The sequence below is a fragment of the Cohnella sp. 56 genome, from assembly GCF_037963805.1.
Lineage (GTDB): Bacteria > Bacillota > Bacilli > Paenibacillales > Paenibacillaceae > Cohnella.
On record NZ_JAZDQE010000004.1, the window covers coordinates 57,672 to 115,187 of the forward strand.

The 57,516-nt window shown below is 61.3% G+C and carries 55 protein-coding genes (2 of these 55 running past the window's edge); 12 read left to right on the top strand and 43 right to left on the bottom strand.

The features are described 5' to 3' along the window. Window positions 1–1,043: the 3' portion of a tyrosine recombinase XerS gene (xerS, locus tag VQ071_RS08585; RefSeq protein ID WP_340513532.1), read on the top strand. The gene continues 43 nt to the left of window position 1, outside the view; the window shows 1,043 of its 1,086 coding nt (coding positions 44–1,086); its start codon lies beyond the left edge, outside the window; it ends in the stop codon at window positions 1,041–1,043. A gap of 19 nt (window positions 1,044–1,062) precedes the next feature. On the opposite strand, the gene VQ071_RS08590 is transcribed toward xerS, so the two are convergent. From VQ071_RS08590 to gluQRS, 5 genes are all read right to left on the bottom strand, one after another. Further along, window positions 1,063–1,377, bottom strand: a complete 315-nt coding sequence (locus VQ071_RS08590; RefSeq protein WP_340513534.1) for an MTH1187 family thiamine-binding protein — start codon at window positions 1,375–1,377, stop codon at window positions 1,063–1,065. A 27-nt stretch (window positions 1,378–1,404) separates the two neighbouring features. After that, window positions 1,405–2,427, bottom strand: a complete 1,023-nt coding sequence (locus VQ071_RS08595; RefSeq protein WP_340513535.1) for a phosphotransferase — start codon at window positions 2,425–2,427, stop codon at window positions 1,405–1,407. 1 nt (window position 2,428) lies between these two features. Beyond that, window positions 2,429–3,712 (bottom strand): stalk domain-containing protein, encoded by a 1,284-nt coding sequence (locus tag VQ071_RS08600; protein WP_340513536.1) that lies wholly within the window; start codon window positions 3,710–3,712, stop codon window positions 2,429–2,431. A gap of 195 nt (window positions 3,713–3,907) precedes the next feature. Continuing rightward, window positions 3,908–4,447, bottom strand: coding sequence for a GNAT family N-acetyltransferase (locus tag VQ071_RS08605; RefSeq protein WP_340513537.1), 540 nt, complete (start codon window positions 4,445–4,447; stop codon window positions 3,908–3,910). A gap of 24 nt (window positions 4,448–4,471) precedes the next feature. Further along, complete coding sequence (gene gluQRS, locus VQ071_RS08610) at window positions 4,472–5,458, bottom strand: tRNA glutamyl-Q(34) synthetase GluQRS (protein ID WP_340513538.1); 987 nt, start codon at window positions 5,456–5,458, stop codon at window positions 4,472–4,474. Between the two features lie 138 nt (window positions 5,459–5,596). Here gluQRS and VQ071_RS08615 point away from each other — a divergent pair, with 138 nt between their 5' ends. Both VQ071_RS08615 and VQ071_RS08620 read left to right on the top strand, forming a co-directional pair. After that, the gene (locus VQ071_RS08615; RefSeq protein WP_340513539.1) at window positions 5,597–6,268 is read left to right on the top strand and encodes a response regulator transcription factor; all 672 of its coding nucleotides are present in this window, start codon (window positions 5,597–5,599) and stop codon (window positions 6,266–6,268) included. 31 nt (window positions 6,269–6,299) lie between these two features. Continuing rightward, a complete protein-coding gene (locus VQ071_RS08620; RefSeq protein ID WP_340513540.1) occupies window positions 6,300–7,505 on the top strand; it encodes a HAMP domain-containing sensor histidine kinase in 1,206 nt (401 codons plus the stop codon). 274 nt (window positions 7,506–7,779) lie between these two features. On the opposite strand, the gene VQ071_RS08625 is transcribed toward VQ071_RS08620, so the two are convergent. The 5 genes from VQ071_RS08625 to VQ071_RS08645 all read right to left on the bottom strand — a co-directional run bounded on the left by VQ071_RS08625 (window position 7,780) and on the right by VQ071_RS08645 (window position 15,250). Beyond that, on the bottom strand, window positions 7,780–9,459 hold the full coding sequence (locus tag VQ071_RS08625; RefSeq protein ID WP_340513541.1) for a methyl-accepting chemotaxis protein: 1,680 nt from the start codon (window positions 9,457–9,459) through the stop codon (window positions 7,780–7,782). A gap of 511 nt (window positions 9,460–9,970) precedes the next feature. Next, entirely contained in the window at window positions 9,971–10,456 is a 486-nt protein-coding gene (locus tag VQ071_RS08630) for a hypothetical protein (protein WP_340513542.1), read from the bottom strand. A 725-nt stretch (window positions 10,457–11,181) separates the two neighbouring features. Continuing rightward, window positions 11,182–12,702: a rhamnulokinase gene (locus tag VQ071_RS08635; RefSeq protein WP_340513544.1), complete on the bottom strand. Its 1,521-nt coding sequence runs from the start codon at window positions 12,700–12,702 to the stop codon at window positions 11,182–11,184. Window positions 12,703–12,718: 16 nt separating this feature from the next. Then, entirely contained in the window at window positions 12,719–13,378 is a 660-nt protein-coding gene (locus VQ071_RS08640) for a class II aldolase/adducin family protein (RefSeq protein ID WP_340513546.1), read from the bottom strand. A gap of 81 nt (window positions 13,379–13,459) precedes the next feature. Further along, window positions 13,460–15,250 (bottom strand): L-fucose isomerase, encoded by a 1,791-nt coding sequence (locus tag VQ071_RS08645; RefSeq protein ID WP_340513547.1) that lies wholly within the window; start codon window positions 15,248–15,250, stop codon window positions 13,460–13,462. 135 nt (window positions 15,251–15,385) lie between these two features. Between VQ071_RS08645 and VQ071_RS08650 the strand changes: the two genes are divergently transcribed. Beyond that, complete coding sequence (locus VQ071_RS08650; protein ID WP_340513548.1) at window positions 15,386–16,396, top strand: LacI family DNA-binding transcriptional regulator; 1,011 nt, start codon at window positions 15,386–15,388, stop codon at window positions 16,394–16,396. A 133-nt stretch (window positions 16,397–16,529) separates the two neighbouring features. On the opposite strand, the gene VQ071_RS08655 is transcribed toward VQ071_RS08650, so the two are convergent. The 5 genes from VQ071_RS08655 to VQ071_RS08675 form a co-directional block, all read right to left on the bottom strand. Next, a complete protein-coding gene (locus tag VQ071_RS08655) occupies window positions 16,530–17,960 on the bottom strand; it encodes a transposase (protein WP_340513551.1) in 1,431 nt (476 codons plus the stop codon). Between the two features lie 604 nt (window positions 17,961–18,564). Beyond that, window positions 18,565–19,032, bottom strand: a complete 468-nt coding sequence (locus VQ071_RS08660) for a hypothetical protein (protein WP_340513553.1) — start codon at window positions 19,030–19,032, stop codon at window positions 18,565–18,567. Between the two features lie 145 nt (window positions 19,033–19,177). Then, complete coding sequence (locus tag VQ071_RS08665; protein WP_340513555.1) at window positions 19,178–19,591, bottom strand: zinc ribbon domain-containing protein; 414 nt, start codon at window positions 19,589–19,591, stop codon at window positions 19,178–19,180. 7 nt (window positions 19,592–19,598) lie between these two features. After that, window positions 19,599–20,753, bottom strand: a complete 1,155-nt coding sequence (locus VQ071_RS08670; RefSeq protein ID WP_340513557.1) for a metallophosphoesterase — start codon at window positions 20,751–20,753, stop codon at window positions 19,599–19,601. After that, the gene (locus VQ071_RS08675) at window positions 20,750–22,879 is read right to left on the bottom strand and encodes a HelD family protein (RefSeq protein ID WP_340513559.1); all 2,130 of its coding nucleotides are present in this window, start codon (window positions 22,877–22,879) and stop codon (window positions 20,750–20,752) included. Before VQ071_RS08675 ends, VQ071_RS08670 begins: the two co-directional genes overlap by 4 nt. Before the next feature lie 104 nt (window positions 22,880–22,983). Here VQ071_RS08675 and VQ071_RS08680 point away from each other — a divergent pair, with 104 nt between their 5' ends. Next, entirely contained in the window at window positions 22,984–23,412 is a 429-nt protein-coding gene (locus VQ071_RS08680) for a universal stress protein (RefSeq protein WP_340513560.1), read from the top strand. A gap of 125 nt (window positions 23,413–23,537) precedes the next feature. On the opposite strand, the gene VQ071_RS08685 is transcribed toward VQ071_RS08680, so the two are convergent. After that, window positions 23,538–23,804, bottom strand: coding sequence for a hypothetical protein (locus tag VQ071_RS08685; protein WP_340513561.1), 267 nt, complete (start codon window positions 23,802–23,804; stop codon window positions 23,538–23,540). 260 nt (window positions 23,805–24,064) lie between these two features. Between VQ071_RS08685 and VQ071_RS08690 the strand changes: the two genes are divergently transcribed. After that, entirely contained in the window at window positions 24,065–24,556 is a 492-nt protein-coding gene (locus VQ071_RS08690; protein WP_340513562.1) for a C40 family peptidase, read from the top strand. 38 nt (window positions 24,557–24,594) lie between these two features. Here VQ071_RS08690 and VQ071_RS08695 read toward each other — a convergent pair whose 3' ends face one another. The 5 genes from VQ071_RS08695 to VQ071_RS08715 form a co-directional block, all read right to left on the bottom strand. Next, window positions 24,595–25,677 (bottom strand): CobW family GTP-binding protein, encoded by a 1,083-nt coding sequence (locus VQ071_RS08695; RefSeq protein ID WP_340513563.1) that lies wholly within the window; start codon window positions 25,675–25,677, stop codon window positions 24,595–24,597. 61 nt (window positions 25,678–25,738) lie between these two features. Continuing rightward, on the bottom strand, window positions 25,739–26,413 hold the full coding sequence (locus tag VQ071_RS08700) for an SOS response-associated peptidase (protein WP_340513564.1): 675 nt from the start codon (window positions 26,411–26,413) through the stop codon (window positions 25,739–25,741). A gap of 102 nt (window positions 26,414–26,515) precedes the next feature. After that, entirely contained in the window at window positions 26,516–27,427 is a 912-nt protein-coding gene (locus tag VQ071_RS08705) for an aldo/keto reductase (protein ID WP_340513565.1), read from the bottom strand. 36 nt (window positions 27,428–27,463) lie between these two features. After that, window positions 27,464–27,781 carry a YbjQ family protein gene (locus VQ071_RS08710; protein WP_340513566.1) on the bottom strand — a complete coding sequence of 106 codons (318 nt, stop codon included), beginning with the start codon at window positions 27,779–27,781 and terminating at the stop codon, window positions 27,464–27,466. A gap of 94 nt (window positions 27,782–27,875) precedes the next feature. After that, window positions 27,876–28,400 (bottom strand): ADP-heptose synthase, encoded by a 525-nt coding sequence (locus VQ071_RS08715; RefSeq protein WP_340513567.1) that lies wholly within the window; start codon window positions 28,398–28,400, stop codon window positions 27,876–27,878. A 124-nt stretch (window positions 28,401–28,524) separates the two neighbouring features. Here VQ071_RS08715 and VQ071_RS08720 point away from each other — a divergent pair, with 124 nt between their 5' ends. Continuing rightward, window positions 28,525–29,505 (top strand): serine hydrolase domain-containing protein, encoded by a 981-nt coding sequence (locus VQ071_RS08720; protein ID WP_340513568.1) that lies wholly within the window; start codon window positions 28,525–28,527, stop codon window positions 29,503–29,505. A 105-nt stretch (window positions 29,506–29,610) separates the two neighbouring features. On the opposite strand, the gene VQ071_RS08725 is transcribed toward VQ071_RS08720, so the two are convergent. Together VQ071_RS08725 and VQ071_RS08730 are read right to left on the bottom strand one after the other, a co-directional pair. Beyond that, window positions 29,611–30,300 carry an MOSC domain-containing protein gene (locus VQ071_RS08725; RefSeq protein WP_340513569.1) on the bottom strand — a complete coding sequence of 230 codons (690 nt, stop codon included), beginning with the start codon at window positions 30,298–30,300 and terminating at the stop codon, window positions 29,611–29,613. 412 nt (window positions 30,301–30,712) lie between these two features. Further along, window positions 30,713–31,441 carry a phosphonate ABC transporter ATP-binding protein gene (locus tag VQ071_RS08730; RefSeq protein WP_340513570.1) on the bottom strand — a complete coding sequence of 243 codons (729 nt, stop codon included), beginning with the start codon at window positions 31,439–31,441 and terminating at the stop codon, window positions 30,713–30,715. Window positions 31,442–31,683: 242 nt separating this feature from the next. Between VQ071_RS08730 and VQ071_RS08735 the strand changes: the two genes are divergently transcribed. Further along, window positions 31,684–31,818 carry a hypothetical protein gene (locus VQ071_RS08735; RefSeq protein ID WP_340513571.1) on the top strand — a complete coding sequence of 45 codons (135 nt, stop codon included), beginning with the start codon at window positions 31,684–31,686 and terminating at the stop codon, window positions 31,816–31,818. Window positions 31,819–31,864: 46 nt separating this feature from the next. Here VQ071_RS08735 and VQ071_RS08740 read toward each other — a convergent pair whose 3' ends face one another. Further along, a complete protein-coding gene (locus VQ071_RS08740; RefSeq protein ID WP_340513572.1) occupies window positions 31,865–32,002 on the bottom strand; it encodes a hypothetical protein in 138 nt (45 codons plus the stop codon). Between the two features lie 189 nt (window positions 32,003–32,191). Between VQ071_RS08740 and VQ071_RS08745 the strand changes: the two genes are divergently transcribed. Beyond that, the gene (locus tag VQ071_RS08745) at window positions 32,192–32,929 is read left to right on the top strand and encodes an HAD family hydrolase (RefSeq protein ID WP_340513573.1); all 738 of its coding nucleotides are present in this window, start codon (window positions 32,192–32,194) and stop codon (window positions 32,927–32,929) included. 6 nt (window positions 32,930–32,935) lie between these two features. Here the strand turns inward: VQ071_RS08745 and VQ071_RS08750 are convergent, their stop codons facing one another. The 8 genes from VQ071_RS08750 to VQ071_RS08785 all read right to left on the bottom strand — a co-directional run bounded on the left by VQ071_RS08750 (window position 32,936) and on the right by VQ071_RS08785 (window position 39,330). Then, a complete protein-coding gene (locus VQ071_RS08750) occupies window positions 32,936–33,895 on the bottom strand; it encodes a hypothetical protein (protein ID WP_340513574.1) in 960 nt (319 codons plus the stop codon). Further along, window positions 33,895–35,025 (bottom strand): hypothetical protein, encoded by a 1,131-nt coding sequence (locus tag VQ071_RS08755; protein WP_340513575.1) that lies wholly within the window; start codon window positions 35,023–35,025, stop codon window positions 33,895–33,897. The genes VQ071_RS08750 and VQ071_RS08755 overlap by 1 nt, the downstream gene beginning before the upstream one ends. Next, window positions 35,022–35,348 carry a hypothetical protein gene (locus VQ071_RS08760; protein ID WP_340513576.1) on the bottom strand — a complete coding sequence of 109 codons (327 nt, stop codon included), beginning with the start codon at window positions 35,346–35,348 and terminating at the stop codon, window positions 35,022–35,024. The genes VQ071_RS08755 and VQ071_RS08760 overlap by 4 nt, the downstream gene beginning before the upstream one ends. Before the next feature lie 110 nt (window positions 35,349–35,458). Continuing rightward, entirely contained in the window at window positions 35,459–36,949 is a 1,491-nt protein-coding gene (locus VQ071_RS08765) for a glutamate synthase subunit beta (protein ID WP_340513577.1), read from the bottom strand. A gap of 105 nt (window positions 36,950–37,054) precedes the next feature. Then, window positions 37,055–37,576, bottom strand: a complete 522-nt coding sequence (locus VQ071_RS08770) for a dihydrofolate reductase (RefSeq protein WP_340513578.1) — start codon at window positions 37,574–37,576, stop codon at window positions 37,055–37,057. Between the two features lie 134 nt (window positions 37,577–37,710). Then, window positions 37,711–38,505 (bottom strand): thymidylate synthase, encoded by a 795-nt coding sequence (thyA, locus tag VQ071_RS08775; protein ID WP_340513579.1) that lies wholly within the window; start codon window positions 38,503–38,505, stop codon window positions 37,711–37,713. 40 nt (window positions 38,506–38,545) lie between these two features. Next, complete coding sequence (locus VQ071_RS08780; RefSeq protein WP_340513580.1) at window positions 38,546–39,049, bottom strand: acyl-CoA thioesterase; 504 nt, start codon at window positions 39,047–39,049, stop codon at window positions 38,546–38,548. A 119-nt stretch (window positions 39,050–39,168) separates the two neighbouring features. Then, window positions 39,169–39,330: a hypothetical protein gene (locus VQ071_RS08785; RefSeq protein ID WP_340513581.1), complete on the bottom strand. Its 162-nt coding sequence runs from the start codon at window positions 39,328–39,330 to the stop codon at window positions 39,169–39,171. 203 nt (window positions 39,331–39,533) lie between these two features. Here VQ071_RS08785 and VQ071_RS08790 point away from each other — a divergent pair, with 203 nt between their 5' ends. Then, window positions 39,534–41,345 carry an ABC transporter substrate-binding protein gene (locus VQ071_RS08790; protein ID WP_340513582.1) on the top strand — a complete coding sequence of 604 codons (1,812 nt, stop codon included), beginning with the start codon at window positions 39,534–39,536 and terminating at the stop codon, window positions 41,343–41,345. Between the two features lie 103 nt (window positions 41,346–41,448). Here the strand turns inward: VQ071_RS08790 and lpdA are convergent, their stop codons facing one another. From lpdA to pdhA, 4 genes are all read right to left on the bottom strand, one after another. After that, window positions 41,449–42,870: a dihydrolipoyl dehydrogenase gene (gene lpdA / locus VQ071_RS08795; protein WP_340513583.1), complete on the bottom strand. Its 1,422-nt coding sequence runs from the start codon at window positions 42,868–42,870 to the stop codon at window positions 41,449–41,451. 3 nt (window positions 42,871–42,873) lie between these two features. Then, window positions 42,874–44,238, bottom strand: coding sequence for a dihydrolipoamide acetyltransferase family protein (locus tag VQ071_RS08800; RefSeq protein ID WP_340513584.1), 1,365 nt, complete (start codon window positions 44,236–44,238; stop codon window positions 42,874–42,876). Between the two features lie 19 nt (window positions 44,239–44,257). Beyond that, window positions 44,258–45,235: an alpha-ketoacid dehydrogenase subunit beta gene (locus VQ071_RS08805; RefSeq protein ID WP_340513586.1), complete on the bottom strand. Its 978-nt coding sequence runs from the start codon at window positions 45,233–45,235 to the stop codon at window positions 44,258–44,260. A 198-nt stretch (window positions 45,236–45,433) separates the two neighbouring features. After that, window positions 45,434–46,534 carry a pyruvate dehydrogenase (acetyl-transferring) E1 component subunit alpha gene (gene pdhA, locus VQ071_RS08810; protein WP_340513587.1) on the bottom strand — a complete coding sequence of 367 codons (1,101 nt, stop codon included), beginning with the start codon at window positions 46,532–46,534 and terminating at the stop codon, window positions 45,434–45,436. 289 nt (window positions 46,535–46,823) lie between these two features. On the opposite strand from pdhA, the gene VQ071_RS08815 reads away from it, so the two are divergent. Beyond that, window positions 46,824–47,573 carry an alpha/beta hydrolase gene (locus VQ071_RS08815; protein WP_340513588.1) on the top strand — a complete coding sequence of 250 codons (750 nt, stop codon included), beginning with the start codon at window positions 46,824–46,826 and terminating at the stop codon, window positions 47,571–47,573. Window positions 47,574–47,660: 87 nt separating this feature from the next. On the opposite strand, the gene VQ071_RS08820 is transcribed toward VQ071_RS08815, so the two are convergent. Together VQ071_RS08820 and VQ071_RS08825 are read right to left on the bottom strand one after the other, a co-directional pair. Beyond that, window positions 47,661–48,146, bottom strand: a complete 486-nt coding sequence (locus VQ071_RS08820) for a low molecular weight protein-tyrosine-phosphatase (protein WP_340513589.1) — start codon at window positions 48,144–48,146, stop codon at window positions 47,661–47,663. 2 nt (window positions 48,147–48,148) lie between these two features. After that, window positions 48,149–48,799: a trimeric intracellular cation channel family protein gene (locus VQ071_RS08825; protein WP_340513967.1), complete on the bottom strand. Its 651-nt coding sequence runs from the start codon at window positions 48,797–48,799 to the stop codon at window positions 48,149–48,151. Between the two features lie 227 nt (window positions 48,800–49,026). Here VQ071_RS08825 and VQ071_RS08830 point away from each other — a divergent pair, with 227 nt between their 5' ends. Continuing rightward, window positions 49,027–49,683: a thiamine diphosphokinase gene (locus tag VQ071_RS08830; protein ID WP_445293273.1), complete on the top strand. Its 657-nt coding sequence runs from the start codon at window positions 49,027–49,029 to the stop codon at window positions 49,681–49,683. A gap of 71 nt (window positions 49,684–49,754) precedes the next feature. Here VQ071_RS08830 and VQ071_RS08835 read toward each other — a convergent pair whose 3' ends face one another. From VQ071_RS08835 to VQ071_RS08855, 5 genes are all read right to left on the bottom strand, one after another. After that, window positions 49,755–50,576 (bottom strand): MBL fold metallo-hydrolase, encoded by an 822-nt coding sequence (locus VQ071_RS08835; protein ID WP_340513591.1) that lies wholly within the window; start codon window positions 50,574–50,576, stop codon window positions 49,755–49,757. Between the two features lie 96 nt (window positions 50,577–50,672). Then, window positions 50,673–51,347, bottom strand: coding sequence for a GNAT family N-acetyltransferase (locus VQ071_RS08840; protein ID WP_340513968.1), 675 nt, complete (start codon window positions 51,345–51,347; stop codon window positions 50,673–50,675). A 157-nt stretch (window positions 51,348–51,504) separates the two neighbouring features. Beyond that, window positions 51,505–54,543: a HEAT repeat domain-containing protein gene (locus VQ071_RS08845; protein WP_340513969.1), complete on the bottom strand. Its 3,039-nt coding sequence runs from the start codon at window positions 54,541–54,543 to the stop codon at window positions 51,505–51,507. 22 nt (window positions 54,544–54,565) lie between these two features. After that, window positions 54,566–55,084: a GNAT family N-acetyltransferase gene (locus tag VQ071_RS08850; RefSeq protein WP_340513592.1), complete on the bottom strand. Its 519-nt coding sequence runs from the start codon at window positions 55,082–55,084 to the stop codon at window positions 54,566–54,568. A 62-nt stretch (window positions 55,085–55,146) separates the two neighbouring features. Continuing rightward, window positions 55,147–57,516: the 3' portion of an adenylate/guanylate cyclase domain-containing protein gene (locus tag VQ071_RS08855; RefSeq protein ID WP_340513593.1), read on the bottom strand. 378 nt of this gene lie beyond the right edge of the window; 2,370 of the gene's 2,748 nt are visible here — the last part of the coding sequence; its start codon lies beyond the right edge, outside the window — the gene reads right to left on this strand; it ends in the stop codon at window positions 55,147–55,149.

Sequence of the window (57,516 nt, forward strand, 5' to 3'; positions counted from 1 at the left end):
GTGTGCCGAGCATGCCTTGGTACGTGGAGAAATTCATCAACTACAAGCTGCCGGACCTCTCCCCCTCCTCGCTGCTTGAGTATGTGAGAGATTACGAGACTTTTTTTAACTGGCTGATGCGGGAGGGCTTGACGGAGGCGGGCAAGATGTCGGAGATTCCGATCGAGGTGCTGGAGCGGCTGAAGATGGACGAGATCGACAGCTTCCGCATGGAGCTCTCGACCCGGCGCGAGCATGCGAACACGCGGACGACGATCTCGCGCAAGCTCTCCTCCCTCCGCTCTCTGTTCCACTACCTGAGCCAGATTGCGGAGGATGACGACTACTATCCGCTGCTCAAGCGCAATGTGATGGCCAAGGTGTCGATCAAGCGCACGCACAAGCCCAAGGATACGGCTGCCAAGCTGGAGGGCAAGCTGCTCCAGGAGCAGGAGATCAGCGAGTTCATCGCCTACATAGCCGATTCCTATGCTGCGGACGTTGCGGACAACAAGCAGGCGCTGTACGCGCATGAGCTGAACCGGACGCGCGATGCATGCATCGTCAGTCTCGTGCTGAATTCGGGTCTTCGCGTCTCGGAGCTGGTGAACCTGAACATGGACGATCTCGATCTGAAAAAAAAGCTGGTGTACGTATACCGCAAGGGGAGCAACGACGATACGTTCAAGACGCCTGTCTTTTTCCGCCAGGATGCGCTCTCCGACCTCGAAGCGTACCTGCAGCAGCGCGAACTGCGCTATCGTGCGCCGAGACGGGAAAAAGCCCTCTTCCTCGCCTTGGCTAACGGCAAAAAAGAAGGCTCCCGCATGACAAAGCGGGCTGTCCAGGAGATGGTCATCAAGTATGCGAAGCGCTTCGGCAAGCCCTATCTCTCGGTCCACAAGCTGCGGCATTCGTTCGCAACCGACTACTATCTGTCCAACGATCTGTACAAGACGCAGGAACAGCTCGGGCATGCCTCGCCGGAGACGACGCAGATCTACGCGCATCTGACGGACAAGACGATGGAGGAAGCGATCGACCGGCGGAAAAACGAATCGTAATCGCAAGCAAGCCTTCCGATCAAAGGTCGTTTTGCAGCTTATCCGTGACGGCCTTCATCTTTTGCTCCATCGTGCCCCGCTTGTCCCTGCGGTCGTCGATCGTGATTGTAGTCGACACCCTCAAGGCGCCGTTCTCGAACGGCGTCTCATGCATTCGCCGCACGACGGCCAATACTTCGTCCAGCTCGCCCTCGATGATCGTGCTCATCGGCGTCAGCTGATGCTTGATCGTCTCTCCGGCCTGCGCCAGCACGCGCTCCACGGCCGCGACATACGCGCTCACGCTCGTCGATCCCGTGCCGAGCGGCACGATGGTCACTTGTACGATCGCCATGACGGCCACCTCCCCTTCCACATCTAATCAATCATTCGCAAATGTCCCCAAGCTCGCTCTGCATAATGCCTGTAGGCGCACGCTATTACGATCCAGGACGGCGAGTCCCGCGTCTGCCTCCTGCAGCTGCTGCCGGAGCACGTCCGCCTGATCTACGCCGCTCAAGTATCGCCCCAGGAAATGAACGAATACGTCCAGCCTGCGCAGCCGCATGAGCATGGGCAAGCTCTCGATCTCGGCTTCGCTCAAAGGCACGATCCCGCAGAACCCGCTTAGAAAAGCGGCGGCCGCGTCGAATGCGGTCTCGTCTTCGATCAGTCCCGCCAGCACGACGGCCGGCTCCATCGCCCGCAGCTCATGCGTGCAAAACTCAAAATCGAGAACGGCGACGATCCGCCCGGAGTCCGCGATGTCTGCGAGCAGATTGGAGTCGTTCACGTCGCCGTGAACGAGCTGATGCGGCAAGGCGCGCAGCGCCGGCAGCGACTCGCCGAACGCGCCGAGCGCGGCGCCGATGCGCGCCAGCGGATCGCGCAGATCGGCGAACGGCGCAGGCGGCTCGGCGCAGAACGAAGCGATGACCTGCTGCGGACAAGACGGATGCGTATGCTCCAGCTCATAGCATGGCAAATACGCGGGAGCGGCATCCGGCCGGATGTCCCGCAGCGCAGCCGACAGCCTGCCTACTGCCGCCCCGATCGCAGCGGCGGCGACGGGATCGCGTCCGTCGGGACGGATACCCTCCGTATAGCTGAACATGGCCGCATAGCGCCCCGATCCGTCGTCCAGCATCACATACGTCGCGCCATCCAAGGCCGCGATCGGCCGAGGGACGGCGAAGGGCAAGCCCGCGTCCGCCAGCTTGCGCAGCACATCGTGCTCGAACGCGATCTTGTCCGCATCCTTGTGCGTCTCGTAGACGCGAAGCACGCGCTTCACGCCGTCTTCGCTCTCCGCGATCCGCGTCGTATTGTTCCAGCCGCTCTCGCCCTGTGACACGCGCCAGCGCGCGTCCGGCTCGTAGCGGCTCAATAAAGCCTCGAAGCTCATCTTATCCCCCGATCTTCTTCACCGAACGTTCGATCGCAGCCTGCTCGGCGTCGGTGAACAGTCCCAGTCTCCAGAATGCCGCCCCGCCCAGACCGTACCGCTTGGCGAGCCCGAGCTTGTCGTCTACCGACGACTCGTTCTCCGCATTCAGATTGATGCCGAGCAGCAGCTTTTCCTTGGGCGCGCCCGCCGCGATCGCCAATCGTATCGCATCGTCGACCTTCGTGACGGACTGCGGATTTTTGTTCGCCGAATCAGCCTGTTCATAATCGTACGCCATAATGACCAGCTCGCTTGCCATCTTGGACAGTGCCGCATAGTCGTAGCCTTTGTATTCGCTGTTCAGCGGCGGCACCGCGAGCGCTACCTTGATGCCGTCCGGTCGTACCGCCTCGGACAGCTGCTTCACATACGCATTCAACACCGACTGCGCCATCTTCGGATCGTCATGCCAGCCGAGCCCCTCGAAGTCCAGCATGATGCCGCCGAAAGCATTGTCCTTGGCCAGCGCATGCAGACGTTCGATCGAGCTGTCACGCAGCGTCTTGTCGGTCAGCATCTTCATCAGCTGGCCTTTGCCGTCCTTGCCGAGCACGGTCAGATAGCTGCCGCCGCCGCTTGCGTTGACCTGCGCGACGATGCTCTCCGGCGTCACATCGCCCGCCGGCTTGGGCCAGTACCATCTCACGCCGGTCGCATCCGTCAGCGAGATCGCGCCGTCGTAGTCGACCTGCGTCCAACCGAACGCTACGTCGTTCAAGCCGGCCGCGAGCGGCAGTTGATCGTAGGCGGACACCGCGTAGAAGCCGAGCAGCCGCATCTCGCGCTGCGGCGAGGTGACGCGTACGGTCTTGGCGGGACCGTCCCAGACAACCTGAGCGCCGAATGCCTGGCTAAAAAACGCAAGCGGCACAAGCACGGAGCCGCCGGAATTGACCGGCGCGGCATTCAGGGCATATTTAACGCCATTAACAGTTGCGCTTTTCTGACCGAGCGTCAGCCTTACTTCGACGTTTTCCCCCGCTGCATTTTTGCCTTTGGCGACGACGGTCTTGGTGGCCGGCTGCCATACGGCGTTAACGCCGATCGCTTCGGCGAGCGACCTGAACGGCAGCAATATCGTGCCTTTACTATTAATCGGCGGTGCCGATACCGGCAGCTTGACGTCGTCGAGCACGATCGATACGGCCGGCGCGGTGGCGGCCGAGGCGCCCTCCGCCCCGACCGGCAGCAGCATGCATGCCGCCAATGCGGCCGGCAGCCATTTCTTGGTCTTGCTATACATGAGCGCAATCTCCTTTTCTTCCCGCTGAGTCTATCAATCTATTGATTAGACGCACAGGAGATTAAGGAGTTGCATAAAATTCCGCTAAATGGGAATGGGGCATGCAGCCTTGATACGAATCGTACCGCATCGTACGTATGCTGCGAGAGAAATAATCGCAATTAGTTTACATAATATTATTTATGATGCTTTTTATTATTCGGTCCATTCCGACCTCAATAATCCCATTTGGATGATATCGCAATATTGCCCGTGCCGGTACAGCTTCTGCCGCTGCCTGCCCTCCTCGACGAAGCCGCACTTGAGATAGCTGCGGTAGGCCCGTACGTTGAAGTCGTACACTTCAAGCTCGAGCCGATGCAGGTTAAGCTCATTGAAGGCGTAGCCGCACAGCAGCTTCATCGCCTCCGTCCCCAGCCCCCTGCCGCAGCGATCGGCTTGTCCGATCACAATGCCGATGCGGGCGAACCGATTTTTCCAATCGATCGTATCCAGCCCGATCTGCCCGATATACAGCTCCGTATCCGCCTCGGCGATGACGAAGCTCCTGCAATCCGGCCGCTGGTCCATCATATCGGCGAGGAAGCTCTCGGTCGATTCAAGACCGTGGGGATACAGGAAAATGTCCGATAAATACCCCGTAATCCCGCCGTCGTTCACCCACTGACGGATCGGGACGAGGTCCTCGTGGCGATATTCGCGCAGGCGCACCTGCGTACCGATAATATGAGGCATAAGATCGATCCCCCTTCTCAAAAGTTAGCCGGTGGTTAAAACGGTAAGCCAATCCTCGGGAAGCGACACGGCGCGGCGGCGGACCGACGCCAGATCGAAGGAAGCGATCAGCTCGTGCGGCGCCAGCTCGCCCGGCCGGTCGATCAGACCCGCCAGCCAGGCGAGATATCCGGCGAGCCGCTCCGGACGGACGCCATGCGCTTCGCGCAGCTCCGTCAGCGACACCGAGCCGTGGCGCTTGGACAGGCGGGCGCCATCCGCGCCCAGCAGCAGCGGCGAATGCGCGAACCGGGGCGGCGCTGCGCCCAGCGCCTCATACAGCGCCAGCTGTCTCGGCGTCGAATCCAGCAGATCCCACCCCCGCAGCACATCCGTGATTCCCATCTCGATATCGTCCGCGACGACGGCGAGCTGGTAGGCGACGATCCCGTCCGCGCGCATGACGACGAAGTCCCCGCCGCTGCCGCCCGCATATTCGAGCCGCCCCGCGATCCCGTCTTCGAATCGATACAACCTCGTCTCGTCCATCGCGAAGCGGAGCGACGGCGTCTTGCGCTGCGCGCGCGACTCCCGCTCGTCTGCCGACAGCTGCCGGCAGGTGCCGGGATAGGCCGGCCCCTCCGAATCGAGGCCGTGCGGCGCCTGGGCGGCCGCTTGCAGGTCCGCACGGCTGCAATAGCAAGGATAGAGCCGTCCCTGTCTGCGCAGCTCGTCCAGCGTCCGCTCGTACAGGCCGCCGCGCCGGCTCTGCTCGTATGGCGCATGGGGACCGCCGATATCGGGTCCCTCGTCCCAATCGAGGCCCAGCCAGCGCAGCTCCGACAGCGCCAGGCCGGCCAGCTCGGGCTTGCTCCGCTGCCGGTCCAGGTCCTCGATCCGCAGGATCATCTCCCCGCCCAGCGCGCGAATCTGCAGCCAGGCGAGCAGCGCCGTCAAGGCATTGCCCAGATGCAGCCTGCCCGACGGCGTCGGCGCGAACCGACCGCGTGTCCTCTTCCCCTCCGGTGACATCGCCGCCTCCCCTTTCCGCACGGATTCATCTTGTTGCATAATAGGATTCATATTGAGTTCACATAGGCCGCGCATGATAACACTATCAGCTTGCAAGGCTTCGACTCTAACTCCTCATTCAAAGGTGGCCGATACAAAATGGCGCGCATACTTATTGTAGACGATGATCCGAATATCCGCGAGCTGCTCGGGCATTTCCTCAACCGCGAAGGCTTCGAGACGCAAGAAGCGGGCGACGGGAAAGAAGCGCTGGCGGTGCTCGACGAAGCGCAGTTCGATCTGGTCATTCTCGATATCATGATGCCCAATATGGACGGCTGGGCGCTGTGCAAGGAATTGCGCAGCAGCTACGAGCTGCCCGTCCTCATGCTGACGGCGATGGGCGAGACGGCGCAGAAGGTCAAGGGATTCGAGCTCGGCACGGACGACTATATGGTCAAGCCGTTCGAGCCGGCCGAGCTGGTCGTGCGGGTCAAGGCGCTGCTGCGCAGATACAAGATCGCGGTCTCGCATCAGATCCAGATCGGCCGCGTGCAGATGAACCGGCAGACGTTCGAGCTGCTGCTGGACGATCAGCCGCACACGCTCCCGCTCAAGGAGTTCGAGCTGCTGTTCAAGCTGGCGAGCCATCCCGGACAGACATTCTCCCGCGATCAGATCATCGAGCAGATCTGGGGCTTCGACTACGAGGGGGACGAGCGCACGGTCGACGTGCATATCCGCAGGCTGCGGGAGCGATTCCCGGACGAATGCGGCTTCCGCATCACGACGATCCGGGGGCTCGGCTACCGGCTGGAGGTGCTGTCTTGAACAGAGGCGGCTATCGATTGGAGGTGCTGTCGTGAATAGAGGCGGGTCGCGGCTGTCCGTCGCCTGGCGCGCATTCCTGAAGCGTCACAAGGAATACGGCGAGATGCACAAAAGGTTCGAATCGCGCATGCACGAGCAGCGCAGACAGGAAGCGCTCGCCGCCGGCGGCTGGCGTGCACGCTTCGAGATGCTGCCTAACTTTTTGCAGCATCTGTTCGGGATCGCAGCATTCCTGCTCGGGTACTCCTTGCTCTGGACGATTGCGCATTTCATGCTCAAGGGTGTCGCGCTACTCCTCCCCATGCCGGGTACGCTGCGCGAATATTTGACGGTCGTCTGCACCTTTTTCCTGCTGGGCCTGCTGATTATGGCGGTGCGGTACCTGTTCCAGCCCGAGGCGAACGCCATGAAGCTCGTCAACTCGCTGACCGACGCGATGGCGCGGATGGGCAAAGGCGACTTCAACGTCAATGTAGAGGTGAATCCCCGGTATGCGGGACAATATTACGAGGTCGTCAAAAACTTCAAGCAGATGGCAGCCGATCTCGGTCAGATCGAGGATATGCGCCAGCAGTTCGTCGCCAACGTCTCGCATGAGATCCAGTCGCCGCTGACCTCGATCAAAGGCTTCGCGCAGGCGCTCAAGTCGGATCGGCTGGCGGATACGCAGCGCCTGCACTATCTCGATATTATCGAAGCCGAGAGCGACCGGCTGTCCCGGCTCGGAGACAATCTGCTCAAGCTGACGACGCTCGAATCCAAGCGCCCGCCCTACCATCCTCGCCCCTACCGTCTGGACAAGCAGCTGCGCCAGGTCGTGCTGGCTTCGGAGCCCCAGTGGCAGGCCAAGCGTCTGGAGCTCGATATTCGGCTCGCCGAGTGCGAGCTTGAAGGCGACGAGGAGCAGCTGCGCCAAGTATGGGTCAATCTGCTGCACAACGCCATCAAGTTCACGCCGGAGGGGGGCGCGCTCGGCATCACACTGACGGCGACGGGCGCCAGCGCGATCGTCCATATCGAGGACACCGGACCGGGAGTCCCGCCCGAGCATCTGCCGCGGCTGTTCGAGCGCTTCTACAAGGTGGACAAATCGCGCAACCGCGCCGCCGGCGGCAGCGGGCTCGGACTCTCGATCGTCCAGCGGATCGTGCAGATGCACGGCGGCGAAGTCGCGATCGCGAACAGGCTCGTGACCGGCACGCGCGTGACCGTCGAGCTGCCGCTCTCACAAGGGTAGCTTCGCGATCAACGGTCTGTACAACAAAAGAACCGTCAGGGAAAAAACTTTCCCTGCGGTTCTTTTGTTGTGTGTCCAGAGCGAGTTAAGTGCAATATGATCTTTGAGATGCTGCATGATACATGTATCTTCCGATTCCCGACAGGGTGATATAACGCTAGTTTAGCATACGATCCCGAGAGCTCTATGGGCGATCTGCACAGTATAGCTGTTAAAAAAAGCTGCCGTCGCGAACGCGACAGGCAGCTTGTATTCGTAGTGCGGCGCTCGCCGATCAGAGCTTGAACTTGCTGACGGCCTGCTTCAATTCAGTGGCCACGCCCGCCAGCGTGCCGGCCGAGGAAGCCAGCTCCTCGCTGAACGCCAGCTGCTCCTCGGCAGAGGCGGCTGCCTCCTGGGTCATCGAAGCGGTCTTCGACGCCATATGGCCGATGCTGGATACGGAGGCCGATACCTCCTCGGAGCTGGCGGCCAGCTGCTCGGCTGCGGCAGCCGCCTCCTGCACCCGCGACGACACCTCGTACGAGGCGGACGCGATCTGAGTGAACGCGGCTTCGGCCTCGCCGACGGCCTGGCTGCCCGCCTGCACCTCGTCGATGCTCGAGCGCATCAGCCCGGACATCGCCTCGACCTGCTCGCGCACCTCCGTGATGAGCGCGTAGACGTTGCCGACGGAGTCGTTGGTCTGCGTCGCGAGCTTGCGCACCTCGCCGGCGACGACTGCGAAGCCAGCGCCGTGCTCGCCCGCCCGGGCCGCCTCGATCGCCGCGTTAAGCGCCAGCAGGTTCGTCCGGGTCGCGATCTCTCCGATGATGGCGGTCACCTCGCCGATCTGATGCGACTTGGCCACGAGATCGGAGATTTGTCGGCCGGCCTGTCCCATCGTCGTCTCGAGCGCATTCATGCGCTCGGACAGATGACGGATGCGCTGCGTTCCCGTAGAGGCTGCGGACGACGCGCCGGCTGACAGCTCCGCCACCTCCGACGTCGTCTCCGCAATCCGCCCTACCCCTTCCGCCATCTCCTCCATCACCCTGTCGCACTCGGCCGCGGACTTCGCCTGACTTTCCGAATTCGAGGCGACCAGGGACACTGACTCTGCGATCCGGTTGGCCGCACCGCTGTTCTGATCGGAGCCCTCGGACAGCTGATTGGCCGAGAGCGAGAGCACCGTGGCGCTCTGCTGCATATGCTGCACGGATTGCCGCAGCCCGGCGAGCGTATCGTTCAGCTTGACGATCAGCGTCCCGAATTCGTCGCTTCGACCGGAAGTCAGCGGTGCGAAGGACAAGTCTCCGGCAGCGACTTTGCTGAGCGCGTCGGTCGTCTGCTTGAGCGGCCTGATAATGTTGCGAATGAGCAGCCACGCCAGCGCGGCGGCCAGCAGCAAAATAGCGAGCCCGATATAAAAGACGAACGAGGCGCTGCTATGAAACAGGTCTTTGCTGTCTTTTACATTTTTTTGCGCTTCAGTATGGTTAAATTCGATCATTTGATCCACGTTTTTGTCGAGCACGGCAAAGGCTTCCGTAGACTTCTTCGTCGTCTGGGCATCGCTTGTCTGCGTGGCGGAGGCGAAGCTCGCTTTGAACGTGCTCCAGGACTTGGACAGTTGATCGTACAGCACCCGATCATCGTCGTTAACGATCGTGGCTGCGTAAGTATTTATGGTCGTATCGATCCGCGGAAATACTTCCGCGATTTGACCGGTCGTTTTTTTCTTCTCCGTTGCGTCTGCGGTCAGGAGCGATTGGTAATACAAATTCGTAATTTGCTGAAGATCGATTTTGATCTTGCTCATCGATTCCACGCCGACGAGCCAATCCTCTCCGATCTCCTGCGTCTGCTTGTTCATGCGGTCCATGTTGACCAGGCTCATGAATCCGAGTCCCGCGAATGCGATTATAATCGCGCTGAACGCACCTACTAGCTTTTTGCCGACTGTCCATCTCATCTGCTGTGCGCCTCCTGCCGTCATGTCCGGCGTCGAAAATATAAGGTTTCCCTTATCATATCGGCAAGGAATGAACATTCGCTTAACAACTATCTCGAAATGAGTCGGTTTATGATGAATAATGAGTTTTTATGTCGAATACTGTTTTTTATGTTGATTTATTTGCAAATAAATATGCCCCGGTTTCATCCGATCGATGAAACGAGGCACCGAATGTTAAGCGAATGTTAGATGCAGCTTGTACAAAAGATTTTCTTGGAGCTGAATGCTGTATGCTAGTTAACAACTTTTAGTATCAGGGTTTACTTAGCCGGCCATTCGGCGCACGCGCCGCGGCGACGATCGCATCGCAATATCGTGCGCCTCATGTGAACGTGGTGCAGTTCCACCGGCAGAATCCGGCGCTTCAGTCGATCCACTGCTCACGACCATGCCACAGGCGATTAAGTGTGAATAACAGAACAGCGACAGAACGGCTCCTCGGACCTAATTCACATATTTTATGCTTTGTTTAATGATTAACAGTCAAAATTTCTTCTCCAAGATTATTGTAAAATATTATTTTAAAGTTCGGATTTGGATTCCATATTCTTTCATCAAGCACGACAAGATTATTCTCCTCTTTATATTCAAGTTCGTGATCCGTTCCTATGCTGTCAAGAATAACCTTATAGCTTTTTATATTCTTTGCGATTTCTATATTTTTGATAATAATGCCGACAGAACCTTTTTCCAATCCTCCAATAACGAAACTTTTATTTGGTTCTCCAACAAAATATTCGAAGTCTCCCTTGTTTCTAAATACATAAATAGTATTTTCCCCAGAAAAGATATACGACTTATCTTTAAGAGCCACTATTTTCGGATTTATTATTTGCTTCTCCTTAATAAATTGTTCAACATTGTAATCTTTGTCATTTTTAGATGAGCATCCTTGACTTAAAGCTACGACCAACAAAAGAAAAATAACTAAAAACAAACTGCGCTTTTTCTCCATATTAACAGACCCCTTATATATTTTACTTATATTGCAAACTCTGAACATGCTGATTATACTCGCGATTATGCGAGTGCAAGCAACCCACCTTCAGAATCAGTATATCCTTGGACCGCTCAACATAAGAGTCAAAACGCTGGTCTTGCATTTGATATTAACCTAAAGTCGGCATCGAACAACAAAGATTATACAACTACAACTCATAGAGGATATATGGCATTCAGAGTTTTCTAAGAACAATTCCACGGCACTTTCTACAAACGCTTATGGTCACTATTCTCACCTGTGGAATACGATTTCTAGAAACCCCATTGTTAGAGCCCTACAAAACCTAAGGTTTTGTAGGGCTCTTTTGTAGAGTTCAAACACAATCTCTGGCGTTTCGCATCTGACCAGCTTCGCGGCTGTGTCATACTTGGAATCTGTCAGGCGGATGTGCTGCCAGCAGGATCGGTACTGGCCGCTGGTTCTGTAGCGACATGAACATGCCAGAATATACAAGTTGAACATACTGGAGTTAGATCTGAGGCACAAACTCGGTAGCTTATAACTCACTGGCGGGCGGGCCGCCTTCATGACGGGGATAGGTAGCTGTTCACGCTTGGCGACTGACGCCGATGTCATCCGTGTAACGACATGAATAAACATGAAATGAAAAAAAAGGACAGCTACTTATACATCAGCTGTCCTGTTGCATTAAGCTAACTTCTTCCGTTGCTAGTACGCTACGAACGCTGCAGCTTCATGAAGCGGCCGTAAGCTTGCTCCCATGCTTCGGCCTCGCTCGGCGCATACGCATCCACCGGAAACGAAGCCGCCACGAGCCGTCTCGCCTCCGCCAGATCCTCGCAGGCGCCCTGCGCGATGAACTGCATGAGCAGATTGCCGATCGCGCTCGCCTCCGCAGGTCCGGCCCATACGGGACGCCCGATCGCACTGGCGGACAAGCGGCACAGCAGACGGTTCTGGATGCCGCCGCCGACCATGTGCAGGCCGCCGAACCGGCGTCCCGTCAGCCGCTCCGCCTGCTCCAGCGCCTGCCGGTAGCGCAGCGCCAGGCTCTCGAGGATGCAGCGGACGAGCTCGCCCTTCGTACCCGGCTCCGGCTGCCCCGTCTCCCTGCAATAAGCGCGGATCTTGTCCGTCATGCCGGACGGCGCATAAAATCTGGCGTCGTCGGGATCGATGAAGCTGCGCAGCGGCGCGGCAGCCTCGGCCAGTCCGACCAGCTCCGCATGCGAATGCGGCTCTCCGGCTTCCTCCCACTCCCGCTTGCACTCTTGCAGTATCCATAGTCCCATAATGTTTTTGAGCAGCTGATAGGTGCCGTCCACGCCGCCTTCATTGGAAAAGGAGAGGGCCAGCGTCTCCGGCGCCAGCACCGGCTCCGCAAGCTCGGTGCCGAGCAGCGACCAGGTGCCGCAGACGAGATAGGCGAACGGCTCGCCCGCAGCCGGCACGGCCGCGATCGCGGACGCCGTGTCGTGCGAGCCCACGGCAACCGTCTCCAGCGACGGCACCCGCAGCTCCTCCAGCACTTCGTCCGATAGTCTGCCGATCCGCGTACCGGGCGCGACCGGCTCCAGGAACATCCCCTCCGGTATGCCGAGCTCCCGCATGAGCGGCTTGTTCCAGGTGCGCGTCCGCGGATCGAACAGCTGCGTCGTCGTCGCCATCGTGAATTCGCAAGTAGGAATGCCGGTGAGCAGGTAGCTCAGCAGATCCGGCGTCAGCAGCAGCGTCCTCGCGGCGGCGAGCTTGGGCGAGCGGGCCTTGCTCATCGCATACAGCTGATAGATCGTATTGAACGGCATGAACTGCAGCCCGCTGGCCGCGAACAGCGCATCTGCGCCGAAGCGGCCGGCCAGCTCCTCGATCAGCCCCTCGGTCTGCGGGTCGCGGTAGTGATACGGATTGCCCAGCAGCTCGCCGTTGTCGTCGATCAGCCCGAAGTCGACGCCCCAGGTGTCGATGCCGAGCGTGGCCGGCGCATAGCCCGCCTGGAACGTCTTGCGGATGCCCCGCTTGATATCCTGGAGCAGCCGCAGGATGTCCCAGTGCAGATGCTTGCCGACGCGGACCGCGTCATTGTCGAAGCGGTGCATCTCCGCCACATACAGCTGACGGCGGCCGTCCGGCGTCTCCTTCAGCTCGCCGACATAGGCGCGGCCGGAGCTCGCCCCCATGTCGAAGGCCAGCGCGGAAGCTGCGGTACGTCCGCCCGGCGCGGCTAGTTTCTCGCTCATCGCTGTCAGCCTCCGCTTATTTCATTTTTTGCAGCAGCTCGATCCGGTACGCCTCGCTCTCGAGCGATGCGATCTCCTTGTACTCCGCGTCCGTCAGCGCCTTGGGCGGCTTGATCGCGCTCGCGATAAGCCAGATCTTGGCGCTCTCCTCGACGACCTCGGTGCGGTAATACGCTTCGCGGAGATTGCGGCCGGTCGTGACGAGCCCGTGATTGCCGAGCAGGATCGTGCTGTAGTCGTTCACTTTGGCGACGACGGCGTCGGCGAGCCGGTCGGTCGTCGGCAGCACGTACGGCACATACGTCGTCGTGCCGACGAGCGCGGCCTGGTCCGGGAACATGACCGGCAGCTCCTCGGCGACGAGCGTGAAGGCGATGCAGTAAGGCGGGTGCGTGTGGACGATCGCGCCGATCGCAGGGTTCGCCCGGTAGGCGTACAGATGCATGAGCACCTCGGACGAAGGCCGAAGACCGATATCGGCGATCTCGCCGCTCTCGATGTCGACCTCGACCCATTGCTCGGGCTCGATCTCGTCGAGCGCGAAGCCGCTCGGGGACAGATACATCTTGCCCTCGTGGCGCGCGCTCAGATTGCCGCCGGGACCGACGACCAGCTTGTTGGACACGGTCTTGCGGGCATACTTGCACAGTTCATGGCGAATATCGGTAGCGCTCATGCGCGGATGACCTCCATCGGGATCGCGCGTCCGGGGCTTGGTGCGGCCCGCGCTATGCGGCGCCCCGGATGCAGCTCCTTCTTATTTGTACAACGGTCCGAAGTTGGCGCAGGCTCTGAAGTCTGCGGCCTCGATGCCGTCCGTGCCGAACAGTCCCCAGGCCCGCGGGCGGAAGACGCGCGCCTCGTCGACATTGTGCATGCTGACCGGGATGCGCAGCATCGAAGCGAGCGTGATCAGATCGGCGCCGATGTGGCCGTAGCTGATCGAGCCGTGGTTCGCGCCCCAGTTGTCCATGACGTCGTAGACGGTGCGGAACGCGCCCTTGCCCGTGACGATCGGCGCGAACCACGTCGTCGGCCAGGTCGGGTCGGTGCGCTTGTCGAGCGCGTCGTGCACGTCGGCCGGCAGGTCGACCGAATAGCCTTCGGCGATCTGCAGCGTCGGGCCGATGCCCTTGACGTAGTTCAGGCGGGACATCGTCATCGGCATGCCGCCGCGCGTCAGGAAGTCGGACGAGTAGCCGCCCCCACGGAAGTATTCGGCCGACGCCGGGCGCCAGCTCGTGGCGTCCAGACATTTTTGCGCCTCGTCCTCCGTGATCTCCCAGTGCGGCTTCATGGCCGGCTGGCCGTCCTTCGACTGCTCGCCGGTGCCGTCCATCGTCGCGGAGCCGGAGTTGATCAAGTGAAGCAAGCCGCCTGCGGCCGCGCCGGTGAGCTTGTGACCGGTAACCCGCTCGACCGAATCCGCTCCCCAGTAGGTGCGCACGTCCGCGAAGATCTGCGCCGTGTTGGTGAGCAGATAGCCCATCAGCATCGGAATGCCGTTCAGGCTGTCGTTCTCCGTGGCGACGATGTACGGGCTGCGGATGCCGTTCCAGTCGAACGAGGAGTTGAGCATCGTCTCGAGGAAGTCGCCGTTCGGGAAATGATCCGTCCACGCGCGCTGTCCCTGGAAGCCGGACACGATCGCGTTGTGCCCCATCGCCTCTTCGCCGAAGCCGAGCTCCGCGAGGCGCGGATTGCCGATCATCAGATCGCGGGCGATCTGCGTCATCTTCACGACGGTCTCCCAGTCCTTGTCCTTGTCCTCGCGGCTCTTTTGCAGATGCGCCGGGTTGTTGTCCGGGCCTTCCTTGCAATTTTCCTTCACCCAGGCGAGCGCCCGCTCGAACTCCGCCGGATCATAGATGTCTTCCTCGATGCGGCGCACGAACTCGGACATGTCCACATACTCCGTGCGCATGCCGAGATATTCCTGGAACAGTCCGTCGTTGACGATCGAGCCCGCGATGCCCATCGACACCGAGCCCATCGACAGGTACGACTTGCCGCGCATGATCGCGACGGCAAGACCGGCGCGGGCGAAGCCGATCAGCTTCTCGCGCACGTCCTCGGGCACGGTCGTGTCGCCCGAATCCTGCACCTGTTCGCCGTAGATGCCGAACGCCGGCAGTCCCTTTTGCGCATAGCCCGACAGCACGGCCGCGAGATACACGGCGCCCGGACGCTCGGTGCCGTTGAAGCCCCATACCGCCTTCGGCAGCGTCGGGTCCATGTCCATCGTCTCGGTGCCGTAGCACCAGCAAGGCGTGACCGTGAGCGAGACGCCGACGCCGGCCTTCGCGAACTTGTCGGCCGATGCTGCCGCTTCGGCGACGCCGCCGATGCATGTATCGGAGATGACGCACTCGACCGGCTCGCCGTTCGGATAACGCAGCGTGCTGCTGAGCAGCTCGGCCACGGCCTTGGCCATGTTCATCGTCTGATCCTCGAGCGATTCGCGAACCCCCTTGCGTCTGCCGTCGATCGTCGGCCGGATGCCGATCTTGGGGAAGCCGCCGCGGAATCTGTAGGCGCTATCTGTCATGAATGAATCCTCCTTGAAAGCGATTGATATGTTACCGATAACTCTAACTTAGCAACGAAACGTCTTGCTGTCAATCCGTTGTTTTTGTAAGATATACATTATAGATATGGCGTTGCTACGAAAGGGCTGGACGGGATGGTCACGATTTACGATATCGCGGCGAAGGCCGGCGTCTCTGCGATGACAGTATCCAGAGTTATCAATAACACCGGCAGAATCAGCGACAAGACCCGTACCAAGGTGAAGCGGGTGATGGACGAGCTCGGCTATGTGCCCAACCAGATGGCGCGCAGTCTCGTGCTGCAGCAGACCCACCTGCTGTTTCTCATGATTACCGACATTACGAATCCTTTTTATACGACGCTGGCGCGGGGAGCCGAGGATGCTGCGCAGAAGCATGGCTACCGGTTGCTGTTCGGCAATACGGATGAGAATCTGGACAAGGAAAAGGATTATATCGACACGATCTTAAAGACGCGCGCGGACGGGGTGCTGTTCGCACCCGCAGGCGACGCTTCGCTCCCTCATCTGGAAATGCTGCGCAAACACGGCGTGCCGTTCGTCCTGCTCGACCGCGAGGTGCCGGGCATCGACAGCGACGTCGTGCTCGGGGACAGCAAGGAAGGCGCGCGGCGGCTCGTGAAGCAGCTCGTCGACGGCGGCCACCGGCGGATCGCCCTGCTTAACGGCTCGCGGACGATCTCCAGCGCCAGAGAACGGCTCGAGGGCTACCGCGAGGCGCTCAAGCTGAACGATCTGCCGTTCGACGAGCAGCTCGTGCTGGAGGCCAGCTTCGGCCCGCGCAGCGACCTGTCCGAGATCGATGCCTGGCTCACGCGCATGGACCCGCCGCCCACCGCCTTCGTCGCGGGCAACAACGTGCTCGCCGTCGAGCTGATGCGCTCGCTGCGCGCACGCGGACTGCGCGTGCCCGAGGATACCTCGCTCGTCTGCTTCGACGAGCTGGCCTCCTACGCGGAGATCGATCCGTTCCTCACCGTGATCGCCCAGCAGGCGTATCAGTTCGGGCATCTGGGCATGCAGATGCTGCTCGACCGCATCCAATCCCGCGGCGAAGCGTCCGCCTGGCGCAAGGTCGTGCTCCCGGCCGAGCTCATCGTGCGGCGGTCGGTGCGGCAGCTGTGAGCGGCAAAAAGGACAGGCGAGGAGAAAAAAGGACCGCCAGGGAAAAGCTGCTCCCTAAGAGTCAATTTCATAATTAATCATAGCAGTAGCTTAAGAGGGCAGAAAACGAGGAAATCTCTTTTTTGCACAAATTTTAAGAGGCTTGCTTTTGGCTTTGGCTGTTTTTCCTGTCGACTGCAAATCGGCATAATGTATAGCTTAATACGCTTAGCGCTGCATCGACCTCAGCACGTTTTCCTCGATGCTCAGAACGACCCAGGCCATAATATTCTTTTAAGTAAGCAAAAATACGTTCAACCGCGGTTCGTTGGTCATAGGTTTCCTCGTAGCTTTGGCTCGCTCGCGCAGGCACAGTAAACCGTCTTAGATCCTGTCCCACTTTAATCTTTTTTATTTTCTGGCATTGGTCCTTACTCGGCAGCGGGCAGGTTGCACATTCCTTCGGACGGGTAAACTTTAATCGCTTATACTGGGCGTCGAAGCTGTCATACACGAAGGCGTGCCCCTTTTCGCAGATCGGACTGAACTGCTCGTTATATCCTTCGGGCGGCTTATCGCTGCGTTCGTTGAAATCAATTAGCGGCCAAGCATTCATTTCCCGTACTTGTTTGTAAACGGCCATAAAATCATAGCCCGCGTCTGCGAGCACATGCCGGACAGACCAGTTTGGAAGATCTCCGGTAAACTTCTTCAGCAAAGGAATCGCTATTCGTCCATCGCTGACATGCGCGGAGCTGAAGAGAGCCGACACCAGGTACTGGCTTTTGCTGTCTGCCAGCGCGTGGAGCTTGTAGCCGTACCACCACTTCTGCTTTCCGTCGCTGCCCGTTTTGCTCGAAGAGCTCGGATCCTTAGGGATGTGCGGTTGCAGATCTTCAAAAGGGAGCGGCAGCATTTCTTCGATTTTTCGCTCAAACAAGGGCAATGAGGCTTCCCATGCGGCTCTCTCCTGCCGCCGCCGCTCCATGTCTTCCGCTTTTGGACGCCCTCGCTTGTATTGTTTTCTAGGATCAGCTACCGGCGATGGCGCAGGCACGCTAACCGCCGCCTCCGTGATGAGCGCAGGGTGCGGCGTATCAGGTGCGGCTGTTTTGGCCTTTTTTCGAGCGGGGCTGTTTTCGTCCGCTTCGATATGAGAGGAGTCCATGCAGAGAATGTCACCGGAAATAAAACCGGCAGCGTACGCTCGCCGAATCATTTGCTCATGCAACGTCCAAAGCACGCCACTATCCGCCAACTTGGTGTATAGTCGTGAAAATGACGCTTCGCTTGGCAAGGCATCGGAGCCTCGAAAACGGCATGTCATTCGAAACTCCACACTACTCTTTAAACGTCGGAGCATATCCTTAGTGGTCGGGATGCGTTCTATTTTTGAAATCAGCAGCGCATAAATCATGGCCGCCGTATTCAACTCTTCCGGACGCCCCCGATGTGTTTGTTTATTTACCACACGCAGGGCAGGGGCCAAGTCCAGTTCGCTAAAAATCAGTCCATACTTGTCATCGGGAGACATTTCCATCAATTCTTGCAGGGAAAACAGCTCTTCTTGGCGAATCGAATACAACAGAGTACCTCCTTTGTTGAGAGTGTGGTGTGGTAACCTTTCACTTCTACAACTTGGGTAGGTACTCCTTTTTTTGTGCCTGAAAGCCTTAGTGCCATATGGCTTTATAATTATGAAATTGACTCCCTAACAGTCCTTTTGTTCACATACTTTGTTGGCCTACTCCTGCAACCGCGCTTTCCGCGCTTACAGCTCAGTCCGCCGCTCTCGTCCCTCCTGCAACGTTGCTTTCCGCGCTTACAAAGCACCATCGCTCCTGCAACCGCGCTTTCCGCGCTTACAGCTCGGTCCGCCGCTCTCGTCTCTCCAGTAACGTTGCTTTCCGCGCTTACAAAGCACCATCGCTCCTGCAACCGCGCTTTCCGAGCTTACACCTCGGCCCGCCGCTCTCGTCCCTCCTGCAACGTTGCTTTCCGCGCTTACAAAGCACCATCGCTCCTGCAACCGCGCTTTCCGCGCTTACAGCTCAGTCCGCCGCTCTCGTCCCTCCTGCAACGTTGCTTTCCGCGCTTACAAAACACCATCGCTCCTGCAACCGCGCTTTCCGAGCTTACAGCGTGTGCGCGCCGATCCTCTCATCGCCTGTATATACGCGCCTCCGCCTCTAATCCCGCGCCCCCGGGCGCCTCGACCTGCGCCACCACAGCGCACCGGCCGCGACCGCGACTGCGGCGATCAAGAGAGACCACAGCCAATCCAGCTTCTCCATCGATGAACGCATGCCGTCCATCTTGCTGCCTGGATTGCGACCGTGGTATACGGCCTTGACGAACTTGCCCCCGCCGGTGTCCGCCGCGATCGCCTCCTGGACGTCGATGCCGAGAATGCCGCGATATTCGGAGTCTTTGGGCAGGGCGTTCGAATAGTTGCCCTTGTAGCTGCCTTCGACGTCGGTATACATGGACACCTTGCCGATCTTCAAGCCGATCCGGTCGGCGGGCACCGTCTCGTCGGTCAGCTTGTAGACGTTGTCGTTGTAGACGACGAAGCCGAACGCCCAGCTCGCATAGACGCTTGCGGTCGGCAGGAGCAGCATGAGCGCGGCGAGCACCGCCAGCAGTATTCGTTTCATCATTGGAGCTCCTTCGGATCCTATGGATAAATGAGGAAATTCGACTTGTTTCTTATTTTATATCATATTCCGCCGGTCGAACAGCCCCGTACAGCCCTGTACAGCCCCGTACAACTGTGCGCCGCCCGCCGCCCGCCGCCCGCCGTCAGAACAACAGATCCAGCAGCGTGCCGAGCCCGCCCGGCTTCTTGCCGAGCAGAACCGCCGGATCGAACACCTCCACATAGCCGCATCGCTCGCAGGATACGAACAAATAATGATTGTGCTGGACATCGAGCAGCTTGCTGAGCCCCGCGCCGGTCATGGCCACCTCTCTGGCCAAGCCGCCCTGATGGTTGCACTTGGCGCAGACGAAGCGGTCCTCGAGCGCCACGATCAGCTCGCGCATGCCGGCCGCATCGCCGGCCTCGAGCGCCTCTCCGCTGGCCGCCGCCGAGCCCGCTGCGCCGGTCCCGCCCTCTTCGAAGTCTTCGTCCGTCACTTCGTACAGCTTGCGCTTGCAGCTCGGGCACCGGCCGCCCGCACGTTCGAGCTCGGCCCCGCAATATGGGCATTCCATACCTGGTTCACGCTCCTCCTGTGAATGTCACCGACAGATGCACGATCTCGCTGCGACTCGCCAGACGGACAGGCGGCCCCCAGGTGCCGAAGCCCGAGGAGACGACCGCATGCAGTTTTCCTTTGCGCAAATAACCCCAGTCGAGCTCGAAAATGCGGCGGGTGATCCAGTGATTGGGGGCGAACTGCCCCCGATGCGTATGACCGGACACGAGAATGTCGACGCCCGCCTCGGCCGCCACCGCATAGCCGTACGGCTGGTGATCCATCAGCACGATCGGCAGCGCGCGGTCGAGGCCCGCGAGCAGCTCGGCGACCGGCTTGCGGCCCTCCGGGTCCATCGCCTCCGCCGACTTGTCCTTGCGGCCGACGACCTGGACGATGCCGCCCGGCGTCGCCCACTCGTCCCGCAGGACGGGAATGCCGAGCGCCGCCATGCGGCCGACGTATTCCTCGATATGGCCGCCGTAGTATTCATGATTGCCGAGGACGGCGTAGACGCCGAGCGGCGCCGACAGCTGCCCCAGCTTGTCGCCCATCTTGTTGCGCACGAACGGCTCGATCACATCGTCGAGCACGTCGCCGGCCAGCAGGATGAGGTCCGGCTTGATGTCCGCCACGCGCGGCAGCAGCCGGTCCAGATGCCGATTGCCGACGATATTGCCCAGATGCAGGTCGGATACGAGCACGATGTCCAGCCGGCGCCTGCCTCCCGCAGCCTTGGCGACGTCGATGTCGTAGCGGCGCACGATCGGCGTCCAGGCGTTCCAGGTGCCCCAAGCGAAGCACGCCAGGAGCAGGACGGCGACGACGAAGCCGGTCGCTTCTACCGTCATTTTATACGGTGCGCCGTTCGCATAGCACAGCCATACGACGAGATCGGCCACCGGCAGCAGCAGCACGGCGTATTCGAACAGGCCGATATAATAGGCGCCGAATACTTTGAGGCCGCGGCCCACGGGCGCCGGGAGGAACTTCAGGCGCCCGACCAAGTAGCCGAGCGCGGCGAGCGCGAGCGGTATCCACAGCGCCCAGGCCGGGTAGCCGGGCAGCCAGCTATCCAGCCATACGATCGCGTTCCAGCCGACAAACGCATTGAGGCCGAGATATACGGCCACGATCACGACGACGGTAGCGATGCCTCTTAATCCCCCGCGTCTCATCGGACCGCCTCCCCCGCCGCTTGCGTCTCCTCGACGAGCGCCGTGGGCGCCGAGGCGTACAACAGCTTAAGCCGGTGCAGCGCCCGCGTGCAGCCCACGTAGAGCAGCTTCGCATCCGCCGCCGGATAGTTCGTCTCGTCCGCGTCGGGAATCAGAACCGCGTCGAACTCGAGACCTTTGGACAGGTACACCGGCGCGACCGTGACGCCTCCTTCGTACCGCTGCTGCTTGGCTTCGAGCAGCGAGGCCTGAATGCCGCGCGCGGTCAGACCCTCATGGATGCGCGCGCATGCCTGCGCCGTCCTGGCCAGTACGGCGATGCTCTGCAGCTCGCTCTCCTCGCGCCATGCCGACACGATCCCGGCGATCGTGTCCGCATCCTCCGCCAAGCCGATGCGCGCGACCTCCACCGGCTGCCCGCTGCGGAACACCGGCCGCGCCGGCTTGACGCCTCCGCCCATCCCCCGCAAGATCCGATTGGCGAACTCGATGATCTCCAGCGTCGACCGGTAGCTGCGGTCCAGCTCGTAGTAGGCCGTCTCCGCTGCGGGGAACAGCCCGCGCAGCTCCGCCCAGTCCGTGATGCCGGCGTAGTCGTGGATGCCCTGCTGCAGATCGCCGAGCACCGTCATCGAGGTGAGGCGTTGATGCTGCCGCAGCACCTGCAGCTGGGCCGGCGAATAATCCTGCGCTTCGTCGACGACGATATGATCGTAGGCGGGGGTGCGCGATCCGTGCAGCCTGAGATGAATATGCACGAGTGCGGCCAGGTCCTCGCGGCCGAATTCGGGCTGCGCCTTGGCTTTGCCCGTACGCTTCTTGACGCCGCCTCCCTGCGCGGATGCGGCTGCCGCGCCCGCTCCGGATGCCGAAGCAGCCGCATCGCAGGCCACATAGAACGAGGACGCCGTATGCTGCGGCAGCTTCGCGGCATACGCCTTGAATCTGGCGTTTGCCTTCTTGCGGACCTCCGATTCGCTCCAGCGAGCCTTGCCGATCTCGATCTCCATCCAGCGCCTGATCCGGCCGAGCAGCCGCTCCCGCCGCTTCATCAGCGGATCGTCCGCCGGCTCCTCCGCCAGCAGCGCGCGCACCTGCTGCGGGGTCAGCATATGCCGGTCGTCCGGCGAGAACGGTTCGTCCGGGACGAGTCCGGCCTCCAGCGCATCGAGCGCCGCGTCGATGTCCGCCAGATACTGCGTGCTGCCTTTCACCAGGCCCGGCGCATTCGTCCGCGCGGCCGGCCCGGCGGCATTTTCGAACCAATAGGCCAGTTCCTCGGCAGGGTCCTTCATCTTCAGCGTCTCGCCGAGCTGATCGAGCGCCCAGTCCTCGAACGTCAGCTGCACGATATCGCCGACGCCCAGCTCAGGCAGCACGCCGGAGATATAGTTCAGAAACATCTTGCTCGGCGCCAGAATCATCATGCGATCGGCGCGGACACGGTCCTGGTAACGGTACAGCAAATAGGCGAGGCGGTGCAGCGCGACCGTCGTCTTGCCGCTCCCGGCGACCCCCTGAATGAACACCGCTTTGTTTTTCTCCGTCCGGATGATCGCATCCTGCTCCTGCTGGATCGTCGAGACGATGTCCCGCAGCTTGTTGTCCTTGCTCTCTCCGAGCTTGTGCAGCAGGAACTCGTCGCCCCCCGCCCCGCCGCTCTGCTCGCCGCCCTCGGCGTAGCTGTCGACGACTCGCTGCAGCTCGCCCTCGCGCACGAGCAGGTTGCGCTTCAGATGCACCGTGCCCGCCACCGGGCCCTCCGGCGCTTCGTAGCTCACCTCGGGATCGCCGCCCGAGAACGAGTAGAACAGACTCGACACCGGCGCCCGCCAGTCGACGACCAGCAGCCGGTGGCCCTGCGCCTCGCCGACGCCCGCCTTGCCGATGTAGAGCGGAGCGGGATCTTTTTTGCCGGCCTCCTTGAAGTCAAGCCGACCGAAGTACGGCTCCTTCAGCGAAGTCTCGAGCCGCGCCTTGCGCTCCTGCCGAACGGCGTCGAGCATCTGCTCGGTGTAGTCGTTGCCGATGTACCTGGGGCCGATACCCGCGATCTGGCTGCGAATCTGTTGCTTCGTATCGTCGAGCTTCACCGATTCTTCACGGAATCGTATATCTTCTGACACGGGGCTGCGCCTCCTTCAAATTGATTATGCCGGTTCAGGTATGGTTAAATAATAGAAGTTACATGGTTGATGCAACTTAATTAGAGGCAAGGGGGTTTTTGGCGATGAGCTATTCAAAAATTCTGGTCGCTTATGACGGTTCGAGCCTGTCCCGCAAGGCGATCGCGCATGCGTCCGATCTTGCGGAGCGGTACGGTGCCGCACTCACGGTGATCCATGTGTACCAGGTCCCGCTCGTCAACAACGGCGACTTCATGGTCACGCTGCCGCCGGACTGGTCGCAGCAATACATGGACCATTCGTTCAAGGTGCTTGAGGAAGCCAAGGGCCACGTACCGGGCACGGTAAAGGCGGAATTCAAGCTGATCGACGGCGACCCTGCCAATACGATCCTCGATTATGCCGACGAGAACGGTACCGATCTGATCGTGCTCGGCAGCCGCGGACTCGGCGGCATCCGCGAGTTCGTGCTCGGCAGCGTCAGCCACAACGTCATGCAGCACGCCAAGCTGCCGGTGCTCATCGTCAAGTAGCACGAAGCGCTTCTGGCGCGGGGCAGCCGCCCCGCCGAGACAAAAATCGGTCTCTTCCCGCGGGGAAGGGACCGATTTCTTTATATGCAGCCGCCATCGGCAGAGCCGCGCCCGGCCGCAGTCCGCTATTCCTGCAGCGCCTCTTCCGCAGCCGTTATCATCCTGTCGAACAGCTCGTCGTTTTCCTCCAGCTCCCGGTCTACGGCATCGATCTGCGCCTCGCTGCCCGAACTGCCCGCGAAGAGAAGCGAGTAGCTCCACTCCTTGCCCTTGTCGCTTTGCAGCGCCATCTCGTATGGGGCGTCATGACCTTCCACCTCGAATACAACCTTGCCTACATATCCGTTTTCCTCATCCTTCGCGAGCGTCGCCTCGCGTATGGTCACGTTCATGGTTGTCCCTCTTTTCCCCGTCATTTCTTCGAATGACCTCATTTTATCAGCTTCCCCTATCGGTTTCAAAAAATAGCGGTGTTTGGCCGTTTGTCTAGTTGTCCAAAATTAATATTTTCTTAATTGTTTTTCATAGAACGGCACAAATCGCGGCAGGCCAAGCTTTCCTTGCTTATAGGGAAATAGAGGGAGATTCAAGTCTGATATAGTGAGTTTAGCAGCAAGACGCACCCACATTCATGCACAGGGGGAATTACCATATGGCAGCATCCAACAAGCTCAAAAAATTGATCGCGTCCGCCGTCGCGTTGACGATCCTGCTCGGAGGCGCTTCGCAGACGCTGCCGGCCAAGACGGCCAGCGCCGCCGAAGCGACCGTAACCGCCAGCTCCAAGGGCTCGAACGTCGTGGCCACCGCGAAGAGATATTTGGGCGTTAAATATAAGTTCGGAGCCAAGACCGGCAATACGAGCTCGTTCGACTGTTCTTCGTTCACGCAATGGGTGTTCAAGAAAAACGGCGTCTCGATTCCGCGCGAATCCCAGGCGCAATCGAAGGTCGGCCGCTATGTGTCCAAGGCTAACCTGCAGGTCGGCGATCTCGTCTTCTTCTACTCGCCGATCCACCATGTCGGCATCTATATCGGCAACGGCAAGGTCATCCACACGTACGGTTCGCCAGGCGTCACGATCTCGAGCATCAATTCGGGCTGGTGGAAAACGCATTACGCGACGGCCCGCCGCGTCCTCTGATTTTTGGCCAACGGACAAGCCGCTCCTCTTTGGGGCGGCTATTTTTGTTGCGACGGATGGCCGAGCTGCGATAATCTGGCGGTCATCTCGGCTTCGCTGAAGTCTTCGCCGATCAGCACGATGACGTCGGGCACGGGCTTCTGCGGCGTGATCGGCAGGAAGTCGGATTCGCGGTACGCGAATTGGAACAAATAACGGGAAGCCGTGTCCGTGAAGGTCACGATGCCCTTGGCGCGGTATACTTGATCGGGCAGCTCGCGCAGGAAGCGCTCGAAGTCTTCGCTCGCGAAGCGGCGCTCGGGATAATACGTCAGCACATGCACATGGTCGTGCAAACGGGGGCCGTGGTGCTCATGGCCGTGAGAATGAGCGTGACCGCGGGCATGCGTGTGGGCGTGCTCATGATCTTGGTGGTCATGAGCGGCGGACGAGCCTTGCGCCTCCGTCTGCGCTCCGCTCGGGCCGGACTCCGTCTGCACAGCCGGCCCCGGTTCCGCGGCCGGGCCGACCGCTCCCGGCAGCAGCGACATCAGGTCCAGCTCCGTCTCGCCGCGCACGGCATCATGGATCGGCGCGTGCGGATTCCATGCGCGCAGCTGGCGCCTCACCTCGTCGGCCTCTTCCGGGCTGACGAGGTCTGTCTTGCCGAGCAATAGCACCGCCGCGCCGCGAATCTGCTCCCGCATGAGGCGCAGCGTCTTGCCCGCACCGAGTCTCAGTCTGTCGAGCAGGTGGCGCGCGTCGACGACCGTGATGAGCCCCCGCAGCTCCAGCCTCGTATACATCGCGACCTCCGTCACGGCGTCCATCATCTCGAGCGGCTGCGCGACACCCGTCGACTCGATCCAGATGACATCGGGCCGGTGCTCGTCGGCCAGCTGCAGCAGGGACACGCCCAGATCGTTTTTGACAGAGCAGCAGATGCAGCCGCCGAGCAGCTCGGCCATCGGCACGTCCGGCTGCACATACTCGCCGTCCAGATTCACCTCTCCGGCTTCGTTCATGAGCACCGCCGTTTTCCACCCTTTGGCCCTGGAGCCTTCGAGCAGCCGCTGCAGCACCGTCGTCTTGCCGCTCCCGAGGAAGCCCGACAATATATAAACTTGTATCGATTCGTTCACGCCAATGCCTCCTGCACCATAAGTCGGCCCCCGGCGCGATGCGCCGAGGGCCTTGTCGTTCCTACTCCCGGATGGCGGAGTAAAAATTGCGGATCGGCTCGACGCACTCCGGCGTCTCCCGCTCCCGCTCGTTCACGTACGCGCCTACGGGATACATCATCATCTCTTCGGGAGCCATGGCGCGAATGCTGCTGAATACGCCTCTGTACTCCATGTTGGACTCGCTCAGCCAGGCGTCGATGCCTTCGTCGTCGAGTATCGCCGGCATACGGTCCGAGTACGGGCCGACCAGCTCGTTGGCGAGCGTCGTCAGCATCGTATAGGCCCGAATATCGCCGCCCTCGACCCGCGGCCATACCTCGTAGAAGCCCGGTACGGCGAACGTGCCTCTGCCCTTCAGCACGAAGTGGATCGGCTGGCGCGCCTTGCCCTTGGTCTCCCAGCCGAAGAAGCCGCTGATCGGGATGACGCAGCGCTGCTTGTTCGTCATGCGTCTGTAGATGGCGCGGTCGCCGATGCCCTGTCCGTCGGCATTGACCGCATCGCGCGACCAGTAGGGCATGAGCCCCCAGCGCAGCGATTCGAGCTTGCGCTCGCGCTGCTCCTCGACGATGACTGCGGCATACTGCGTCGGAGCGACATTGTATCTCGGCCTGTACGGGCCGATGACTTGATCGATGCGGTAACGCTCGGTAATCTCGGGCAGATCCGCGGCTAATGAAAATCGTTGGCACATGGGGGGCACCGCCTTTATGGGTTTCCCCCCAGTATTTGCTTGGAAGCGTCTATTCTATTCGCAGGGCGTTCGGGAACGACAACGGCCGCGCCGGCGGCTAAGTCAAATGTCCTGCGGATGCCCCGGCTGCACGAGCGACACGACGGCCGCGTTGGCTTCGACCTGGGCGACGTCCTTGCAGCCGGGAATCACGGCCGTGACGGCGGGATGCGCGAGGCACCACGCCAGCGCCCAGGACGCCATGTCGACGCCCTCGGGCACTTCGGTGCGCCGGATCTCCTCCGCCTCGCGCAGCAGCCTGTCCGAGTCCTCGCGATCCCTGCGGGAGCGGACGTCGGAGCTGGCGAAGGCGGCGCCGGGCTTGTACTTGCCGCTCAGGAAGCCGCTCGCGAGCGGCACGCGCGCGAGCACGCCCAGTCCCTGCGCCTCGCAGGAAGGAAATACTTCCTCCTCCGGCGCGCGGTCGAGCCGGTTGTATACGACCTGGATCGCGCCTGCGCCGACCTCGGCGGCTTTGGCCGTCTGGTACAGATTGCGGTTGGATCCGATCGAGATGCCCAGATGCCGGATCTTGCCGGCCTCGACCTGTCTGTTCAGCGTATCCCACAGCCCGTCCCGGTCGAACGACGCATCGGGTCCGGAGTGGAATTGATACAAGTCGACATAATCGGTCTGCAGCGCCTTCAGCGACGCATCCAGCTGCTTCACGACGTCCTGCGGATCGTATTCGTCCGTGCGATCGAACGGACCGTGGAAGTGATGTCCGAACTTCGTGGCGAGCACCCAGTCAGCACGGTTGGCCCGGATCGCCGGTCCGATCAGCGATTCGGACAGATGATCTCCGTAGCACTCCGCCGTATCGATCAGGTTAATGCCGAGCTCGCGGGCGCGTCCGAGTATCGCATCCGCCTCGCGCTGCTCGTAGCTTCTTCCCCATTCGCCGCCGAACTGCCAGGTGCCGACGCCGACCGCCGATACTTTAAGGCCGGTAACGCCCAGTTTCCGATACAGCATGTCCGTTCCTCCTCCCATCGCGCCCCATCGCGCCGTTTAAGATTCTACCGTGACGGCCGTGCCGCTGACGGCGACCATGAGCATGCCTTCGCGCACGACCTCGTAGTCGACATCCACGCCGACGATTGCATTGGCGCCCATCCGCTTGGCCTGCTCGACCATCTCGGACACCGCGATATCGCGCGCCTGCTTGAGCTTATTCTCGTAAGAGCCTGATCTGCCGCCCACGACATCGGTGATCGACGCCATGAAGTCGCGGAAAATATTCGCGCCCATGATCGTCTCTCCGTTCACCAGTCCAAAATAAGCGGAAATTCTGTATCCTTCTACATTGGGGGTCGTCGTTACGAGCATTGAATCATGCCTCCTTGAAAATTATGGGAACGCCTCATTCTACCATACGGCCTCGTCGTCAACAACGAGAGCCGCCGGCGTCCGCCGGCAGCTCTCAAGGGATGAATTCGTCGGGCGGGGCCGCGTTCTCCTCCACCGCGAATTCAAAATCATCGATATCGTATACCTGCACCGGTATGCTGTTTTGCACGACTTTATCCTGAAACTCGATATGATCGGTCAGAATCGGGCTCTGCACCCGAAGCGACGTCAATACGATCTCCGTCTCGATCGGGTCGAGCAGCTCGCCGTACTGCATATTCTCGGATGCGTTGACGACGACCAGGGTCACCTGATCGTTGATCGGCAGCGGCGGACTCTCCCGCCACGGCGCGAGCAGCGAGCGCTCGAGCTTCTTTTTGTTGAACGGATCCTCGAAGTAAGCGATCATCTCGCCGATCTTGCCTTTGACATGACGGTCGTCGTCCGGGTCCGGCATGACCGGTTCGTCGCTGTCCTTCATATCGTACAATTCCATCACTGTCGAATACGGAATCCGGTATTCCACAGGCCGTTTCGGCAGAAGCAGCTGACCGTATATGGCGATCATGACCGCCTCGATGACAAAACGCCTTTCCATTGTAGCCAGTCCCCCCTAATTACAACAACAATTCCTCACGCGCATTGCTGTACATTATATCATATATTCGCTTCGGTCATGCCGGCGCTGGGTATAATACGCAGACGAAAGGGGGCTCATCCGCATGGCGACGACGGCAATACGGACAGGCACACTCGATATCGAGGGACTGCTGCGCGCGGCGGGCGAATGCAAGATCGATACTTGCCGCCTGTCCGTCGGCAGCGGCTGCAGCCGCACGACATTGGTATACGACCGCAACGCCAAGTCGGCGGAGCGTCTGCACAAGGTCAACTCGGTGACCAAAAGCGTGCTCTCCCTGCTCGTCGGCATCGCGCTCGGACGCGGGCAGTTCCCGCCGCTCGACACTCCGCTGGACCGATGCCTGCCCGACGCGCAGGGCGACCTGCGCGACATCCGGGTGAGGCATCTGCTCGCCATGACGGCAGGCATGGACTGGCCGGAATGGGGCGCCTGGGGCGGACGTCCGAACCCGATGTGCGAATCGGACGACTGGACCGCCTTCATCCTCGGACGCGGCATGGAGGCGCGGCCGGGCGTCCGCATGCGCTACAACTCCGGCTGCTCCCACCTGCTCAGCCTCATCTTGCAGCGGCATACCGGTCTGTCCGCAGCGGACTATGCCGCCCGCCACTTGTTCGGTCCGCTCGGCATACAGCAATGGCAGTGGCATACGGACCCCCAGGGCGTCTCGATCGGCGGCTTCGGGCTCGCGCTCCGCGGCGAAGACTTGTTCAGGCTCGGCGAGCTGATGCTCGCACGCGGCCGCTGGCGGGACAGGCAGGTCGTGCCTGCCTCCTGGATCGATGCAGCGACTGCGCCCCGGCATCATACGTACGATTGGCTCGGCTCGTACGGCTATCACTGGTGGACGTTCACCGGCGGAGGACGGACGCCGACGACTCCCCGTATTTATTATGCGATGGGCTACGGCGGCCAGTTTTTGTTCGTCATTCCGGAGCGCGAGACCGTCGTGTCGTTTACGAGCGATTTATACCGTGAACCTTTAAGGCCGTTAAAAATATTTTCGGCGCATATTGCGGGCATCCCCTACGGCTCGCAGTCTCGTACCCGCCAGCAATAACGTTTTGCCGCCCGTCACCCGTCACCCGTCACCCGTCACCCGTCACCCGTCACCCGTCACCCGTCACTGCCCATGCCTTGCCGCGCCGGCGGGTTCGCCTCGAGCCTATTGCTCTTCCAGGCGGGCCAGCTTTGCCGTCAGCATCTCTTTCCAGCTGTCCGCCAGCGCTTCTACAGCGAGCAGGCGCCGCATCTGCGCCCTGCCCGTCTGGCCGCGGTGCATGATCTCGTTCGCCAGCTCCACCGTGACGGCTGACGGATCTCTTGAGATGCGCTCGAGCTTGCCGGGTGCGGCTTCTCCTGGCGTCAGCACCCTGAAGTAAAACCCCGTCTTCCCGGTATCTCTCACCATCGCCGGCAGTTCGTCATGCCCCCACCGCATCGCCAGCTTCCAGCAAGGAATGCGCGGCTGACTGACCTGCAGCGTCACACCGCCGATCCGAAACACATCGCCGATGCAAACCTCCGCTTCGGAGAGCTCGTCGATCGTGAAGTTCTCCCCGAACGCGCCGAACTCGAGCGAGGCGCCCAACATATCCTCCCAAAAGGCGTAATGCCGGTAAGGATAAGCGCATACGGCCTTGTCCGGTCCGCCGTGGTGGACGGTATCGGCTTGCCCGTCGCCCGCCAAGCCCGTCTCATGCACCGTGACGGGGCCGGCCGACCGCTGCTTGTATATGCCGGATACGGCGGCCTTGCCTTTGAATTGACCTTGCTGCGGCTTGCCCACGTTGATGGAGAGCAGCGGATATGCGATGCCGGGCGCGGCCGAATAGCCGTTATTTGTCGAGCTCAATGCTACTTCCTCCTTCGCGAAGGCGGCCTTGGGCGCCATGCGCCAGGCAGCCGCGGCTTCCGAATAATAATGCTTCGTCCTTGCCAAGCTAGGCATGACGGGCCATCGTACGCCCGGGACAGGAGCTGATCAGATGTCCACATCCAAACGCAGAAAAGAAAGTGCCTGGAAAAGCCGAAAGGAGCGCTCGCAAATCCGTCCGTCAGAAAGCGGGCCTGCCGCAGGCGCCGCAGCCAGGCCGAAGCAAGATCAGGAGTAACGGCGCGCTGCGGCTGCGCATGTGTCGGCCATTAACTGACGCGTAACTGACGCGGCCGTTCGCGTCTCCGCTCCGCACACCCGCGCGGCCGCATCCGTGAAGCGAGCGTCTATGTACCTGCTGCCGGCCGGCGTTCGGCCCCGCGCGCGCTCATCAGGAGATCTGATTCTTTTCGGCCCCCGTGAGCCGTCTCCCCCGCACGTTCAGCACGATGCGGCCGTCATGCATGCCCCAGATCTCGTCCGCGAACTTCTCCGCATGCTCCAGCCGGTGCAGCGCGACGACGATAATCATATTTTTTTCCTTGGCCTGCCGCTTCAGCATTTCCATAATGCTCTCTTGCGAGTGCGGGTCGAGTCCTGTCACCGGCTCGTCCGCGAGCATGATCTCCGCCCCGTGCGCGATCGCCCGGGCGATCGCGACGCGCTGGCGTTCGCCCCCGCTCAGCTTCTCCGCCGGCTGGTGGGCGCGGTCGATCAGGCCGACGTTCTCCAGCGTCTCCATGGCGTCCATGTAGTCGTCGCTTCGAATCATGCCGGTCATGCGGCGGAACCAGGAAACTTGGCCGACTGCGCCGATGATGACGTTTTTGAGCGCGGTCTTTTTTTCGTACAACAGCGCCTTTTGCTCCAGATAAGCGATCTTGCGTTTAAGCCGCAGTCTGGTGAACATGCCGGCTGCGATCACATCCTTGCCGTCGATGCGCATCTCGCCGCTTGTCCACGGCTCCTTAAGCCCGAGACAGCGCAGCAGCATGGATTTGCCGCTGCCGCTCGCGCCTACGATCGCATACAGCTTGCCCGGCTCCAGATGCCCGTGAATGCCGTCCAGCACTTTTTTTCCTGTCGGCAGCTTGCGTGTGAGACCTGCGATATGTATCATGCCCGTCCGATTGCCCCCTGACTTTCAATCTTTCCGTAATTTCTAGTGTATTTCATTACGGAACTGCTTTCCATACGAACAAATGTTTGCTATAATGGAAACAAGAACATACGTTCCAACAATTCCAGTCAAAGGTGGGATGATGGATGGAGAACTGCGAGCACCTCCGCTACTTGGAGCCTTCTAGGGGATCCCGGCCGTCACGAGATCTGACTTTCAAATTTTACGACAGCGGCCGTCTTGTGATCGTCGACAATGACAATGGCAATACGATGAACCCCCGCGAACTCAGCGGAGGCAGCTACGACTTCTACGTTCGCCAGCGTTTGGCGTTTATCAAGCGCGAACTGAGGTCCAAGATCGACAAGTACGCATGATACGCATAGCGGCCCGGCGCAGCGACGCCAAGCCGCTTTGCTCATATCAGGGCAGATTTTTGTCGATCCCGTTCAGGCTGGGCGGCAGGCGGGACATTTTGTCCAGCTTCGTCGTCTGGCTTTTTCCTCGTCCGCCTGCCGTGACGCTTTTCGCTCCTGCTTTTGGTCCTTGATAGGGCGGCATTCTCGTCTCACCTCCGTCGCGTTCGATTGTGGGCGATGGGCGCAAGCTTAGCGTGCCCGGTTCGCTCATTTACAAACGCCGGCAGGTTAGACATAATGAATGCATGCCCGCCTTCGGGATATGCGGTACGGGACCGGCGTGTCGGCCCTCGCCTCCCATAGTGAAGGCAATCAAACAAGGAGCAACCACATGGAGCAGAATATACTTTTCGACCTGGACGATACACTGATACATTGCAACAAATACTTTCACTTCGTCCAAGCGCAGTTCGCCGACTTGATGACGACCTGGTTTGCGGCGAACGGGCTGACAAAGGAAGAAGCGCTGGCCAAGCACAACGAGATCGATATCGCCGGCGTCCACGTCGTCGGCTTCAAGAGCGAGCATTTTCCCCAATCGTTCGTCGATACGTACCGGCACTTCAGCGCGCTTCACGGACGTCCGACGTCGGCTGCCGAGGAGGAGCTGCTGTGGAAGCTCGGGCTCAGCGTCTACGAGCAGGAGGTCGAGCCCTACCCCTATATGAACGAGACGCTGGAGGCGCTCCAGGATGCAGGCCATCAGCTTCATCTCTATACCGGCGGCGACCCCGTCATTCAGAAGCGCAAGATCGAGAAAATGGGGCTGGAGCGTTTTTTCCGCGATCGGATCTATATCCATATGCACAAAAATATCGAAGCGCTGAAGGATATTCTCCGCATGCGCCAGCTGCGGCTCGACCGTACGTGGATGATCGGCAATTCGGTGCGCACCGACGTGCTGCCGGCGCTGTCCTGCGGTCTGCACGCCATCTATCTCAAGCAGGAGCGCGAATGGGACTATAATGTCCTGCCCATCGACGCGCAGCCGAGCGGCGCCTTCCTGACGCTGTCCTCGCTGCGTCAGGTGCCTGCCGCAATCGGCGAATATTTGCAGCGGGGCCGTTAATTCAATTCAGAGGATCAACCTGAAGTTGCGGCAAGCCGCCTCGTCCGCCCCGCCGGCACTGTTCACATGTGCGTAAAAGCTGAACGGAAACTTGAAGGCGTGGCCGAAGTCCCAATCGTCCTGTGTGCGGTCACGCTCCCAATAGGCCGGCTCCGTCGGCAGCCATGGCGAGGGCGATGCCGGAGCGAGCGGTGCGCTGTCGACCGGGGATACGAGCCGAATCGGGTCGCCCGGCGCCAGGTCTCGCGTCGTCCTGAGCACGGCGATCAGCTTGAAAAGCGGGGTCAGCCCGCGGTCGAACAGCCTCTTGCAGCCCAGCTCATCCAATAGTGCGAGACTATGCGAGAAGGTCAGCATATGGCCGATCAGATCGTGGTGGGCCTCCGCCCGGTAGATCGTACGAAATGCCGCGAGCTCCCGGAGCACGAGCTTCGACAGCTCGCGGCCGTTCTCCACTGGCTTCGCCGCACGAAGCGCCTCAACCGGCAGCCGCTTCACTTCGGACGCCGTGAATCCGATCCATGACCGGCCCGGTATTTTGCCTTTGAACGCGCGAATCAGGTCGGCAATACCCCCAACCTCCGCCTCAGTTCCCCAGCCCCCCAGCTCCCGCATCGCCTTCAGACTGAGCGCCGCATAAATGACATTGTGTCCCACCCACTGAAGCTCGTCGATCGTCTCGTCAAGCGCTTCAACGATCATCTGTTCGGCGAATTGAAGCTTCATCTCGCACGATGCGCCGTCTCGGCGGGACGATCCGTCCTGCCCGTCCTTCAGATGACCGGCAACCATCCGATGCGCCTGCGCCTCGATCGTCTCGGCCAGACTGCCGCTTATTCCATTGTCCCGCACGAAGTAATAGGCCGCGATCGCCGCAGCCCCGAAGTGCGCTTCCCAAATATCCCCCGTCGTATGCCGGCAAGCCGAGATGACGGCCAGACCTCGCTCCAGCAAGGAGTGATCCACTATGCGACTCCTCCTCCCTCCTGCGGACGCCCAAGTCCGCTTAGCTTCGCATACAGCGCCCGTACGCCATCCGCCCAGCCGGCGTCCTCCGCATAGGTCCGGTTCAGCCATGCGAACGGCTCTTCGCCTGCCGGAATGCCCGCCCTCAGCTTGGCCAGCAGCTTGGCGGCGATATCGGACGAATCGTGAATGCTCGTATTGTATTCCTGCCAGCTGTGGTAGACGTTAAACGGATTGTTCGCGATACGGCTCGCCTGCTTGGCGGTCTTCGGCACAAATCCCTGCTCCTGGCCTGTTACGGCCAACAGCAGGAGCGGATCGATGTTGTGCTTGCGTGCGCTCTCTACGATCGCGCCGAAGTACGGCTCCTCTGCAAGTACGGATTCCCGGCCGACGAGATACGACTTGACAGCGGCGGCGTCGAACGGCGCGAATGCGAACGGGGCCGTCTCGAGTGCGTACATCGGCGCAGGATCGGCATCGTTCGTGCAGGAAGCCGTCAGGCGGGAATCGGCGCTCTCGCCGGACGTGTCCAGTGCCTGCCCCAGTTCCGGTGAGAGCGCTGTCACAACCAACAGCACGACGACGGCGATCAAGCGCGCCGCCTGCCGCATTCGCCTTACCGGCCGCATCGCATGTACCGCACCTGCCGCCGACGGCATCCCGCCATGCGCGTCCGTCGACCCGGCGGCGGCAGTTGCCGGCCACGCCTCATTCTCCCGCATCGCGGTCAACGCCATGAACGCCGGATCGGTTCGCCAGACAAGGCCGTCCTCCGTCCGGAGCAGAATCTCATCCAATGTCCGTTCAATCTGCGTTCGATCGCTCAGCCATCTCAACAGGCGCTCGGCATGAACTTCGTCCTGCACCTTCATACCGGCACAGGCGCCCAGCACGTCGGCCGGATACACTTCGCGCCGCTCGGCAACGATGCAGGCGGCGATCAGCTTGTCCGCGACCTGCGTCTTGAGCGCCTCCGGCCAGTCGGGCAGCCGTGCCCGGATCGCGCGCGCGATCGCGTCGGCCACGATGTCCGCCTGTCCGGCCTCGGGCAGCGAGGCGAACTTGGCGCGCACATACGCGCGAATCGCCGACACATCGCCCCGCGACAGCAGCGCCGCCGCTCTCACGTCCGTGTCCCGCCCGCCGCCTCCGCTATCCGCAGCTGCAATTCATCGCTGTGGATGTACCGCTCGATCTGCTCCTTTTCAAACGCCGTGAACTGATATTCGCAGTCGCAGCCTTCATCCAGCGCCTCGATCTGGATCGGATGACCGGCATGCGTGCAGACGATGAGCGCCGTCGGATCGATCAGATCGTGGGGCAGCGGCGTCGACGCATCCGTCGCGAGACGCAGCTCCACGTCCACCCACTGTCCGTCCCGGCGCTCGACGACCGCTTCATACCCCGTAAACCGCAGCTCCTGCGGCATTTCGTCTCCATAACGTCTCATGATATTCTCTCCTGTCCGCGCACAAAAGGCCGTCGCCCGCCGGCGTCCGAAGACCCGGCCGCGGCAACGACCCTTGCTTAGCATATGATTGGCAACGCAGTCCGGTTAGCTTAAGGAAGCATCGTCGAGCCCATCAGATAGCGGTCGACCTCGCGGGCAGCCTCGCGCCCTTCGTTGATCGCCCAGACGATCAGGCTCTGGCCGCGGCGCATGTCGCCGGCAGCGAATACTTTGTCCACGCTCGTCTTGTACTTGCCGTAGGCGGCCTTCACATTGGTGCGGCGGTCGGTCTCAAGACCAAGCTGCTCCACCAGCGTCTGCTCCGGTCCTTCGAAGCCGACGGCCACGAGGACGAGATCGGCCGGCCACACCTTCTCCGTGCCGGGAATCTCCTCATACACCTTGCGGCCCGTCTCGTCGATGTAGCGGCGGATCTGCACCGTGTGCAGCTCCTTGACGTTGCCTTCTTCGTCGCCGACGAACTTTTTCGTCAGCACGGAAAATGCGCGCGGGTCTTCGCCGTACAGCACCTTCGCTTCTTCATGCGCGTAGTCGAGCGTATAGACGTTCGGATACTCCGGCCAAGGGTTGTTGATCTGGTCGCGCGTGAGCGGCGCCTTGGCATGCGTACCGAATTGAGAGATGCTCGTGCAGCCGTGGCGGAGCGCCGTTGCGACGCAGTCCGTACCCGTGTCGCCGCCGCCGATGACGATGACATGCTTGTCCTTGCCGGAAATATAATTGCCGTCTTCGAGATTCGAGTCCAGATAGCTCTTGATCGTGCCGTTCAGGTAATCCATCGCCGGGTAGATGCCTTTGAGGTTCGCGCCCTCGACCGGACCGAGCCCGCGCGCCTTGGTCGCGCCGCCGCACAGGACGATCGCATCGTACTCCTCGGCCAGCTGCTTGGCAGGGATGTCCTTGCCGATCTCCGTGTTCGTGACGAACTGGATGCCTTCCTCGGCGAGCAGGTCCACGCGGCGCTGCACGATATCCTTCTCCAGCTTCATCGTCGGGATGCCGTATGTGAGCAAGCCGCCGAGGCGGTCTGCGCGCTCGAATACGGTCACGCTGTGGCCGGCCTTGTTAAGCTGCGCGGCCGTCGCGAGTCCGGCCGGGCCGGAGCCGATGACCGCGACGCGCTTGCCGGTGCGCTGCTTCGGCGGCTGGGGCACGACCCAGCCCTCCTCGAAGGCGCGGTCGATGATCGCCTGCTCGATCGTCTTGATCGTGACCGGATCGCCGATCAGGCCGACGGTGCACGAGCCTTCGCACGGTGCAGGGCAGACGCGGCCCGTGAACTCGGGGAAGTTGTTCGTCTTGGCGAGACGCTCGTACGCCTCTCTCCACAGCCCGCGGTAGATCAGGTTGTTCCACTCGGGAATGAGGTTGTTGACCGGACAGCCCGAAGCGCCGCCGGATATCTCCATGCCCGTATGGCAATAAGGCGTGCCGCAATCCATGCAGCGGGCGCCTTGGGTGCGCAGCTGCTCCTCGGAGAACATGCGGTGGAACTCGTTCCAGTCCTTGATCCGCTCGAGGGGATCGCGATCGCTGGGCAGTTCGCGTTGATATTCCATAAATCCCGTAGGCGTCGACATCCCATTTCCTCCATCTGTCGGTAATTCGCGTGCCTGACCGTATCGTGTCGCAATGTCAGGTCACCGTTATATATGATAGACCATCATACCTGACGACTACGGCCATCAGAATGGATTATCCCCTCTAATGTTTGCACTTTCCGGCATTCGGCGCGTGTAGACGCGCATATCGAAGGCGATCGGATTGCGTTCGTCCGCCGCCCGATGCGTCGACGATGCCAGCTCCCACTCGCTCCGGTCGAATGCGGGGAACAGCGCATCGCCCTCCACGGTCTCGGACAGCTCGGACAGCAGCAGCCGGTCCGCATGCGGCAGCAGCTGCGCGTAGACGTCCGCGCCGCCGGCCACCATCAGCTCCCGGTCGCCGTACAGCGCCAGCGCCTCGTCCACGGAGCGCACGATCACGCAGCCCTCCGGCGCCTCCGTCATCGTCCTCGACAAAATGACGTTCGTACGCCCAACCAGCGGCTTCGGCAGCGAACGGAACGTATTGCTCCCCATCAGCACGGGCTTGCCCATCGTCTGGGCCTTGAAGTATGCCATCTCGTCCTTCAGGCGCCAGGGCAGGCCATTGTCCGCCCCGATGACGCCGTTCTTCGCGACGGCGGCGATTAAAGTCACGGACACAAGCCACGCCTCCCGCAGTCGTTCGTTGGTGTAACTATCATAACATAGACGTCTTCCCTGCGACTATCGGCCAAAAATCGACTATTCGAAAAAGCGCAGACGGCGCGACGGTACAAGCTGCGAGGATATGGCGATCAAATCGCGACGGGCGCCTTGATCGCCGGATGATATTCGTACCCCTCGAACGAGAAATCCTCGAACTTGTAATCAAATATCGAATCGGGCTTGCGGCGGATGACGAGCTTCGGGAGCGGCAGCGGCTCGCGCGACAGCTGCAGATTGACCTGCTCAAGATGGTTGGCGTATATATGGACGTCGCCGCCGGACCAGATGAATTCGCCGGCTTCGAGTCCGCACTGCTGCGCCATCATATGGGTGAGCAATGCATAGGAGGCGATATTGAACGGCAATCCGAGGAACGTATCGACGGAGCGCATCGTCAGCATGCAGGAGAGCTTGCCGTCGGCAACGTAAAATTGAAAGACGAAGTGGCACGGCGGCAGCTTCATCCGCTCGATCTCGGCCACATTCCAGGCGCTGACCAGGTGCCGGCGGGACTCGGGGTTGTGCTTGATCGAATCGACGACCTGTGCGATCTGGTCGATCGTGCGCCCGTCGGGGGTCTCCCAGGCGCGCCACTGCGAGCCGTACACGGGACCCAGATCCCCGTTCTCGTCGGCCCATTCGTCCCAGATCGAGACGCCGTTTTCCTTGAGATAACGAATGTTCGTGTCGCCGCTGAGGAACCAGAGCAGCTCGTGCACGACGCTCTTCAGGTGAATCCGCTTCGTCGTGACGAGCGGGAATCCCTCCTGCAGGTCGAACCGCAGCTGGCGTCCGAACACGCTGATCGTGCCGGTGCCCGTGCGGTCTCCGCGACGCGTGCCGCGGTCGAGAATATCCTGTAGCAAATCCAAGTAATTGCGCAAGCCTTCCTCACCTTTTCATCTTAACGTTATAGCGATTGTATCATTTGTCCCGTCCTTCTGTCGACGAATAACGCTGACCGCGGCGCTGCTGGCGCTGCTCGTAGCGTGCCGGCGCGCTCTCGTGAAGCAGCCGCTCCTCCTCCGTCTCCGGATAGACGGCGGGCACGGGCGTCGTCCTGCCGTCCTCGCCGAGCGCGACGAACGTGCTGAACGCCGTCACCGTGATGCGGCGCTCGCCCGTAAACAAATCCTCGGCGCGCACGACGACATAGATCTCCATCGAGCTGCGGTGGGTCCAGGTGACGCACGCCTCGAGCTCGAACGCCTCGCCGACGCGAATCGGCGACAGGAAGTCCAGGCTGTCCTGGGCGACGGTCACGACCGGCTTGTGGCAATGGCGCATGGCCGCGATCGTGGCGATCTTGTCGATATACTGCATCAGCGTCCCGCCGAACATCGTCCCGTGATAGTTCGTGTCGCCGGGGAACAGCATTTCCGTTAATACGGATCGGGAAGCCGAGATCGGCTTGGATGAAGGATTCATAGGCTGGTTTTCCTCTTTTCCCGAACGGACGGAGCCTCCCTGTCCGCACGATTGTAATTCATGCTCGTATTATAACGGATACGGACGGTCAAAAAAATAAGCAGCCGCGAGCGGCTGCCTTATCTGACGAAGATCGATGCGAGCAAGGAGAGAAACGATAACCGCAGCGTCCTGAGCCTGCGGGCGCCGATCAGCGGATCGTCGATATGCCCTCCGTGTCCGTCATGGCCGAGCTCCCGGTACTCGGCGAGCTTCTCCAGCGTGTATTGTACGTCCAGCATACGACATTGCCTCCTTAAATATCTTCTTTTTCTTCCTGTCTCCATTATGCCTCGGTTAAAAGGGGATAAAAAGATCACACTTCCTCGTGCGCACTTCCCCTTTTCTATGCGGCCGGCGCCTGCCAGTTGTCTAAAAGAGGACGGATGGAATATAATGAATTAAATTCATTTCCCCTTTTAAGGGGCAAGAAGGAGTCGGAGCGATGCTGACTGCCGAACGTTATCTGACCTTGTACGACCGCTTCGGCGTCGCCTCGGCAGGTCTGCCCGTCGAGGCGACGCTGGAGGAGCTGGCCGAGACGCTGTTCTGTACGCCCCGCAATGCGAAGCTCGTGCTCAAAAAGCTGGAGGAGGAAGGTCTGATCGCATGGCTGCCTGGACGGGGACGGGGCAACCGCTCGCGGCTCGCCTTCAAGGCCGACAAGGAAGACTACCTCGTGGCGCTTGCGACTTCGAACGCGGAGAACGGCAACTATCGCATAGCGTTCGAGCTGCTCGAGACATACGGCGGCAGCACGGAAGCCCGCACGCGTTTCGTCCAGTGGCTGAACGGCCGATTCGGTTTGCACCAGGAGACCGTCGGCGGCCACGAGGATTGCGATACGCTTCGTTTTCCCGTCTACCGCACCGTCCAGACGCTCGATCCAGGCCAAGTCAACTACGCCTTCGACGCGCATTTGCTGGAGCATATTTTCGACCGGCTCGTCACCTATGACGAGCAGCTCGAGCGGATCGTTCCTTCCGTCGCCCATACTTGGTCCAGCGACGAGAGCGCGACGGTGTGGACGTTTCACCTGCGCAAGGGCGTGCTGTTCCACAACGGCAGGGAGCTGACCGCCGAGGATGTCGCCTTCAGCTTCGAGCGGCTGCGCAGACCCGGCACGGCCAACCGATGGATCGTCCGCAGTCTGGACGCCGTCGAGATCGTCGGGCCGCGCTGCATCCGGTTCTTGCTGCACAAGCCGAACTTTATTTTCGACCGCTTCCTCTGTGCGACCGCAACGTCCATCCTGCCCCGGAATTACGGCGGAATGTCCGAGGAGGACTATTGGCTGCTGCCCTGCGGCTCGGGTCCGTTCTTGCTGCTGTCGCTCTCCGATCACCGGATCGAGCTGTCGGCGCATCGCGCGTACTTCGCCGAGCGTCCGCTTCTCGACGGCGTCGATATCGTCATTCTCCCCGAGGACTGCCGCGAGCTGTCGACGTTCGGATTGCCCTCCATCCTGCAGACGCACGACAGCGACCCGCTGCATCCGCTCAAGTCAGCTCCTTCGCCGGACTGGCAATCGCTGGCGAGATTGTGCAAGGGCTGCACGCTGCTCACCTGGAATACGAACAAAGCGGGCTGGCAGCAGCACGAGACGTTCCGGCGCGCCGTCTTCCTGATGGCGAACCGGGAGCGCATGATAGCCGATCTCGGCGGCGAACGCGCGCTGGCGGCCTATGCGATTCGCCCGGAGGATAGTCTCAAATACATGCCTCGCGCGGTCTCCGACGAGGACATACGCACCATGCTGGAAGGCACGGGCTATGACGGACAGCCGCTGCGCCTGCTCGTGCACGACAAGTACGAGATGGACGGCAGATGGTTCGCGAATCGGATCGGCCAATTCGGTATTCCATGCAAGCTCGTCGTGGCCGGCTGGAAGGAGATCGACTTCCCCGAGCTGATCAACGGCTGCGACTTTACCTTCTCGGGTCTCGTCATTGCCGAGGATGAAATATGCGAGATCGATTTTTACGAGCATGAGGCATGCGTCATGAACTATTATCTCGACAAAGGCATCAAAGCGTGGATCGTCGACCGCATCGACGAAGCGCTGGCGTCGCCCCACGCCCAAGATCGCTGGCGCATCATGCGCGTGATCGAGACCCGGCTGCGCGACGAGTATTACATCTGCTTTCTGCATCACCGCCGGTTGAATACGATCCTCCATCCGTCCGTCAAGGGCGCGGCCTTCGGCTCGAACGGCTGGATCGACTTCAGGCGCATCTGGCTGGAGCACGCCGTTTAGATCGGGCGCGGTCACAGCTTGCAGAACAGCGTCGTTCAACGCAAAAAACGGGATGAAGCAGCATACGGCTGCTCCATCCCGTTTTTAATTTTAGCATCATGTCTTATTTCTTGGGCGCGATCGTGTGGATCGGGTGACCCATCGCCAGCTCGGCCGCATCCATCGTGATCTCGCCCAGCGTCGGGTGAGCGTGGATCGTCAGCGCGATGTCCTCGATCGTAGCGCCCATCTCGATCGCGAGGCCCAGCTCGGCGATCATGTTGGAGGCTTCGACGCCGGCGATCTGCGCGCCGACGACAAGGCCGCTGTCGACCTCGGAGATCAGCTTCAGGAAGCCGTCAGCGCCGCCCAGCGTGACCGCACGGCCATTGCCGCCGAACGGGAACTTGCTGGACTTGACGTTCAGGCCCTTGTCCTTCGCTTCCTTCTCCGTGTAGCCGACGCTCGCGCACTCCGGATCGGAGAATGCGACGGCCGGGATGCACTTGTAGTCGACCTTGGCAGGCAGACCCGCGATCGCTTCGGCCGCGACCTTCGCTTCGTACGAAGCCTTGTGCGCCAGCGCAGCGCCGGGCACGATGTCGCCGATCGCGAAGATATGCTTGATGTTCGTGCGGCATTGCTCGTCGACCTCGATCAGACCGCGATCGGTCGTCTTGATGCCGATCAGGTCAAGACCGAGCTCGCCGTCGGTGTTCGGACGGCGTCCGACCGTGACGAGCAGATAGTCTGCGGTAACGGTCTTCTGTTCGCCGCCGACTTCGTACGTCACGGTGACGTCCTTGTCGGTCTGCTCCGCGCCCTTGGCGAGTGCGCCATTGACGATCTCGACCTTGTTCTTCTTGAGCTTCTTGACGACGAGGTTGCTCATGTCCTTATCGAAGCCAGGCATGATCGTGTCCGCGCCCTCGAGGATCGTGATCTCGGTGCCGAACTTGGCGTACATCTGGCCGAGCTCGATGCCGATGTAGCCGCCGCCGATGATGATCATGCTCTTCGGCACTTCAGGCAGCGACAGCGCTTCGGTCGACGACAGGATGCGGCCGCCGAACGGGAACGGCTTCAGCTCGATCGGGCGCGAGCCCGTCGCGATGATGCAGTTCTTGAAGCGGTAGCGCGGCGCTTCCTGATCGTTGAACAGGCGCGCCTCGTTCTCGTTGATGAACATCACTTCACCCTGGAACATTTGCACCTTGTTCGCCTTGAGCAGCATCTCGACGCCGCTCGTCATCTTGTTGACGACGGAGCCTTTGTACTCCTGCACTTTGCCGAAGTCGACCTTGACGTTGTCGGCGGACAGGCCGTACTCGTCGGCATGCAGCATCGATTCGTAGTGATGAGCCGAGTTAATCAGCGCCTTGGACGGGATGCAGCCGACGTTAAGGCACACGCCGCCGAACTTGCCCTTGTCCGCGATGATGACCTTCTGGCCGAGCTGGGCTGCGCGGATGGCCGCGACGTATCCGCCGGGGCCCGCGCCGATTACTAATGTGTCGATGTCCAGAGAAGCGTCTCCTACTACCATCGATTACACCTCCATGACGAGCAGCTCAGGATCGCTAAGCAGCTGTTTGATATAGTTGACAAAATTTTGCGCGGTAGCGCCGTCGACGATGCGGTGGTCGAAGCTCAGGCTCAGCGCCATGACCGAAGCGGGCACGATCTCGCCGTTCTTGATGATCGGCTTCTGATCGATGCGGCCGACGCCGAGAATCGCGACTTCGGGGAAGTTGATGACCGGCGTGAAGAACAGACCGCCGGCAGAACCGATGTTCGTGATCGAGATCGTGCTGCCCCTCAGTTCGCCAGCGCCCAGCTTGCCGTCGCGGCCGCGGGTCGCCAGATCCTTGATCTCCTTGGCGATATTCCAGATGTTCTTGCGGTCGGCGTCGAATACGACCGGCACGAGCAGGCCGTTGTCCGTGTCGGTGGCGATGCCGATGTTGTAGAACTTCTTGAAGACGATCTCGTTCGCAGCTTCGTCGATCATCGCGTTCATGACCGGGAACTCGCGCACGGCGGCGACGAGCGCCTTGACGATGAACGGCAGGTACGTCAGCTTGACGCCCTTCTTCTCGGCGAACGCCTTGGAGCGGTTGCGCAGCGCGACGAGCGCGGTCACGTCGACTTCGTCCATCAGCGTCACATGCGGCGCCGTGTAGACGGACTTGACCATCGCGTTGGCGATCGCCTTGCGGATGCCCTTGAACGGCACGCGCTCTTCGACGCCCGGACCGGATTGCGCAGCGCGCGCAGCCGGTGCGGCGGACGATGCCGCTGCGGCAGGCGCCGCCTCGGATGCGGCTTCGGCCTTCGCGGGCGCTCCGCCTTCGGCGTAGCCGATGACGTCCTCGCGGGTGATGCGGCCGTGCTTGCCGGTGCCGGATACGTCGGCGATCGCTACGCCCTTCTCGCGGGCGAACTTGCGCACGCTAGGCGTCGCCAGCACGAGCGCCGCATCCTTCGCGGCGGGCTTCGCTTCGGCGGCTTCGGCGGATGCGGCAGGCGCAGCGCCTTCGGACCCATTGTCCTTGGCCGGCTGCTGCGCAGGCTGACCTTGCAGGTCCGCTCCGCCCTTGGCCGAATCCGCTTCGCCGCTCTGGCCGGACGGCTCGGCGCCGTGGCCGCTATGCGCCTGCTCAGGCAGCTCGCCCTCGGCGTCGATGACGGCGACGACTTCGCCGACGCGCATCGTCTGACCGTCCTTGGCGAACACTTCGAGCACCTTGCCGTTAACCGGGCAAGGTACCTCCATGATGGCCTTGTCGTTCTGAACTTCCATCAGAATGTCTTCGTCTGTGACAGCCTGTCCGGCTGCGATGTGCAGCTTGACGATCTCGCCTTCGTGCAGACCTTCGCCGAGCTCCGGGAACCGGTATTCAAATCTTGCCATGCGCTATCCCTCCTTCACATTAGAACTGAAGCGTTTGATTGACGGCCTTCACGATACGCGCCGGCGTAGGCAGCCAGGCGTCCTCGATAAGCGCGAACGGGTATACCGTATCCGGGCCGGCGACGCGCAGCACCGGCGCCTCCAGGTGCAGAATCGCCTTTTCGTTGATCTGCGCGATGATCTCCGCGGCGGCGCCGGAAGACTTTTGCGCCTCCTGCACGACGATCGCGCGGTTCGTCTTCTTGATCGATTCGACGATCGTATCGATGTCGAGCGGCACGAGCGTACGCAGGTCGATGACTTCGGCGGACACGCCGCTCTTCGCCAGCTCGTCGGCAGCCTTGACTGCGGTGTGCACCATCAGGCCGTAGGCGATGATCGTAATATCCTTACCCTCGCGGACCACGTTCGCCTTGCCGAGCGGTACCGTGTACTCACCCTCCGGCACTTCGTCCTTGAAGGCGCGGTACAGATTAAGATGCTCCATAAAGAAGACCGGGTCGTTGTCCCGGATCGCCGAGATCATCAGTCCCTTGGCATCGGCCGGGTTCGAAGGCACGACGACCTTGATGCCCGGCGTCTGGATCGCCAGGCCTTCGAGCGAATCGGTGTGCAGCTCGGCCGCCTTGACGCCGCCGCCGAACGGCGTGCGGAAGACGATCGGCGCGTTGTAGCGGCCGCCCGAGCGGTAGCGCAGGCGTGCGGCCTGCACGAACATCTGGTCGAGCGCCTCATAAATAAAGCCGATAAATTGAATCTCGGCGATCGGGCGGAAGCCCTGGGTGGCGAGACCGACGGCCAGACCGCCGATTGCGGATTCGGCCAGCGGCGTATCGAATACGCGCTGCTCGCCGAACTCGGCTTGAAGACCCTCCGTCGCGCGGAAGACGCCGCCGACCTTGCCGACGTCTTCGCCGAAGAGCAGAACGCCGGGGTCGCGCTTCAGCTCGACGCGCAGCGCGTCTTTAATCGCTTCAATCATGTTCATTTGCGCCATTGGTTGTGAACTCTCCCATCTATAGGATGACGACTGCACGAAGCAGGCGTACCGTTAATATTGAGCGGACCGGCCTCAAGCCTCCGCCATCGTCCGAACGCGCGGGCAGCTCGTGCGGTTATCGGCCGCCGGGTCCACTGCGCGCGGGAACCGGACGGCATCGCCCGGCGCCGGACGCCGAATCGATGCCGCCTTCGGTTAAAAGTCGGCTTTTTGCTCTTCGAGGTGCGGAGGCGTCGTCTCGAACATCGAGTCGATCAGGCCGGCGACCGTCATTTTTTCCGTTTGCTCGGCCTTCTTGATGTGCTCGTTCACGGCAGCCTTCGCTTCTTCCTTGACGCGGGCCGTGTCCTCTTCCGACCACAGGCCCTTCGATTCAAGGTACTTGCCGAAGCGTACGAGCGGATCGCGCAGCGCCCACTCCTGCTCTTCTTCCTTGGTGCGGTACTTGGTCGCGTCATCGGACATCGAGTGCGGTCGGAAACGGTACGTGACCGCTTCGATCAGCGTCGCGCCGCCGCCCTCGCGGGCGATCTCGGCAGCTTCCTGCACGGCGGAGATGACGGCCAGCACGTCCATGCCGTCGATCTTCACGCCGCGGATGCCGGCAGCGAGCGCCTTGTGGGCGATCGACTGGGCGGCCGTCTGCTTGGCGAACGGGGTCGTGATGGCGTAGCCGTTGTTCTGTACGAAGTAAATGACCGGCAGCTTGAACGAGCCGGCAAAGTTCATGCCCTCGTAGAAGTCGCCCTCGGAGGAGCCGCCGTCGCCGGTGTACGTGATCGCGACGCGCTTCTCGTTCTTGAGCTTGAAGCCCATGGCGACGCCCGTCGCGTGCAGGATCTGCGCGCCGATGATGATCTGCGGCATCAGCACGTTCACGCCTTCGGGAATCTGGCCGCCGTGCTGGTGGCCGCGCGAATACAGGAACGCCTGGTACAGCGGCAGGCCGTGCCATACGAGCTGCGGCATATCGCGGTAGCCCGGGCAGACGAAGTCTTCCTTCGTCAGCGCGTATTCGCTGCCGACCATCGTGCCCTCCTGACCGGATACGGGCGCGTAGAAGCCGAGACGGCCCTGACGGCCGAGATTGACGGCCCGATCGTCCCAAGTGCGGGTAAATACCATGCGGTACATAATTTCCTTCAATTGCTCGTCGGTCAGGTTCGGCATCGCCTCTGCATTGACCACTTCGCCTTCAGGGGACAATACTTGAAGCGGCGTTACGTCTTCCGAATGCACAATATGCGCTGCTTGCTGCCCCGGCTTGGCCGGCGCGTCCAAAGAACCTTTGCTCATTGTTACATCTCCTCGTCATGAATTGTGGAAGAGGGGTTTCTGTTATAGAATTATTATATCGCTGCCCTAGTGGTTTGGTCAAAGAAAAAAGGCATATTTATTGAATTCTCATCAAATGAAAGCGCAAAATGTTTCTAGTACAGTTTCTTAATTGTTGTATAACACATTAATACAAATCTCTGGATGAGGCCCTGAAAATGGCAGGCGCCGCAGCGGACATTCCTATGTTTTTCCCTTGTCGCGGCGCCGCCATACGTTTGTCCGGGTCTTGTGAAAGGAAGATAACGAAATGTCAGAGTCCCCCGTGCGCAGAACTGTCGTCAAACATATCATCCCCAGTAATTACCTGGAACAGGGCGAGCGATCCGTCCGCTTCTATTTACCCCCGGGGTATCAGGAATGGCTCAGCTATCCGGTCGTTTATTGTCAGGACGGCGAAGATTTTTTCAATTTCGGCAGAATCGCCACGATCTCCCACAGACTTATTCTCGAGGAAAGCTGGGAGCCGTTCATCATCGCGGCCGTCGACGTCGACAAATCGGTGCGCACCGAGGAATATTTGGCGGGCAGCGAGCGGCATGAGGCCTATCTGAATTTTTGGTTCGAAGAGCTCGTCCCGTTCGTGGAAAAAAACTTCGCCGCCCGCCCTTCCCCCGATGCGCGTCTGCTCGCAGGCGATTCGCTCGGCGCGACGGTGTCGATGTCCATCGCCCTGCGCCGTCCCGACTTGTTCAATCGGCTGCTCTCGCTGTCCGGCGCCTACTACGGCGCTTCGATCGCCCAGATGAAGGCGGCCGGCGAGGGCGAGCTGGCCGGACTGGGCGTATGGATGACGGTTGGCTTGCAGGAGACCGCCTATGAGACCGACCGCGGCATCCACAACTTCGTCGAGCTGAACCGGGCGGCGAAGCGGATTCTCGAGAGCAAGGGCGCGTACGTCGACTACCGGGAAAAAGACGGCGAGCACAAATGGGGCTTCTGGCAAACGGAGCTGCCCGAAGCGCTCGGCGCATTCCTCGGACCGCAGGCGCATATGTAAAAAAGCTGAGTTCGCGCCGATGATGACGCGAACTCAGCTTTTTTTAATTGACGGCACTTGCGCGCGCTCTCCATTCTTTTCGTGCAGCTACCGTGCCGCCGCTGTCACTTTGCCCGTCTCCAGCAGATGAGCCAGCAGCCGATCGCTCGCTTCGCTGATCAGCGCGTATGTCTCCTCGAAGTCGCCCGTATAATATGGGTCCGGCACATCGGTCAGACGTGCGTCCGGTACGAACGACAGGAAGCGAACGACCTCCGCCCGCGTCTTGGCCCCCAGTGCCTCGCGAATCGCCTTCACATTGCTCTCGTCCATCGCGACGAGCAGGTCGAAGCGCTCTCCGTCCTCCGGACGCACGCCCCGCGCGAGCATGCCTTCATAGGAGATGCCCTGGGCATCGAGAATGCGGCGGGTCCCTTCGTGCGGCGGCTTGCCGAGATGCCAATCTCCCGTGCCGGCCGAGTCGATCTCGATCGCGCCGGACAAGCCCGCGCGCGCCACCCGCTCCCGGAATACCGCCTCCGCCATCGGCGAGCGGCAGATGTTGCCCAGACATACGAACAATACGCGATACATGCTCATAACCCCTTCCCTTCATCGACAGCCGGGCCCGCTTGTCCGCCGTAAGCCAGCAGCTTTCTGCGCGGCAGCCTCCATTTATAATGAACCGACAGCATGCGCAGCGTCACGGTCGCCGCGAACAGCGCGAGCAGCGTCCAGGTCATCTGGAGCTCTCCGACCCCGACGGCCATGCCCGCCAGCAGCGCCCACACCGCATAGATCTCGTCGCGCAGCACGAGCGGCTTGCGTCCCGCCATAATATCGCGGATCATGCCGCCCCCGATGCCCGTCATCATCGCTGCCACCATGACAGCGCTGACCGGCAGCTTCGCCTCTACGGCGTACAGCGCACCCTGAATGGCGAATGCGGCGAGTCCGATCGCGTCAAAAAAAGCTTCGCTTCTTTTCCAATGATAAATCCATGAGACCGGCAGCACGAATACGATAATGATAGAGATGACCGCCGTCTTCAGCAGGAGCCCCTGGCTCCAGAGTGTCGTCACGGGCACGCCGATGAGCAGATTGCGCACGATCCCGCCGCCGAACGCAGTCACGAGACCGAGCACGAATACGCCCAGCATGTCGTAGTGCTCCTCCATGGCGACGATCGCGCCGCTCACGGCGAACGCTATCGTGCCGATAATGCTGAACCATTCAAACACGTCCAAAGTCAAGACGATAACCCCCGGCCGATTCTAATCCGGCGGCGCCGCGCATGCATCCCGCGAACCGCCCTATCTATTGTATCGGGTGACGGGCGAATGCTGCAACGGAGAATTTGCGCCAATAGTGCGCACTTGGAACCGGGAAGCGGGTCGCATCTGACCGCGATTGCCCTTATACTGAATTTATTCGCGGTTTTCGCCGCATTTACTGAATGGCAGGAGGAAAAGTGTTGCCTAATCCGTCTTCTTCCGAACGCGCGCTCATCTTCACCGGCGGCAGTCTCGGCCCCTGGAGCCTCGCGCTCGCGCAGCCCGACGACTATCTCATCGGCGCAGACCGGGGCGCCCTCTATCTCGTCGAGCATGGGATCGCGCCCGATCTCGCCCTCGGCGACTTCGACTCGGTCGACGGCGAGGCGCTCGCGCGCATCCGCGCCGCAGCCGCCGAGACGGCCGAGTACGATCCGGTGGACAAAGATTGGTCCGACACCGAGCTTGCGCTTCGCGAAGCGCTGGCGCGCGGCTACCGGGACATCGTCATCGCGGGCGGCCTCGGCACCCGGTTCGACCATAGTCTGGCCAACGTCCAACTGCTCGTCGTCGCGGCGGAGGCCGGAGCGAAGGCCATCCTCGTGGACGCGCACAACGAGATTCGCCTCCTGACCGAAGGCGGCCGCCTTGAAGCCGATGCCCGCTACCCTTTTGTATCGCTGCTGCCCCTGACCGCCGAAGCGACAGGCGTCACGCTGACCGGGTTCGCCTACCCGCTCTCGGACGCCACGCTGCGTCAAGGCATGTCGCTCGGCGTCAGCAATGTGCTGACAGCCGACGAAGGCTTCATCGCGCTTCGCGGCGGCTCGCTGCTCGTCATTCGAAGCCGGGATTAAAGCAGAAACGTCAGGGCGCATGCCGGCCCTGACGTTTCTTCGTATGACGGCAAAAACCGCGCCATGTCGCTTCAGCCCTGTCTGATAGCGGCGGCGGACACGCGCAGCTCCATGCCCTCATAGGCGTAGCTCGCCCAGGCCGGCAGGCCGTAATCCCGTCTGACATCGATATCGTGCGACAGATGCGTAAAGACGACGGACCCGGCGCCGACCTCCGCTGCGAGCAGCAATCCCTCCTTGACATCGTACAGCGACCGCGTCTCCATCGGGTACGGCTCCTCATAGAAGCTCGTACCGAGAATCAGCAGCGACAATCCGCGCAGCGGCGCCTTCTGCGCTTCCGTCAGGTCGATAGAATCGGGACAGTAAGCCCACGCCCCGCCGTCCGGGTGATCGAACCGGTAGGCGTACGAATAGCCGTTTTTCCCGTGGTTGACCTTCCAGGTCGTGATCGTCCACCCGCCGTAGGACAGCCTCCCGCTCACGTCAATCGGCCGATGCAGGAGCCGACCGCCGATCCACGGATATCGGGTGCGGACGTCGGCGAGCACCTCCGCAGGCGCATGCAGCTCTGCCGTCGTCTCCAGCCAGCGGCAGGCATCCGCCCACTCCGCCAGCCCGCCGATGTGATCGATGTGCGCATGCGTCAGCAGCGCCCGCTCCACCCGCCTGACGCCGAGGCGCTCCATCTGATGGCGCCAGTCCGGTCCGCAGTCGACGAGCAGCGGCGACTCGTCCGCCGCGTTCAGCCAGATCGCCGAGCGCCGCCGCACGTTGCGGCCGCCGGTGCGCGCCTCCGCGCAGACGGCGCATTCGCAGTACACGCGCGGCGTGCCGAGCGAATCGCCGTTGCCCAATATTGTAATGAACATATCGTCATGCAAGCTCGACAAAACGAGTTTCCTTCTCTCTTGAAGGCGGGATGAACAACTGCTCCCGTCCCGTTATTCTAGTCGGTGATGAACCTTCCGCCCGGCGGTGCCTGGCGCTCAGATAGGCAGCAGGCGCACGCGCTCCTGCCGTTGGAGCCCGGCGACCATCGTCTCCCAAGCCTCCGGCTTGTTCGGCAGCGCCGCATAATACCAGCGCAGGAATCCCGCGGCCAGCGATGCCGGCAGCTCGGACAGCTCGTCGTCCGTAGGCCTGAAGCACAGATCAAGACCGGTCACCGCCTTGCCCTCGTGATCCCAGGACGGATGCACATAAGCAAGCTCGAGCCGCTTGAAGCCCAGATGCGACAGCACCTCGCGGCGGACGGCGGGATGCATCGGTCCGACCGGACCGGCGGTCTCACCTTCGTCCAGCTGCGCCGGGTCGTAAATCTCGGCGAACATGCCCAGCATCGGCACGCCGCTCTCCGCTTCGAGCCGCTTCAGATGCGCCTCGCGCTGCACGAGCAGGAAGCGGCCGATGCCGAGACCCGCGCGCCCCACAATCGTGAAGTCGGTCATCGCCACGGCGAACTCCGGCCGGTAGCGGTATTCCGTCGCGCCGACGACCTCGCCGTCCAGCACCGCGACGTACACCTGGATCGTCGGGTCCAGCAGCGGCTCCCGCCACAGCTCGAACGCCAGCACCTCCTCCGGCGGGAATACACGTCCCATCAGTTCATGCATTTTGGCAAAGTAAGCATCGTCGATCGATTCAATCTTGCGATATTCCAAAGCCATGACCATTCCTCCTGTTCCCGGCGCATGAAAAAAAGAAGACGGGGCGGCATACGCCCGGTCTTCCTCAGCAATCGCCAGCTCTTGTCTTAAATCCTAATAGAATCAGTCCTGCTTGTAAAGTTGGAAAGCGGCGTACTGGGTGCATTGTCCGCTAGGAGTCGATTCTCATCATCATCTGCTCCAGCAGCCGCACGCGCGCGAGCGAGGCGCGAAGCAGACCGAGGCCGATGTCCGGATACAGCCGGATGAGGCGGGTCAGCGCCTCGCGCTGAAGGCCGAGCGCCCGCACGTCGCCGAGCAGCGCGTGGGCCGATACCGTCGATGCGGACTCGTCGAGCGCGGAAGTGGCGCCGCACACTTCGCCTGCGCCCAGCACGCCGAGCGTCGCCTCCAGGCCGGCCGCGGTGATGCTCGTCAGCTCCACGTTCCCGTCCACGATCACGTAGAGCGCTTCGCTCGTCTCTCCCCGCACCAGCAGCGCTTCGCCGTCCTCGAACGTGCGCTCGGCGGAGATGCCGGCGATCAGGCCGAGTTCCTCCAGCGTCAGGTCCGCAAAGAACGGCACGTTTTTCAAATAAATGACTTTGTTCAGCCTGCTGAGCATCCCCTGCGCTTCCATGTGAACGTCACGCTCCCTCCCGGCTTCCGCCGCCATCTCGGGCCACCAATCGTCCGTCGACCGCGATGCGTGCGCCAGCACCGCCCCTGCCTGCTCCGCCGTCATCTGCGGACGATCGGCGCCGTCGTAGTCCGCCTGCAGCACCGCGGCCAGCCGCTGCGCGAGCCTGCGGTCGCCCGCGCCTTCGGCGAGCACCTCGAGGCCGTTGTTCCTCGTCTCGTCGTCGGGATCGTCCAGCGCCCTGCGAATCGACGACACGACCTGCTCGTCGGTCAGACGGACGAGCAGCGACCAGACGGCCTCCTGCACCCGCTGGAGCTGCCCGCTGAACCTCAGCGAAGCGAGCGCGGCCAGATCCTCCCGCCCGACGGCGCGGAACGCGGCGGGGTAAGCAGCCACCTCGTCCAGTTCGCCCATCCGCAGGATCGCTTCGTCCGTCAGAAGTCCGCGGACTTCGTCTTCCGGCAGCACGGCGGCGAGCGCACCCATCGCCACCCGCCACGTCTGCGCATGCGCGCCCGGCAGCGCCGCGACCAGCGCCTGCGCGCCCGCGGCGTCCATATCGGTCAGCGCCCGCTCGGTGACGCTCAGCAGCTCCTGGTCCCCTGCCGGCAGACGCTCGAGCAGCTGCGGGATCAGATGCGTGGCGCCCAGCTTGCCCAGGCAGGCAGTCGCGGCGAGCCGCACGGCCGGGTGCGCATCGCCGAGCAGCCGCTCGACCTGCTCCGCGAACCGCTGCAGCCGCAGCTCCGCGACGACGCCGCATACATGCGCCGCCGGCTCGCCGCCCTGCGCGAGCAGCCGCTCGATCGCCTCGAAGCACGCTTCGTAGCTCGACTCGCTCTCGAGCGCATACATCGCCTTGACGGCTTCGGCGACGACGGCCGGATGCGGATCGAGCAGCTTCATCCGCAAAAAGAAAAACGCCTGCGCCGGCCACTGCTTCATCTGCGCCATCCGCCGGACGCCCTCCGCTCGCACGGCAGGCTCCTCGTCCTCCAGCACGGCGCCGATCCGAACGAGCGCCTGCAGGTCGGCGCCGGCCAGATTCACGGCGCGCAGCGCGGCGGCCCGCACGCCCGGGCCGGCGTCGTCCAGCAGGCGCAGCAGCTCTGGCGCATAACGCTCGTCCTGCGTCCGCCCGACGATGTCGGCGGCGATCTCCCGCACGCCTTCGTGCTCGTGCCGGAGCAGCGCAACTACAGAGCCCATTGCCTTCGCGTTGCCGAAAAACTCCCGGTAAGAGTCCATCAGCTCCCGGTCCTCGAGTCCGAGCGTCTGAACGCCTCTGACCAGCTCCCGCATATACAGCCGCCGCACGGTCCAGGCGAGCGCCGTCAACAGGACGGCCGCGCCGGCGCCGATCGCAGCCAGCAGCGGATAACCGAGGCCTGCCGCCTTGTGCAGCGACTGCAGGCCCGCGCCGAGCAGAATGCCGAAGAACGACGCGAGCCCCTGCGCGGCATACCTGTAGCCGTCCCGCTGCGTGATCGGCAGCGTCTTGTAGTACAGCTGGAACGACGGCTCCGCCGAGTAAAAAATGAGCACGTTGGTCAGCATGTAGGCACCCGCTGCGGCAGCCACCGCTGCGGCCTGGCTGCCCAGCAGCACAGCGGAAATGCCGAAGGCAGCCGCATATGCGGCGGCGATCGCGACCAGCATCCCGCTCGCGCCGAACCAGGCGACCAGCTTGCCCGAAGCCAGTTGGACCAGAAAGGCGAGAAAAAACAGCAGCGTCGACACCACGCCGAACATGCGCGCGAATTGCTGCTCGTCCTGATAAAAGCCGTGTGCCGTATTCAAAAACAGAAATTCCGCCAAGTAGTAGAGCGCAGGCATGAGCGTCATCAGACCCATCACACCTAGCAAAAACGGCGAGCGGAATGTGCGTTTCATATAATGAAAGGAATTCGCCGTCTCGTCCGTCTCGGCGGACTCCGCCCGCAGCGCGAGCGGGACCAGGTACTGTGCGATCGCCTTGCGGTAATTAAAGGAAGCGGCAATGAGCAATACCGGTCCGAGCCCGTACACGAGCTCCGCACCGAGCGGGCTGAGCGCCTGCGTGAGCAGGCCGCCTGCCATGCCCCCGAGCGTCGCGCCCGACACGAACAACGGCATCAGCCGCTTGGCCTGCTGCGTCGGACAGACGTCGACGGCAAGGCTCCATAGCAGCACCGTCTGCTGGCGGACGACAAAGCTCGAGGTCAGGAACAGCACCGGATAAAACCAATGCAGGTCCGCGCCCGCAATCCGAAGCGCCGCCAGCACGGCCGCGTCCGCGAGCACAATTGCCGTCATGACGGCGTACATCGTCTTCATCAGTTCAGGCTTGGACAGCTTCATCGCCAGCCAGCTCATAAACCACGCCTCGAGCGGCAGTATCAATGCTTCGCCCGCATATATGTACGGCAAATATTCGCTGCCGAAGCGCTGGCTGAACAACGTAATAAAGCCGTTGTAGGTCAGCGCCTCGGCGATCCCGCAGACGAGAAAGATCGGCGTCATCAGCTTGACTTTGCGCCGATCTTCGGTACGTACGCCCAGCCTTCCGAGGGCATGCGCCATATTCATGACTGTCACTTCTTTCCTTCTGCTAACGCTGCAGGCTGTCTGTGGGCCGCAGATTCAAATAATAAATAAGCCGGTCTTCCCCATCGAAGTAATAGTGAGGCAACCGGCCGTTCAACGTAAAGCCGAGCCGCTCGAACAAGCGCCGAACCCCGTCGTAAACGGGCAGGTCGCATGTATAGGTCACCAAGAAACGGGCGCCGCGCGCGGTCAGGCAATCCAGCATCTCGCCGGCCAGCCGAAGAGCGAGGCCGCCCCGTCTGTAATCTCTGCGTACGACAAGGTAATCCCACGTATAACCGCCCGTACGCTGCTCGTTCTCCGCGACGCCGGTAGCGGCGACGACCGCGCCGGCTGCGTCCGTCGCATACCAGTAGATCGTCTTGCCCTCCAGCGCCATATAGGGGAGCGTACGGAAGTGCTCCTCTTCGCCCGGCGTCGGACGTTCGTCGTCGAACGCCTGCGGCGACAAAAGAAAAGCGACGACCGCGTCTGCGGCTTCGCGCGTATCGATGATGCGCACGGTAATCGTATTGCTGTCCAATTCCGAACCCTCCCGCTTCCCATCCTCCGCTTAGCTGCGCTTCACGGCTTCGCTTGGCCTTGTCAGACCGCGAGCGTACCGTTCCAGCCGGCGCCCGAGCCCTTCTGATAGTACTCGTCGCACAAATAAAAGTAGAGCTTGGCAGCCTTGTCCATCCGGTTCTGCTTGATTACTTCGACGAATGTCTCGCGCGCGTCGTAGAACCGCCCTTCCTGGCACAGTGCCAGTCCGCGCTCGAACAACGCCTTCGTCCGTTCCTTGGCCGCGCGCTGCTGCTCGGGATCTCCTTCGAAAATATCGATCAGCTCCATCGCCTCGTCGCTGCCCTCCAGCCGAATGCGGCCCAGCGAGCGATGCAGGAAGCGCTCGGGCGACCGCAGCTGCTCGTAATAGTCGCGCGTCGCGACGATGCAGCATCCGACCAGGTCCGAGATCTGCTCGAGCGTCGTCGTCCGCTGCACGTCGTCCGAGATGACATTGCCCTCCCAGCGGCGCTCCTCCCCGATGATGCCGAGCATGAGCGGCCCCTTGTGAAGCGCGATCCCGATGTCGACCGGCACATACCCCGAGCCGCGCCGGTGCTGGTTGTAGACGGCCAGCTCGCGGCGTATCGCCACGGCCGCCCGGATCGCCTCCTCGGCATGGCCGGGGAACAGCGCCATGAAGCCCGCACCCAAATATTTGCTGATCAGACCGTCCTCCTGCCGTACGATCGGCCCGAAGCGCCGCAGGAACGAGTTCATGAAGTCGAAGTTTTCCTTCGGACTCAGCGTCTTGGACAGCTGCCTGAAATCGCGCAGATTGGCGACCATGACGGCCATATTTTTCTGAATCTGATCGCCGAGTCTGATATCGAGAATGCCTCTCTTGCCGAGCGAATGAAAAAACTGCTGCGGCACGAACCGGTAGGAAGCTTCGCTGAACGACGTAATGTCCGAGATGTGCTGGCGGATATAGCGGGCCATCCGGTTGAACTGCTCGCCCAGATCCCCTACCTCGTCGCGGTTGCGCAGCTTCGCCTCTACGTCCCAATCTCCGTTGGCCATCGCCATGACGCTGCGGCGCAGCTTGCGGATCGGAGACAGCAGGAAAAACGTCGCGAGCGTGACCAGCACGATGAGGCCGGCCGTAATCATCAATATATTTTGAATAATATTGTAGTAGATGGTGCGGTTCTCCCGCTGCAGAACGCTCAGATCGCGGCCGGTCTCATAGATGCCGACGATCCGGCCCTCGCTGTCCCGCACCGGCCCGATCGCGTACAGCCACTTGCCGTCCGCATCCTCCCAATGTCCCGTGCGGATGACGCCTTCTTTCAACACCGCCGCATTGTCCTCGCTCTCCTCGAACGGCTTGAACATGTTGACCCCGTCGTCGTCGTCCATGACAATGTAGATCCTGCCGCCCTCGTACTTGTACAGCGTGCTGTACAGGCCCTGCCGCTGCTCGCTGTCCTCGCCCTCGAACAGGAAATTCATCTTGGTACGGATCGCCTTGTAATCCGCGCTGCCGTAATCGGACGGCGAGTGCAAGCGGGCGAGACGGTCGCCGTCGATCAGGTTCTGGCCGTTGCGCGCGAGCAGCGCGAGCTCCCGCTGCATCTGCGTCTCCATCCGGGAGGAGAAGCTGTCGTATATAAAGTTGGAAAGCAAGATCATGGCGATCAGAATCGCCGGCACGGTGGCGAGCACCTGCTTGAGAAAAAGGGAGGTGCGCCGCTTAAGCACGTGAATGTGGAACAAGCGCGAGGAAAATGCGAGCAGGAGCAAGCCGAGCCAGAAGACGCCCCATACGAGCCGGCGCTCCCACAGCGTACGGCTGTCCAGCGAGGCTTGCGAGACCTGACCCGCCGGGGAGAAGTCGGCCGCGAACAGCAGGAGCCGGTCGTTCAGCACGACCGTATAGCCCGTCGGCGTCTGCCTGACGTCCATCATCTCGTAGCTGTCCAGCCCGGGAGCCGCGCGGCGCAGAGCCGCGTCCTCGAGCACGGTCTTGGCGGCGGCGGGGGCGAGTGGATCGAGCACCGCGACGGCGTTGACGAGACGGTCGACGAACATGAGCGAGCCGTCCGCGCGCAGCGTCAGCAGCTCGGGGAAGTTTTTGGAGTTGCCGCCGGCCGCAGTTTCCGGATACAGCTTGGCGCTCGTGCCGTCGGCGTTCACCCGGTAGATGCTGCCTCTGCGCGTCGTGAAGTAGATTTGTCCCGGCTCGGTGCCCGTAATCTCCGACAAGTAACGATCCTGGGGAAGCGTAAATTCGAACACCGTCTCGGGCGCGCCGTCCGGCAGTACGATTTTTTTCAGTTGGAGCTTGTCGGCAGCCGCCTCGTAAAAATAAAGCGAGTCTCCGGCAAGTTGCAGGCCCCTGATCTGGCCGATGCGCTTGCTCGCGCCGTCCCCTTTTCGTTCGAACAGCAGCTTTCCGTTTTTGCC

Coding starts and splice junctions, on each gene's coding strand:
- VQ071_RS08740 (WP_340513572.1), bottom strand. CDS start 32,002: ATGCCGCCCTATCAAGGACCAAAAGCAGGAGCGAAAAGCGTCACGGCA.
- VQ071_RS08685 (WP_340513561.1), bottom strand. CDS start 23,804: ATGAACGTGACCATACGCGAGGCGACGCTCGCGAAGGATGAGGAAAAC.
- VQ071_RS08645 (WP_340513547.1), bottom strand. CDS start 15,250: ATGACAGATAGCGCCTACAGATTCCGCGGCGGCTTCCCCAAGATCGGC.
- VQ071_RS08715 (WP_340513567.1), bottom strand. CDS start 28,400: ATGGAAAGGCGTTTTGTCATCGAGGCGGTCATGATCGCCATATACGGT.
- VQ071_RS08845 (WP_340513969.1), bottom strand. CDS start 54,543: ATGAATATGGCGCATGCCCTCGGAAGGCTGGGCGTACGTACCGAAGAT.
- VQ071_RS08710 (WP_340513566.1), bottom strand. CDS start 27,781: ATGCTCGTAACGACGACCCCCAATGTAGAAGGATACAGAATTTCCGCT.
- VQ071_RS08730 (WP_340513570.1), bottom strand. CDS start 31,441: ATGATACATATCGCAGGTCTCACACGCAAGCTGCCGACAGGAAAAAAA.
- lpdA (WP_340513583.1), bottom strand. CDS start 42,870: ATGGTAGTAGGAGACGCTTCTCTGGACATCGACACATTAGTAATCGGC.
- VQ071_RS08690 (WP_340513562.1), top strand. CDS start 24,065: ATGGCAGCATCCAACAAGCTCAAAAAATTGATCGCGTCCGCCGTCGCG.
- VQ071_RS08720 (WP_340513568.1), top strand. CDS start 28,525: ATGGCGACGACGGCAATACGGACAGGCACACTCGATATCGAGGGACTG.
- VQ071_RS08660 (WP_340513553.1), bottom strand. CDS start 19,032: ATGAAACGAATACTGCTGGCGGTGCTCGCCGCGCTCATGCTGCTCCTG.
- gluQRS (WP_340513538.1), bottom strand. CDS start 5,458: ATGTCACCGGAGGGGAAGAGGACACGCGGTCGGTTCGCGCCGACGCCG.
- VQ071_RS08590 (WP_340513534.1), bottom strand. CDS start 1,377: ATGGCGATCGTACAAGTGACCATCGTGCCGCTCGGCACGGGATCGACG.
- VQ071_RS08705 (WP_340513565.1), bottom strand. CDS start 27,427: ATGCTGTATCGGAAACTGGGCGTTACCGGCCTTAAAGTATCGGCGGTC.
- VQ071_RS08650 (WP_340513548.1), top strand. CDS start 15,386: ATGGTCACGATTTACGATATCGCGGCGAAGGCCGGCGTCTCTGCGATG.
- VQ071_RS08745 (WP_340513573.1), top strand. CDS start 32,192: ATGGAGCAGAATATACTTTTCGACCTGGACGATACACTGATACATTGC.
- pdhA (WP_340513587.1), bottom strand. CDS start 46,534: ATGAGCAAAGGTTCTTTGGACGCGCCGGCCAAGCCGGGGCAGCAAGCA.
- VQ071_RS08600 (WP_340513536.1), bottom strand. CDS start 3,712: ATGTATAGCAAGACCAAGAAATGGCTGCCGGCCGCATTGGCGGCATGC.
- VQ071_RS08665 (WP_340513555.1), bottom strand. CDS start 19,591: ATGGAATGCCCATATTGCGGGGCCGAGCTCGAACGTGCGGGCGGCCGG.
- VQ071_RS08630 (WP_340513542.1), bottom strand. CDS start 10,456: ATGGAGAAAAAGCGCAGTTTGTTTTTAGTTATTTTTCTTTTGTTGGTC.
- VQ071_RS08760 (WP_340513576.1), bottom strand. CDS start 35,348: ATGAGACGTTATGGAGACGAAATGCCGCAGGAGCTGCGGTTTACGGGG.
- VQ071_RS08625 (WP_340513541.1), bottom strand. CDS start 9,459: ATGAGATGGACAGTCGGCAAAAAGCTAGTAGGTGCGTTCAGCGCGATT.
- VQ071_RS08615 (WP_340513539.1), top strand. CDS start 5,597: ATGGCGCGCATACTTATTGTAGACGATGATCCGAATATCCGCGAGCTG.
- VQ071_RS08640 (WP_340513546.1), bottom strand. CDS start 13,378: ATGAGCGCTACCGATATTCGCCATGAACTGTGCAAGTATGCCCGCAAG.
- VQ071_RS08780 (WP_340513580.1), bottom strand. CDS start 39,049: ATGAATCCTTCATCCAAGCCGATCTCGGCTTCCCGATCCGTATTAACG.
- VQ071_RS08595 (WP_340513535.1), bottom strand. CDS start 2,427: ATGAGCTTCGAGGCTTTATTGAGCCGCTACGAGCCGGACGCGCGCTGG.
- VQ071_RS08670 (WP_340513557.1), bottom strand. CDS start 20,753: ATGAGACGCGGGGGATTAAGAGGCATCGCTACCGTCGTCGTGATCGTG.
- VQ071_RS08800 (WP_340513584.1), bottom strand. CDS start 44,238: ATGGCAAGATTTGAATACCGGTTCCCGGAGCTCGGCGAAGGTCTGCAC.
- VQ071_RS08785 (WP_340513581.1), bottom strand. CDS start 39,330: ATGCTGGACGTACAATACACGCTGGAGAAGCTCGCCGAGTACCGGGAG.
- VQ071_RS08765 (WP_340513577.1), bottom strand. CDS start 36,949: ATGTCGACGCCTACGGGATTTATGGAATATCAACGCGAACTGCCCAGC.
- VQ071_RS08700 (WP_340513564.1), bottom strand. CDS start 26,413: ATGTGCCAACGATTTTCATTAGCCGCGGATCTGCCCGAGATTACCGAG.
- VQ071_RS08635 (WP_340513544.1), bottom strand. CDS start 12,702: ATGAGCGAGAAACTAGCCGCGCCGGGCGGACGTACCGCAGCTTCCGCG.
- VQ071_RS08680 (WP_340513560.1), top strand. CDS start 22,984: ATGAGCTATTCAAAAATTCTGGTCGCTTATGACGGTTCGAGCCTGTCC.
- VQ071_RS08790 (WP_340513582.1), top strand. CDS start 39,534: ATGCTGACTGCCGAACGTTATCTGACCTTGTACGACCGCTTCGGCGTC.
- VQ071_RS08820 (WP_340513589.1), bottom strand. CDS start 48,146: ATGTATCGCGTATTGTTCGTATGTCTGGGCAACATCTGCCGCTCGCCG.
- VQ071_RS08605 (WP_340513537.1), bottom strand. CDS start 4,447: ATGCCTCATATTATCGGTACGCAGGTGCGCCTGCGCGAATATCGCCAC.
- VQ071_RS08815 (WP_340513588.1), top strand. CDS start 46,824: ATGTCAGAGTCCCCCGTGCGCAGAACTGTCGTCAAACATATCATCCCC.
- VQ071_RS08805 (WP_340513586.1), bottom strand. CDS start 45,235: ATGGCGCAAATGAACATGATTGAAGCGATTAAAGACGCGCTGCGCGTC.